Annotated in this window: 54 protein-coding genes and 4 tRNA genes; 27 read left to right on the top strand and 31 right to left on the bottom strand. The window is 56.3% G+C overall.

From position 1 onward, the window contains the following. The first annotated feature begins 62 nt into the window (after positions 1-62). Positions 63-818 carry an HTH-type transcriptional regulator UlaR gene (gene ulaR / locus LJA86_RS19985; RefSeq protein WP_045907973.1) on the top strand — a complete coding sequence of 252 codons (756 nt, stop codon included), beginning with the start codon at positions 63-65 and terminating at the stop codon, positions 816-818. On the opposite strand, the gene yjfP is transcribed toward ulaR, so the two are convergent. Continuing rightward, the gene (gene yjfP, locus LJA86_RS19980) at positions 815-1,537 is read right to left on the bottom strand and encodes an esterase (protein ID WP_229226627.1); all 723 of its coding nucleotides are present in this window, start codon (positions 1,535-1,537) and stop codon (positions 815-817) included. The two genes, ulaR and yjfP, sit on opposite strands and share 4 nt — an antisense overlap. A 137-nt stretch (positions 1,538-1,674) precedes the next feature. On the opposite strand from yjfP, the gene bsmA reads away from it, so the two are divergent. From bsmA to LJA86_RS19965, 3 genes are all read left to right on the top strand, one after another. Next, positions 1,675-2,004, top strand: coding sequence for a biofilm peroxide resistance protein BsmA (gene bsmA, locus LJA86_RS19975; RefSeq protein WP_072052249.1), 330 nt, complete (start codon positions 1,675-1,677; stop codon positions 2,002-2,004). A gap of 136 nt (positions 2,005-2,140) precedes the next feature. Further along, positions 2,141-2,428, top strand: coding sequence for a DUF1471 family protease activator YjfN (yjfN, locus tag LJA86_RS19970; protein WP_021240708.1), 288 nt, complete (start codon positions 2,141-2,143; stop codon positions 2,426-2,428). Positions 2,429-2,599: 171 nt separating this feature from the next. After that, positions 2,600-4,531 (top strand): methyl-accepting chemotaxis protein, encoded by a 1,932-nt coding sequence (locus tag LJA86_RS19965; protein ID WP_229226626.1) that lies wholly within the window; start codon positions 2,600-2,602, stop codon positions 4,529-4,531. Here LJA86_RS19965 and LJA86_RS19960 read toward each other — a convergent pair. Beyond that, on the bottom strand, positions 4,528-6,150 hold the full coding sequence (locus LJA86_RS19960) for an isovaleryl-CoA dehydrogenase (protein ID WP_229226625.1): 1,623 nt from the start codon (positions 6,148-6,150) through the stop codon (positions 4,528-4,530). The genes LJA86_RS19965 and LJA86_RS19960 overlap by 4 nt on opposite strands. Positions 6,151-6,343: 193 nt before the next feature. On the opposite strand from LJA86_RS19960, the gene LJA86_RS19955 reads away from it, so the two are divergent. Further along, positions 6,344-7,618, top strand: a complete 1,275-nt coding sequence (locus LJA86_RS19955; protein ID WP_196347140.1) for an MFS transporter — start codon at positions 6,344-6,346, stop codon at positions 7,616-7,618. 82 nt (positions 7,619-7,700) lie between these two features. Here LJA86_RS19955 and rlmB read toward each other — a convergent pair whose 3' ends face one another. From rlmB to nnr, 14 genes are all read right to left on the bottom strand, one after another. Then, entirely contained in the window at positions 7,701-8,432 is a 732-nt protein-coding gene (rlmB, locus tag LJA86_RS19950; RefSeq protein ID WP_048225287.1) for a 23S rRNA (guanosine(2251)-2'-O)-methyltransferase RlmB, read from the bottom strand. 66 nt (positions 8,433-8,498) lie between these two features. Then, complete coding sequence (gene rnr, locus LJA86_RS19945; RefSeq protein ID WP_069720061.1) at positions 8,499-10,940, bottom strand: ribonuclease R; 2,442 nt, start codon at positions 10,938-10,940, stop codon at positions 8,499-8,501. A 38-nt stretch (positions 10,941-10,978) separates the two neighbouring features. After that, positions 10,979-11,404: a nitric oxide-sensing transcriptional repressor NsrR gene (gene nsrR, locus LJA86_RS19940; RefSeq protein ID WP_010427492.1), complete on the bottom strand. Its 426-nt coding sequence runs from the start codon at positions 11,402-11,404 to the stop codon at positions 10,979-10,981. Between the two features lie 192 nt (positions 11,405-11,596). Continuing rightward, positions 11,597-12,895: an adenylosuccinate synthase gene (locus LJA86_RS19935; RefSeq protein ID WP_006178975.1), complete on the bottom strand. Its 1,299-nt coding sequence runs from the start codon at positions 12,893-12,895 to the stop codon at positions 11,597-11,599. A gap of 104 nt (positions 12,896-12,999) precedes the next feature. Continuing rightward, on the bottom strand, positions 13,000-13,197 hold the full coding sequence (locus tag LJA86_RS19930; protein WP_003855996.1) for a DUF2065 domain-containing protein: 198 nt from the start codon (positions 13,195-13,197) through the stop codon (positions 13,000-13,002). 71 nt (positions 13,198-13,268) lie between these two features. Continuing rightward, complete coding sequence (hflC, locus tag LJA86_RS19925; protein WP_008502916.1) at positions 13,269-14,273, bottom strand: protease modulator HflC; 1,005 nt, start codon at positions 14,271-14,273, stop codon at positions 13,269-13,271. A gap of 2 nt (positions 14,274-14,275) precedes the next feature. Then, positions 14,276-15,535, bottom strand: a complete 1,260-nt coding sequence (gene hflK, locus LJA86_RS19920) for an FtsH protease activity modulator HflK (protein WP_045907965.1) — start codon at positions 15,533-15,535, stop codon at positions 14,276-14,278. Positions 15,536-15,591: 56 nt separating this feature from the next. Further along, positions 15,592-16,872 carry a ribosome rescue GTPase HflX gene (hflX, locus tag LJA86_RS19915; protein ID WP_023310136.1) on the bottom strand — a complete coding sequence of 427 codons (1,281 nt, stop codon included), beginning with the start codon at positions 16,870-16,872 and terminating at the stop codon, positions 15,592-15,594. Between the two features lie 74 nt (positions 16,873-16,946). Next, entirely contained in the window at positions 16,947-17,258 is a 312-nt protein-coding gene (hfq, locus tag LJA86_RS19910; RefSeq protein ID WP_008502919.1) for an RNA chaperone Hfq, read from the bottom strand. Between the two features lie 85 nt (positions 17,259-17,343). Then, positions 17,344-18,294, bottom strand: a complete 951-nt coding sequence (gene miaA, locus LJA86_RS19905; protein WP_045907964.1) for a tRNA (adenosine(37)-N6)-dimethylallyltransferase MiaA — start codon at positions 18,292-18,294, stop codon at positions 17,344-17,346. Next, a complete protein-coding gene (gene mutL, locus LJA86_RS19900) occupies positions 18,287-20,131 on the bottom strand; it encodes a DNA mismatch repair endonuclease MutL (protein ID WP_229226624.1) in 1,845 nt (614 codons plus the stop codon). Before mutL ends, miaA begins: the two co-directional genes overlap by 8 nt. Before the next feature lie 9 nt (positions 20,132-20,140). Next, complete coding sequence (gene amiB / locus LJA86_RS19895; RefSeq protein WP_229226623.1) at positions 20,141-21,481, bottom strand: N-acetylmuramoyl-L-alanine amidase AmiB; 1,341 nt, start codon at positions 21,479-21,481, stop codon at positions 20,141-20,143. Between the two features lie 16 nt (positions 21,482-21,497). Then, entirely contained in the window at positions 21,498-21,959 is a 462-nt protein-coding gene (tsaE, locus tag LJA86_RS19890; protein ID WP_008502923.1) for a tRNA (adenosine(37)-N6)-threonylcarbamoyltransferase complex ATPase subunit type 1 TsaE, read from the bottom strand. After that, positions 21,952-23,475 (bottom strand): bifunctional ADP-dependent NAD(P)H-hydrate dehydratase/NAD(P)H-hydrate epimerase, encoded by a 1,524-nt coding sequence (nnr, locus tag LJA86_RS19885; protein ID WP_229226622.1) that lies wholly within the window; start codon positions 23,473-23,475, stop codon positions 21,952-21,954. Before nnr ends, tsaE begins: the two co-directional genes overlap by 8 nt. Between nnr and queG the strand changes: the two genes are divergently transcribed. After that, positions 23,474-24,613 carry a tRNA epoxyqueuosine(34) reductase QueG gene (gene queG, locus LJA86_RS19880; RefSeq protein WP_229226621.1) on the top strand — a complete coding sequence of 380 codons (1,140 nt, stop codon included), beginning with the start codon at positions 23,474-23,476 and terminating at the stop codon, positions 24,611-24,613. The two genes, nnr and queG, sit on opposite strands and share 2 nt — an antisense overlap. 270 nt (positions 24,614-24,883) lie before the next feature. On the opposite strand, the gene LJA86_RS19875 is transcribed toward queG, so the two are convergent. From LJA86_RS19875 to orn, 4 genes are all read right to left on the bottom strand, one after another. Then, positions 24,884-24,959, bottom strand: a tRNA-Gly gene (locus LJA86_RS19875). 36 nt (positions 24,960-24,995) lie between these two features. Then, positions 24,996-25,071 (bottom strand) — tRNA-Gly (locus LJA86_RS19870). A gap of 36 nt (positions 25,072-25,107) precedes the next feature. After that, positions 25,108-25,183 (bottom strand) — tRNA-Gly (locus LJA86_RS19865). Positions 25,184-25,379: 196 nt separating this feature from the next. Beyond that, positions 25,380-25,925: an oligoribonuclease gene (gene orn, locus LJA86_RS19860; RefSeq protein ID WP_045909541.1), complete on the bottom strand. Its 546-nt coding sequence runs from the start codon at positions 25,923-25,925 to the stop codon at positions 25,380-25,382. A gap of 107 nt (positions 25,926-26,032) precedes the next feature. On the opposite strand from orn, the gene rsgA reads away from it, so the two are divergent. From rsgA to mscM, 3 genes are all read left to right on the top strand, one after another. Further along, complete coding sequence (gene rsgA / locus LJA86_RS19855; RefSeq protein WP_008502927.1) at positions 26,033-27,085, top strand: small ribosomal subunit biogenesis GTPase RsgA; 1,053 nt, start codon at positions 26,033-26,035, stop codon at positions 27,083-27,085. Positions 27,086-27,182: 97 nt separating this feature from the next. Then, positions 27,183-28,151, top strand: a complete 969-nt coding sequence (gene asd / locus LJA86_RS19850; protein WP_023293460.1) for an archaetidylserine decarboxylase — start codon at positions 27,183-27,185, stop codon at positions 28,149-28,151. Positions 28,152-28,170: 19 nt separating this feature from the next. Then, entirely contained in the window at positions 28,171-31,494 is a 3,324-nt protein-coding gene (gene mscM, locus LJA86_RS19845; RefSeq protein WP_045909543.1) for a miniconductance mechanosensitive channel MscM, read from the top strand. Between the two features lie 37 nt (positions 31,495-31,531). Here mscM and yjeM read toward each other — a convergent pair whose 3' ends face one another. Beyond that, on the bottom strand, positions 31,532-33,031 hold the full coding sequence (gene yjeM / locus LJA86_RS19840) for a glutamate/gamma-aminobutyrate family transporter YjeM (protein ID WP_045909544.1): 1,500 nt from the start codon (positions 33,029-33,031) through the stop codon (positions 31,532-31,534). A 178-nt stretch (positions 33,032-33,209) separates the two neighbouring features. Further along, positions 33,210-34,187, bottom strand: a complete 978-nt coding sequence (gene epmA, locus LJA86_RS19835) for an elongation factor P--(R)-beta-lysine ligase (RefSeq protein ID WP_045909545.1) — start codon at positions 34,185-34,187, stop codon at positions 33,210-33,212. Between the two features lie 310 nt (positions 34,188-34,497). Here epmA and frdA point away from each other — a divergent pair, with 310 nt between their 5' ends. Genes frdA through frdD form a run of 4 tightly spaced genes read left to right on the top strand, consistent with a single transcriptional unit; the run spans position 34,498 to position 37,791 of the window. Further along, positions 34,498-36,288 carry a fumarate reductase (quinol) flavoprotein subunit gene (gene frdA, locus LJA86_RS19830; protein ID WP_045909546.1) on the top strand — a complete coding sequence of 597 codons (1,791 nt, stop codon included), beginning with the start codon at positions 34,498-34,500 and terminating at the stop codon, positions 36,286-36,288. Further along, positions 36,281-37,015, top strand: a complete 735-nt coding sequence (locus tag LJA86_RS19825) for a succinate dehydrogenase/fumarate reductase iron-sulfur subunit (protein ID WP_045909547.1) — start codon at positions 36,281-36,283, stop codon at positions 37,013-37,015. Before frdA ends, LJA86_RS19825 begins: the two co-directional genes overlap by 8 nt. Positions 37,016-37,025: 10 nt before the next feature. Continuing rightward, the gene (frdC, locus tag LJA86_RS19820) at positions 37,026-37,421 is read left to right on the top strand and encodes a fumarate reductase subunit FrdC (protein ID WP_008502933.1); all 396 of its coding nucleotides are present in this window, start codon (positions 37,026-37,028) and stop codon (positions 37,419-37,421) included. A 10-nt stretch (positions 37,422-37,431) separates the two neighbouring features. Beyond that, positions 37,432-37,791 (top strand): fumarate reductase subunit FrdD, encoded by a 360-nt coding sequence (gene frdD, locus LJA86_RS19815; RefSeq protein ID WP_032662398.1) that lies wholly within the window; start codon positions 37,432-37,434, stop codon positions 37,789-37,791. A gap of 29 nt (positions 37,792-37,820) precedes the next feature. Here frdD and ampR read toward each other — a convergent pair whose 3' ends face one another. Further along, entirely contained in the window at positions 37,821-38,696 is an 876-nt protein-coding gene (ampR, locus tag LJA86_RS19810) for a LysR family transcriptional regulator AmpR (protein ID WP_063622718.1), read from the bottom strand. A gap of 132 nt (positions 38,697-38,828) precedes the next feature. Here ampR and LJA86_RS19805 point away from each other — a divergent pair, with 132 nt between their 5' ends. Next, positions 38,829-39,974 carry a cephalosporin-hydrolyzing class C beta-lactamase ACT-111 gene (locus LJA86_RS19805; protein WP_069720053.1) on the top strand — a complete coding sequence of 382 codons (1,146 nt, stop codon included), beginning with the start codon at positions 38,829-38,831 and terminating at the stop codon, positions 39,972-39,974. 131 nt (positions 39,975-40,105) lie between these two features. Continuing rightward, on the top strand, positions 40,106-40,636 hold the full coding sequence (locus tag LJA86_RS19800) for a lipocalin family protein (protein ID WP_045909551.1): 531 nt from the start codon (positions 40,106-40,108) through the stop codon (positions 40,634-40,636). On the opposite strand, the gene sugE is transcribed toward LJA86_RS19800, so the two are convergent. Continuing rightward, positions 40,633-40,950: a quaternary ammonium compound efflux SMR transporter SugE gene (gene sugE / locus LJA86_RS19795; protein WP_008502938.1), complete on the bottom strand. Its 318-nt coding sequence runs from the start codon at positions 40,948-40,950 to the stop codon at positions 40,633-40,635. The two genes, LJA86_RS19800 and sugE, sit on opposite strands and share 4 nt — an antisense overlap. Before the next feature lie 261 nt (positions 40,951-41,211). On the opposite strand from sugE, the gene LJA86_RS19790 reads away from it, so the two are divergent. Further along, positions 41,212-41,811: a response regulator transcription factor gene (locus tag LJA86_RS19790; RefSeq protein ID WP_229226620.1), complete on the top strand. Its 600-nt coding sequence runs from the start codon at positions 41,212-41,214 to the stop codon at positions 41,809-41,811. A 37-nt stretch (positions 41,812-41,848) separates the two neighbouring features. Here LJA86_RS19790 and ecnB read toward each other — a convergent pair whose 3' ends face one another. The 3 genes from ecnB to efp form a co-directional block, all read right to left on the bottom strand. Continuing rightward, positions 41,849-41,995 carry a lipoprotein toxin entericidin B gene (gene ecnB / locus LJA86_RS19785; RefSeq protein WP_003025482.1) on the bottom strand — a complete coding sequence of 49 codons (147 nt, stop codon included), beginning with the start codon at positions 41,993-41,995 and terminating at the stop codon, positions 41,849-41,851. Positions 41,996-42,103: 108 nt separating this feature from the next. Next, positions 42,104-42,235 (bottom strand): entericidin A/B family lipoprotein, encoded by a 132-nt coding sequence (locus LJA86_RS19780; protein WP_024907352.1) that lies wholly within the window; start codon positions 42,233-42,235, stop codon positions 42,104-42,106. Positions 42,236-42,292: 57 nt separating this feature from the next. Then, positions 42,293-42,859: an elongation factor P gene (efp, locus tag LJA86_RS19775; RefSeq protein WP_008502940.1), complete on the bottom strand. Its 567-nt coding sequence runs from the start codon at positions 42,857-42,859 to the stop codon at positions 42,293-42,295. A gap of 40 nt (positions 42,860-42,899) precedes the next feature. On the opposite strand from efp, the gene epmB reads away from it, so the two are divergent. Beyond that, positions 42,900-43,928, top strand: a complete 1,029-nt coding sequence (epmB, locus tag LJA86_RS19770; protein WP_196347152.1) for an EF-P beta-lysylation protein EpmB — start codon at positions 42,900-42,902, stop codon at positions 43,926-43,928. 65 nt (positions 43,929-43,993) lie between these two features. On the opposite strand, the gene LJA86_RS19765 is transcribed toward epmB, so the two are convergent. Then, complete coding sequence (locus LJA86_RS19765) at positions 43,994-44,347, bottom strand: DUF4156 domain-containing protein (protein ID WP_045909554.1); 354 nt, start codon at positions 44,345-44,347, stop codon at positions 43,994-43,996. A 231-nt stretch (positions 44,348-44,578) separates the two neighbouring features. Here LJA86_RS19765 and LJA86_RS19760 point away from each other — a divergent pair, with 231 nt between their 5' ends. The 3 genes from LJA86_RS19760 to iadA are packed head-to-tail and all read left to right on the top strand — an operon-like array spanning position 44,579 to position 46,857. Continuing rightward, entirely contained in the window at positions 44,579-45,241 is a 663-nt protein-coding gene (locus tag LJA86_RS19760; protein ID WP_045909555.1) for a nucleoside recognition domain-containing protein, read from the top strand. Further along, complete coding sequence (locus LJA86_RS19755) at positions 45,222-45,683, top strand: YjiG family protein (RefSeq protein WP_023293466.1); 462 nt, start codon at positions 45,222-45,224, stop codon at positions 45,681-45,683. Before LJA86_RS19760 ends, LJA86_RS19755 begins: the two co-directional genes overlap by 20 nt. A gap of 10 nt (positions 45,684-45,693) precedes the next feature. After that, on the top strand, positions 45,694-46,857 hold the full coding sequence (gene iadA, locus LJA86_RS19750; RefSeq protein WP_229226619.1) for a beta-aspartyl-peptidase: 1,164 nt from the start codon (positions 45,694-45,696) through the stop codon (positions 46,855-46,857). 65 nt (positions 46,858-46,922) lie between these two features. On the opposite strand, the gene groL is transcribed toward iadA, so the two are convergent. Both groL and LJA86_RS19740 read right to left on the bottom strand, forming a co-directional pair. Beyond that, positions 46,923-48,566 (bottom strand): chaperonin GroEL, encoded by a 1,644-nt coding sequence (gene groL / locus LJA86_RS19745; protein WP_008502946.1) that lies wholly within the window; start codon positions 48,564-48,566, stop codon positions 46,923-46,925. A gap of 31 nt (positions 48,567-48,597) precedes the next feature. Beyond that, on the bottom strand, positions 48,598-48,891 hold the full coding sequence (locus LJA86_RS19740; protein WP_003855929.1) for a co-chaperone GroES: 294 nt from the start codon (positions 48,889-48,891) through the stop codon (positions 48,598-48,600). 179 nt (positions 48,892-49,070) lie between these two features. Here LJA86_RS19740 and yjeH point away from each other — a divergent pair, with 179 nt between their 5' ends. Next, positions 49,071-50,291 carry an L-methionine/branched-chain amino acid transporter gene (gene yjeH / locus LJA86_RS19735; protein WP_229226618.1) on the top strand — a complete coding sequence of 407 codons (1,221 nt, stop codon included), beginning with the start codon at positions 49,071-49,073 and terminating at the stop codon, positions 50,289-50,291. Between the two features lie 36 nt (positions 50,292-50,327). On the opposite strand, the gene LJA86_RS19730 is transcribed toward yjeH, so the two are convergent. Beyond that, positions 50,328-50,792 carry an FxsA family protein gene (locus tag LJA86_RS19730; RefSeq protein WP_023616652.1) on the bottom strand — a complete coding sequence of 155 codons (465 nt, stop codon included), beginning with the start codon at positions 50,790-50,792 and terminating at the stop codon, positions 50,328-50,330. A gap of 336 nt (positions 50,793-51,128) precedes the next feature. Between LJA86_RS19730 and aspA the strand changes: the two genes are divergently transcribed. The 6 genes from aspA (at position 51,129) to LJA86_RS19700 (ending at position 56,910) form a co-directional block, all read left to right on the top strand. Then, entirely contained in the window at positions 51,129-52,565 is a 1,437-nt protein-coding gene (gene aspA, locus LJA86_RS19725) for an aspartate ammonia-lyase (protein ID WP_003855923.1), read from the top strand. A 115-nt stretch (positions 52,566-52,680) separates the two neighbouring features. Further along, positions 52,681-53,982, top strand: coding sequence for an anaerobic C4-dicarboxylate transporter (locus LJA86_RS19720; RefSeq protein ID WP_229226617.1), 1,302 nt, complete (start codon positions 52,681-52,683; stop codon positions 53,980-53,982). Between the two features lie 113 nt (positions 53,983-54,095). Then, on the top strand, positions 54,096-54,419 hold the full coding sequence (cutA, locus tag LJA86_RS19715) for a divalent cation tolerance protein CutA (RefSeq protein WP_014168278.1): 324 nt from the start codon (positions 54,096-54,098) through the stop codon (positions 54,417-54,419). Further along, positions 54,395-56,086, top strand: a complete 1,692-nt coding sequence (locus LJA86_RS19710) for a protein-disulfide reductase DsbD (protein ID WP_229226616.1) — start codon at positions 54,395-54,397, stop codon at positions 56,084-56,086. Before cutA ends, LJA86_RS19710 begins: the two co-directional genes overlap by 25 nt. Before the next feature lie 49 nt (positions 56,087-56,135). Next, the gene (locus LJA86_RS19705) at positions 56,136-56,711 is read left to right on the top strand and encodes a transcriptional regulator (RefSeq protein WP_229226615.1); all 576 of its coding nucleotides are present in this window, start codon (positions 56,136-56,138) and stop codon (positions 56,709-56,711) included. A 127-nt stretch (positions 56,712-56,838) separates the two neighbouring features. Next, positions 56,839-56,910, top strand: a tRNA-Phe gene (locus tag LJA86_RS19700).

Genomic DNA, 56,910 nt, shown 5'->3' with positions numbered 1-56,910 from the left:
TTTAGTAATTTCACGCTATTTCAAATATCATCTTTTCAAATCAATTCTTATCGGAATAGCTCATGACGGAAGCGCAACGGCATCAAATTCTCCTGGAACTCCTGGCGCAAACCGGGTTTATCACCGTCGAGAAAGTGATCGAACGTTTAGGGATCTCCCCGGCAACGGCGCGGCGGGATATCAACAAGCTGGATGAAAGCGGCAAGCTGAAAAAGGTCCGCAACGGCGCGGAAGCGATCAGCCAGCAGCGCCCTCGCTGGACGCCAATGAATATTCATCAGGCGCAAAATCATGATGAAAAAGTGCGGATTGCCAGAGCCGCGTCGCAGCTGGTGAATCCTGGTGAGAGCGTCGTGATCAACTGCGGTTCCACGGCATTTCTGCTGGGCCGTGAAATGTGCGGCAAGCCGGTGCAAATCATCACCAACTACTTACCGCTCGCCAACTATCTGATCGACCAGGAGCATGAGAGCGTGGTGATCATGGGCGGGCAGTACAACAAAAGCCAGTCCATCACCCTTAGCCCTCAGGACAGCGAAAACAGTCTCTATGCCGGGCACTGGATGTTTACCAGCGGCAAAGGCCTGACGGCAGATGGCCTGTATAAAACCGATATGCTGACCGCGATGGCGGAACAAAACATGCTCAACGTTGTGGGCAAGCTCGTTGTGCTGGTCGACAGCAGCAAAGTGGGCGAGCGCGCTGGCATGCTGTTCAGCCGTGCTGAGCAGATCGACATGGTGATCACCGGCAAAGGCGCCAACCCTGAGATCCTCCAGAAGCTGGAAGATCAGGGCGTAAAAGTGCTGCGCGTTTAAAGGTGCTGGCGGAAAAACGCCACCGTAGCGTCCAGCGCCGTGGGCGTGATGCGGTGGCGGACGCCCGCTTCCCACAGACAGGTGAGATTACCGTCCATGCCTGCATTCATTAACGCCTGCTGTAGTCGAAAAGTTCCCTCAGGCGGGACCACATCATCCGCGTCGCCGTGCCACAGCAGCAGCGGGCGATCCGCCAGGCGCGGCAATGCCAGGGTCACGTCCCACTCATCGAGCGTCGCGGTGATTTCCGCTAAATCCTGAGGGGGAAAGAGCGTCTTCGCCAGCGACGTAAAATAGCCCGAGCCCATCAGGCAGGCGACCGATTTCACTTCCGGATGATGCGTCATAATCCCCAGCGCCGTCATACCTCCCATCGACGCTCCGGCCACGGCCAGACGATTCTCTGCCACCAGCCCTGCCTCATAAAGCGCATCGCGCAACCCGGCAAACTCGGTCAGGCTCCCGTGCAGAATGTGCCAGAACTGCCCAAGACGCGCCTGTTCGTTACCCATAAAGCGGGCGCCGTGGTCAGGCGCATCCGGCATCACCACGCGAAACCCCGCCTGCGCCAGCGCAACCGCAAAATAACTGTAAACCAGCTTCGATGAGGTAAACCCGTGATAAAAAACCACAACAGGCAGCGGTTTATCACGTTTACCCGCTGGCATAGCGTGTAAAATTTCATGGTCGCCGAGGTGGCGTATTTCAATTTCAATCATTGTCGACCCTGTACGAATGTATGATTCATAATGTTGAGAACTGGGTTACGCTTTCACATCATTTTCATTCGAAATATACGTCCCAGATAACACTTCGGGAACATTCCCCCAAAACTAAATTCACAGACAACTACACTATGGCTATCAGGAAACGAGATATGGTTATGCGCAGGTTTGCTGCTTTAGTGCTGGTGTTTCTGCTCAGTGGCTGTAGCGCGCTGCAGGGAACGCCGCAACCCGCTCCACCGGTCGCCGATCATCCACAGGAGATTCGTCGTAATCAGACGGAAGGATTACAACGAATGGGCACCGTCTCCGCGCTGGTTCGCGGCTCCCCGGATGACGCAGAAGCGGCAATCAAAGCACAAGCCGTCGCCGCCAAAGCAGATTATTACGTCATCATTATGATCGACGAAACCATCATAACGGGACAGTGGTATTCACAGGCCATTTTGTACCGTAAATAATGGTTTTCCTTTGAACGAGATTTACACTGCTTTGCGTCCATAGACATTTTCCTGTCCACAATAAACTCCATGCCCGCGTCAATGGAAGGGAGTTTATTCGCGAAGGATTGCCCGGCGGATACCGGAGATATGTGAAATGGAGCTGACGATGAAACGAACTCTTGCTTTGACCTCTCTGTTGCTCTCAGCCGGCCTGGTGAGCACCACTGCGCAGTCAGCAGAATTCGCCAGTGCTGACTGTGTAACTGGCCTGAATGAAATTGGCCAGATCTCCGTGAATAATATCTCGGGGAGCCCGCAAGACGTTGAACGCGTTGTGGCATTAAAGGCCGATGAGCAGGGTGCTTCATGGTATCGCATCATCCAGATGCAGGAAGATAACCATATCGACCACTGGCGGGTACAGGCCATTCTCTACGTGTAATATCCTCCTGATAAAAGCCACTTATTTTTAGTGGCTTTTCGCTTTTGCAAATTTTTTATCTAATCAAAAACCAATAAATAACAACAAAATAACATTTTGTTACATTAATTCAGTAAACGTAATCCCCGCTCTGCCGTTGAAGAACCATACCTTTTCAATGATGAGCAATTTATGATCAACGTTTTTCGCCGTGCAGGCCTGGGGGCGAAGCTGTCGCTGCTTACGGGCGTCAGTGTCGCCACGCTGTTTCTGCTTTTCACTTTTCTGCTCAGTCAAAAAGCCAGCCAGCAGCTTGAAGCCCTTGCGGTAGAAGACCTGCATAATCAGTCTACCGGCATGGTCGACATGGTGCAGATGTTTAACACCAGCCTGAGTGAAGAGGTGGAGAGTTATACCCGGCTGTTTACTACCTTTTTACCGCAGCCACTGAATAGTGATCCTTCCCAACCCCAGACGATCAACGGGCTCAGCGTCCCGCTTCTGAAAGGCGGCGACACCGGGCTACATGAAAATAACACCCTGTCGGACGACTTCCTGAACCGTACGGGAGCCATCTCGACGCTGTTTGTACGCAGCGGAAACGACTTTGTTCGCGTAGCGACTTCCCTGCGCAAAGAGAATGGCGAGCGGGCAATGGGCACCGTGCTGGATACTTCCAGTCCGGCCTTTGCCGCCGTCAACAAAGGTGAAGTCTACCGCGGCCTGGCGCTGCTGTTTGGCAAACGCTACATCACCCAGTATCAGCCCGTAAAAAACGCCGAAGGACAGGTCATTGCGATCGTCTTTGTTGGGGTGGACATCACTCACTCCTGGAACGTCATGCGCGAGAAAATTCTCAACCGCCGCCTGGGTAAGAGCGGTCACTTCTTCGTGCTGGATCGCAGCAACGGCAAAACGCGCGGGCAATACCTGTTCCATGCCGGTGAAGAGGGACAGCTGCCGAAGTGGGACGACGCGACGCAGCAGCAGCTTCTGGGTGACAAGCCCGGCACCCTGGAACGCGTAAGCGACGACGGCCGCACGCTTAAAATGGCGTATACCCCGCTGCCAGGCTGGAACTGGACTATTGTCGGCGAAGTGGATAAATCGGTGCTGCTCGCAAGCGTCAACGCCATGCGCGATCGCTTCCTGCTGGCCGGCGTGGTCTTATCTATCCTGTTTGCTGGTCTGTTCGTGATCCTCATTCGCCGCGTGCTGACCCGACCGCTGCGCAATGTGATCCATCTTGCCCGGCAATATGCCGCAGGGGATCTCCGTTCCAGCCTGCCCGTGACGCGCCATGACGAAGTCGGCCAGTTGATCGACGCCATCAACGGCATCGGCGGCGGCCTGCAAAAAATTGTCCTGCAGGTCCGCGGGGCCGCAGGCGAGATCCATTTGGGCACCAACGCGCTGGCCGCCGATACCGGCGAGATTTCAGAGCAGATCAACAAGCAGGCCAGCAGCGTGGAAGAGACCTCCGCCAGCATGGAGCAGTTGGCCGCCACCGTGCAGCAAAATGCCGCCAACATGGAGCAAACGCAGCAGTTGGTGGGTGAAACCTCGCTCGCGGTGCATCAGGGCGGTGAGACGGTCACCCACGCGGTGTCGACGATGGACGACATTCGCGAAGCGTCAAAACGCATCGAAGACATCACGCGCGTGATTGAGTCTATCGCTTTCCAGACCAATATCCTGGCGCTGAATGCGGCAGTGGAAGCGGCCCGCGCGGGCGAGCACGGAAAAGGGTTTGCGGTGGTCGCGCAGGAAGTTCGCGCCCTGGCAGGACGCAGCGCCAACGCGGTGAAGGAGATTGAACAGCTGATTGGCGATACGCTCAGGAAAGTGAGCGAGGGCCATGCGCTGTCTGAAAAGACGCGCCTGGCGATGGATGACATCATCATTCATATCGATAACATCAGCCAGCTGGTCACCGAGATTAACCATGCTTCACGCGAGCAGTCCGCCGGGATTGGCCAGGTGAATCTCGCCATGACCCACATTGGCGAAGCGTCGCATATTAATGCCGATCGTATCTCACGCAGCGAACAAACTGCTCAAACGCTGCGCGAGAAGGGATCACATCTGGCCCAGCTGGTAAGTCTGTTCCAGCTAAAAGACTAACCGACTCTGCCCGTCGCACGCAGCAGCAGGTCACTTTGCACCTGCTCGCTAATCAGCGTGCCGCCACGGGTATCCAGCATCATGCGGCACCACGCCTGCGCCACCGGGGGCGATGCGTGCCGCAGCATTTCGCTCCCGGCACCCAGCAGGAAAAGCTGCTGCGCAATTTCCCGCCCCTGCGCCTCCTGCGGTTTACGCAGTTTTTGCTGAAGCTGTCGCCAGCTGCGGTCGAAGTGTCTGTCCTGCCCTTTGACCTGTGCAAACTCATCGGCAAGCAGATCGTGAATACCCGGCTGCTTCGCCAGCACGCGCAGCACGTCCAGGCACATGATGTTGCCGGACCCTTCCCAGATGCTGTTCACCGGCATCTCGCGATACAGGCGGGGAAGTTCGCTCTCCTCGCAGTACCCGACTCCGCCCAGCACCTCCATCGCTTCAGCCACAAACGGGATGCCCGCTTTGCACACGCTAAATTTCGCGGCCGGGGTAAACAGCCGCGCCCATGCCGCCTCCTGCGGATCCGCGCGTTTATCCCACGCCCGCGCCAGGCGGAACAGCAGCGCCGTTTGCCCCTCCAGCACCAGCGCCATCCGGCTTAGCACTTCGCGCATGAGCGGCTGATCGATAAGATTTTTGCCGAAGGTCTGGCGCTGATGCGCATGGTACAGCGCCACGGACAGCGCCCGGCGCATCAGTCCGTGGCTGCCCAGCGCGCAGTCAAAGCGCGTCAGACCGCCCATTTTGAGGATCTGCCGTACCCCTTCGCCCTCTTCCCCCAGCAGCCAGCCGCAGGCATCAAGAAACTCCACCTCGCTGCTGGCGTTGGAGCGGTTCCCGAGCTTGTCCTTAAGGCGCTCCAGCCGGACGGCGTTGCGCTGTCCGTCAGGCAAAAAGCGCGGCACAAAAAAGCAGGACAACCCGCCCTTCGCCTGCGCCAGCACGAGATGCGCATCGCTTTGCGGGACGGAGAAAAACCATTTATGCCCCACCAACCGGTAGCTGCCGTCGCCGCATTTTTCCGCTTTGGTGGTGTTGCTCAGCACGTCCGAGCCGCCCTGCTTTTCCGTCATCCCCATACCGATCAGCAGGCCGCGCTTTTGCGCGCCAGGCGCCAGATGCGGATCGTAGCGATCGCTGAGTAACGGCGTTAGCCAGTCATGAAATATTTTGGGAAGCGCCTGCTGCAGAAGCGGCGTGGCGGCAAACGTCATGGTGACCGGGCAAAGCGTGCCCGCTTCCACCTGAGCATGAAGCACAAAGCGTGCGGCCCGCGCGACAAACGACCCTTTACGCGCCTCCTCTTCCCATGCCAGGTTATGTACCCGATTGGCACACAGCCCCTGCATCAGCAGGTGCCATGCCGGGTGAAAGCGGACGTCATCCAGTCGCTCTCCGGTGGCGTCATAGCGAAGCAACTCCGGCGGATTCACGTTCGCCAACCTGCCCAGCTCCAGCGACTCTGCGGTGCCTAACTGCTGCCCGATGCTGGCGAGCAGCTCGATATCCCACTCGGCCCCTTCACGCGCGACCGCATCGCGCAGCGCGCAGTCTGAGAGAAAAAGGTTGCTGTTAGAGAGTGGTGCGGGTTGATTGAAAACGGTATGGGTCTGCCAGTGCATACTGTCTCCCTCCTTCAGTGGCAATGACGATAAGTATGGACAGACCGCGCATACGCTGCATGGGAGGGGAGTCACACGTTCACGATCCCGCTGATATCATTCGTGAAATAGCTCACAGAACATAAGAATAAACTATTTCATGCCTTCGCTTTTGTTGAATAATTTATTCTTACCCTTTTCAGTGAGGATCGTTATGCAACCGGATGCGCACAAGCGAGCATTAATTGCCGGCTCCATTGGTAACTTTATCGAGTGGTATGAGTTTGCGGTCTACGGTTTTCTGGCGACCGTCATTGCGAAGAACTTCTTCCAGCTTGAAGGGGAAGCGGGGCTTACCAGCCTGATCCTCACCTACGCCTCATTCGCCATCGCCTTCTTCTTCCGTCCGCTGGGTGCGGTGGTGTTTGGACGCATCGGCGACCGAATTGGCCGTAAGCCGACGCTCATTATTGTGCTGGTGCTCATGACGCTCGCTACCGCCGCCATCGGCATTGTGCCGGTCTATGCCAGCATCGGGATTGCCGCACCGCTCATTATTACGCTGCTGCGCATCCTGCAGGGACTGTTCGCGGGCGGCGAGTATGGCGGTGCGGTCTCGCTGATGACGGAGTTTGCTCCGCGCGGCAAGCGTGGCCTGTACGGCGCGTGGCAGTCCTTTACTGTGGCGCTGGGGCTGTTAGCGGGTGCAGGCATCGTGGCGCTGCTCTCTGCCCTCCTCACGCCTGAGGCCCTGCACGATTGGGGCTGGCGCATTCCTTTCTTCCTGGCGCTGCCCATGGGCGTTGTTGCGCTGTGGCTTCGTGTCAGTATGGAAGAGACACCCAGCTTTGTGCAGCAGCAGGATAAACCGGCTGTCGCTCAGGCGGATATTGCCGCCACGCTCCGGGCCATCGTGATGGGGATTGGCCGCGTGATGGTCTGGTCTGCGGCGGGGTACACCTACCTGGTGATTATGCCGACCTATCTGCAGTCGGCGCTGCACACCGGGTTTAACCAGGCGCTGCTGATCGCGGTGATTTCGAACGTTGGGTTTGCGCTGACCATCATTCCATCGGGGATCCTGAGCGATAGGATCGGGCGTCGCACGGTGATGATTATCGCCACCGCGCTGCTGCTGATCCTCGCCCTGCCGCTGCTGAAACTTCTGCAGGCGGAGTCCAGCACGCTGGCGGTGAAAGCGATAGTGGTATTGATTGCGGGCGGTCTGGTGGGCATGCTGGCAGGGCCGGGCCCGGCGATGCTCTCTGAGATGTTCCCGACGCGCGTACGCTATACCGGGCTGGGGCTGGCCTACTCGTTATCGAACGCGATTTTCTCAGGCTGTGCGGGGTTAATCATTACCGGGCTGATTAAGCAGACGGGTAACCTGGATATTCCGGCGTACTACGTGATGGCAACGGCGGTGGTGAGTATTTTCGCACTGATGACGCTGAGGAAGGATGACCATCTGCGGTCGTTAGAGGAGTGAGGTTGTTTTGCCGGGTGGCGGCTTCGCCTGACCCGGCCTACAAAACCGTAGGCCCGGTAAGCGAAGCGCCACCGGGCGAAAATCAGCTGCGCTGACGCACCGCTTCAAACAGGCAGATGCCCGTCGCAACAGACACGTTCAGGGAGGACACGCTGCCTGCCATCGGGATGCTGATCAGCTCGTCGCAGTGCTCGCGGGTCAGACGACGCATGCCTTCACCTTCCGCCCCCATCACCAGCGCCAGACGGCCGGTCATTTTGCTCTGGTACAGAGTATGATCCGCTTCACCGGCAGTCCCGACGATCCAGATGTTCTCTTCCTGCAGCAGACGCATGGTGCGCGCCAGGTTAGTCACGCGGATCAGCGGAACGTTTTCCGCCGCGCCGCAGGCCACTTTCTTCGCCGTCGCGTTCAGTTGCGCGGAGCGATCTTTCGGCACGATCACCGCATGCACGCCCGCCGCATCAGCGCTGCGCAGACACGCGCCGAGGTTGTGCGGATCGGTAACGCCATCGAGGATCAGGAAGAATGGATTCTCCAGCCCAGCGATAAGATCCGGCAGATCGTTTTCCTGATACTGACGGCCCGGCTTCACGCGGGCAATAATGCCCTGGTGCACCGCCCCGTCACTTTTTTCATCCAGGAACTGGCGGTTCGCCAGCTGGATCACCACGCCCTGCGCTTCCAGGGCGTGGATCAGCGGCATCAGACGTTTGTCTTCACGCCCTTTCAGAATAAACACTTCCTGAAAACGCTCCGGTGCGCGCTCGAGAAGGGCCTGCACCGCGTGGATGCCGTAAATCATTTCACTCATTGATGGTTCTCGTAATAAGTATTTCCCCTCTCCCGGTTGGGGAGAGGGTCAGGGTGAGGGGAGAATTTACTCCGCCTGCTTTTTCTTAGCCGCGCGCTTCGCTTTGGTGGCGGCCGCTATTTTCTGTGTCTTCGCGGAAGGTTTCTTCGCGGAACGGGCTTCTTTCTTCGCCGCCTTCGGCTTCTGCTTCTTCTCGCCGCGGAAAGCGCTGTCCGGCTCGAAGTTCACCTTCTTACCGGCCTGACGGCGCTTGCCGCTCGTTTTGCCGTTTCCGCCTTTTTTCGCTCTTTCGCGCTCGGTTTTACCGACGTTACGCGGGGCGCGCTCGCTGGAGATCAGGCTGAAGTCGATTTTACGGTCGTCCATATTCACGGCCTCAACCTTCACTTCCACACGGTCGCCCAGGCGGTAGGTCTGGCCGCCAGATTCGCCGATCAGGCGCTGGCCGACCTGGTCGAAGCGGTAGTAGTCGTTATCCAGGCTGGAGACATGCACCAGACCGTCGATAAACAGCTCATCCAGACGAACGAAGAAGCCAAAGCCGGTCACGCTGGCAATCACACCTTTGAAGACGTTACCGACCTGGTCCAGCATAAAGTCACACTTCAGCCAGTCCGCCACGTCGCGGGTGGCCTCATCGGCACGGCGTTCGGTCATGGAGCAGTGCTGACCCAGCTGCAGCATCTCTTCCATCGAATAGTGGTAGCCACCGGTTTCGGTGGTGTTCCCTTTATGTCCCTGCTCCTGCGCCAGCAGATACTTGATCGCACGGTGCAAAGAGAGGTCAGGGTAACGACGGATCGGCGACGTAAAGTGGGCGTAAGACTGCAACGCCAGGCCGAAGTGACCGCGGTTTTCCGGATCGTAAATCGCCTGCTTCATTGAGCGCAGCAGCATCGTCTGCAGCATTTCTGCATCAGGACGATCGCTAATGGATTCCAGCAGCTCGGCGTAATCGCGCGGCTCTGGCTTGTTGCCGCCCGGCAGCTCCAGACCCAATTCGGCCAGCACGGAGCGGAACGCGGTGATGGCTTCCGTCGACGGTTTATCGTGAATACGGAACAGCGCCGGTTCTTTGGCTTTCTCAACGAAGCGTGCCGCCGAGATGTTCGCCAGAATCATACACTCTTCGATCAGCTTGTGCGCATCGTTACGCTGGGTCTGTTCGATACGCTCAATGCGGCGCTCGGCGTTGAAGATAAACTTCGCTTCTTCGCTCTCAAAGGAGATCCCGCCGCGCTCTTCGCGCGCCTGATCCAGCGTTTTGTAGAGGTTATGCAGCTCTTCGATGTGTTTGACCAGCGGCGCATACTGTTCGCGCAGATCCTGGTCGCCCTGCAGCATATGCCAGACCTTGGTATAGGTCAGACGCGCATGCGAACTCATCACCGCTTCGTAGAACTTGTAGCCGGTTAAGCGCCCTTTGTTGGAGATGGTCATCTCGCACACCATACAGAGGCGGTCAACCTGCGGGTTCAGGGAGCACAGACCGTTAGAGAGCACTTCCGGCAGCATCGGTACAACCTGCGACGGGAAGTAGACCGAGGTACCGCGGCTGCGCGCTTCGTTATCCAGCGGGGTGTGCGGACGAACATAGTAGCTTACGTCTGCAATCGCTACCCACAGACGCCAGCCGCCGCCGCGTTTTTTCTCGCAGTAGACGGCGTCATCAAAGTCACGGGCGTCTTCACCGTCGATCGTGACCAGCGGCAGGGAGCGGAGATCCACGCGGCCCGCTTTGGATTCTTCCGGCACTTCTTCACGCAGGCTTTCGATCTGCTCTTCAACCGCTTTCGGCCAGATGTACGGAATTTCGTGGGTGCGCAGCGCCATATCAACGGCCATGCCGGTGCCCATGTTATCGCCCAGCACTTCGACGATTTTACCTACCGCTTTGGTGCGACGGGTTGGGCGCTGGGTGAGTTCCACCACCACCACAAAGCCCATGCGGGCGCCCATCACCTCTTCAGGTGGGATCAGGATGTCGAAGCTCAGACGGCTGTCGTCCGGCACCACGAACCCCACGCCCGCGTCGGTAAAGTAGCGGCCGACAATCTGGCTGGTTTTTGGCACCAGCACGCGCACGACGCGCGCTTCGCGGCGACCTTTACGGTCGGCGCCCAGCGGCTGCGCCAGAATTTGGTCGCCGTGGATGCACATTTTCATCTGTTCAGATGAGAGATACAGATCGTCTTTACGGCCTTCCACGCGCAGGAAGCCGAAGCCATCGCGGTGACCAATAACGGTCCCTTTCAGCAGATCGAGGCGTTCTGGCAGCGCGTAGCACTGGCGGCGGGTAAAGACCAGTTGCCCGTCACGCTCCATCGCGCGCAGGCGGCGGCGAAGGGCTTCAATTTGCTCTTCACCTTCAATGTTTAATTCAACAGCAAGTTCTTCACGATTGGCGGGTTTTTCGCGTTTTGTTAAGTGTTCAATGATGAACTCGCGGCTGGGGATAGGATTCGCGTATTTTTCGGCTTCGCGTTCCTGGAAAGGATCGTGTGACATGTCGGTTCCTCCGTTGTCAGCTCCGGTGGAAATTTTCTTCATTCCACCAGCAATAATTTATAAAGCGGTTGATTCTCTTCAACCAAATCGGCCAGCGTGTAGTTATCCAGTTCCATGAGAAAACTTTGCACGGCCTTAGAAAGCGCCTGTTTCAGGCGGCAAGCGGGCGTGATGTGGCAGAACTCGCTGCTGCAGTTCACCAGAGAGAGCGGCTCCAGTTCACGTACCACATCGCCAACACGAATACTCTGTGCCGGTTTACCAAGACGGATCCCACCATTCTTCCCGCGGACGGCAGCAACGTATCCGGCACGACTAAGTTGATTGATTATTTTGACCATATGATTACGGGATACGCCGTAGACCTCTGTGACTTCAGAGATACTGGTCATTTTCCCATCGGGTAACGACGCCATGTAGATCAGCGCGCGTAAGCCGTAATCGGTGAAACTTGTTAACTGCACATCAACCTCAGGAAAAAGGGAAATCGCGGACAAACCGCAGAGATATTCATTAATGATGATAAACCAGCCAGATAGTTAGCGGCTAATTTATTTGACAGACGGGGCGAAAAAGCGGAGATCCAGGAGCGGTCGCCGGATGGCGCTACGCTTATCCGGCCTACGGGTCTCCCCGCAGGCCAGCAGTCACGAAGATTATGCGTCGAACGGGTCGCGCAGGATCATCGTTTCAGTACGATCCGGGCCGGTAGAAATAATATCGATCGGCACTTCGGTCAGTTCTTCAATACGCTTGATGTAATCCAGCGCCGCCTGCGGCAGGCCGCTACGCTCTTTCACACCGAAAGTGGTCTCAGACCAGCCCGGCATGGTTTCGTAGATTGGCTCAATGCCTTCCCAGTCGTCAGCAGCCAGCGGAGTGGTGGTCACTTCGCGGCCATCTGGCATACGGTAGCCTACGCAGATTTTCACTTCTTTCAGGCCGTCCAGTACGTCCAGCTTGGTCAGGCAGAAGCCAGACAGGGAGTTGATCTGCACTGCACGACGCACGGCGACCGCATCCAGCCAGCCGGTACGACGACGACGACCGGTGGTCGCGCCAAACTCGTTACCCTGCTTGCACAGGAACTCGCCGGTTTCATCAAACAGTTCGGTCGGGAATGGACCGGCACCCACGCGAGTGGAGTACGCTTTGATGATACCCAGAACGTAATCCACATAACGTGGACCCAGGCCAGAGCCGGTCGCCACGCCACCCGCGGTGGTGTTAGAGGAGGTTACGTACGGATAGGTACCGTGGTCGATGTCCAGCAGCGTACCCTGCGCACCTTCGAACATGACGAAATCGCCACGCTTGCGCGCCTGGTCCAGCAGATCGGATACATCAACAACCATACCGGTCAGAATGTCTGCAATCGCCATGACGTCATCCAGCACTTTCTGGTAGTCAACAGCGTCAGCTTTGTAGAAGTTCACCAGCTGGAAGTTGTGATATTCCATCACTTCTTTCAGCTTTTCAGCGAAGGTCGCTTTGTCGAAGAGATCGCCCACGCGCAGACCGCGACGTGCAACTTTATCTTCGTAAGCCGGGCCGATACCACGACCGGTGGTGCCGATCGCTTTCGCGCCACGCGCTTTTTCACGCGCAACGTCCAGCGCCACGTGATAATCCAGGATCAGCGGGCAGGCTTCGGAGAGCAGCAGACGCTCACGAACAGGGATACCACGGTCTTCCAGTCCTTTCATCTCTTTCATCAGCGCCGCTGGAGACAGCACAACGCCGTTACCGATGATGCTGGTGACGTTTTCGCGAAGAATGCCTGATGGAATAAGATGGAGGACGGTTTTTTCACCGTTGATTACGAGAGTATGGCCTGCGTTGTGACCGCCCTGGTAGCGCACAACATATTTAGCCCGTTCAGTCAGAAGATCAACAATCTTCCCTTTACCTTCGTCACCCCATTGGGTGCCCAGTACGACGACGTTGTTACCCATTTTTTTCAAAATCACCGTTTGCTTAAAAATGGATTCTACCATCGCTTTTTCAGATATACAGCACTTTTTGACCTCAAAATACGCCGATTGCGCCTACTTTTTGATCAGCCAATCGTTTTCCTCAACATGTAGTAGATCACGATGCCCGCAACCACAAGACCGCCGCCAAAACGACGTAAAATATTATCCGGCAGTTGGCTCATGGTGGCGATCATTCGACGCCAGGCGCGTGGATAGAGCATCGGTCCCAGACCTTCCAGCACCAGGACCAGGGCCAGCGCGAGCCAGATTGTTGAATTCATTTTTGTTCCTTATAAAAGAAAACCACCGCTCCGTGGGGAGCGGTGGTTTGAATACTCAAACGAGCCTGAGTTTATCGCGTTGCGTTAGTCGGCGTCTTCATATAACGGAAGAAATCGCTGTCCGGGCTGAGCACCATCACATCCTGGTTGCTCTGGAAGCTATTCTCGTAAGCACGCAGGCTACGGATAAAGGCATAGAAGTCAGGATCCTGGCTGAAGGCATCAGCAAACAGTTTCGCGGCTTCCGCATCACCTTCACCGCGCAGGATACGGCCCTGGCGCTCAGACTCCGCCAGCGTCTTGGCCACTTCGTAGTCCGCAGCAGCACGCAGCTTCTCCGCCTCTTCCTGGCCCTGTGAACGGTGACGACGGGCGACCGCTTCACGCTCGGCGCGCATACGGTTGTAAATCGCCTCGGACACTTCCACCGGCAGGTTGATCTGCTTGATACGCACGTCCACCACTTCGATACCCAGCGCAGCCATACTGTTCGGGTTGATCACCGGCACTTTACCGTTGGTTTCTGCCTGAACGCGTTCAGCCGCTTTGGCAATTGCATCGTCAGCTGCTGGCGTTGAAACTTCATCTTCCGTGCCCGCGGTGCCGGAGTTCAGCGCATCGCGAACTTCCAGGGTCAGACGCCCACGGGAATCGGTCACGATGTCTTTCACATCCAGACGACCAATCTCGGAACGCAGACGGTCAGAGAACTTACGTTTCAGCAGCACTTCCGCCTGAGAAACGTCACCGCCGCCCGTTGCCAGGAAGTAACGGCTGAAATCACTGATGCGCCATTTGATATAGGAATCAACGATCAGGTCTTTCTTCTCTTTGGTCACGAAACGGTCGGCCTGGTTATCCATGGTCTGGATACGCGCATCCAGCGTTTTCACAGACTGAATGAACGGCACCTTGAAGTGCAGGCCCGGTTCGTAAATGACCGGACGTTTGTCGCCATCACGCACGACGCTGCTGAACTGGAACTTGATCCCACGCTCGCCCTCTTTCACCACAAAGATCGAGGTATAAAGCACGACCAGTACGATGACGATGATCGCAATAACTGACTTACGCATCCTTATTCCCCCTGACGCTGGTAGTCGTTACGCTGCGCGTTAGCACGGCGTTGGTCCATAATGTCACCATCGTTCGAAGAAGGCGTTGTGTTCGTGCTGGCGCTGCCCGTTGAGGATGGCGGCAGACGCAGCAGGTTGTTCGCACCGCTGTTATCTTTTGCTGCCGGAGCAGAACCGCCTTTCAGCATCTGATCCAGCGGCAGCACCATCAGGTTTCCGCCTTTACTGTCGTTAACCAACACTTTGCGGGTGTGGCTCAGCACTTTTTCCATGGTCTCGATATAGAGACGCTCACGGGTAATTTCCGGCGCCGCTTTATATTCAGGCAGGATCTTCGCAAAGCGAGCCACTTCACCCTGTGCTTCCAGGATGGTCTGGGTCTTATACGCACGCGCTTCTTCCAGAATACGCTGCGCCTGACCGTTAGCACGCGGCTGAACTTCGTTGGTGTAAGCTTCTGCTTCACGGATGTACTGCTGTTCGTTTTCACGTGCAGCAATCGCATCGTCAAAGGCCGCTTTTACCTCTTCCGGCGGACGGGCAGCCTGGAAGTTGACGTCCAGCAGGGTAATACCCATGTTGTACGGACGAATGGTCTCTTCCAGCTCACGCTGGGTATCGCTACGAATAACGGTACGACCTTCGGTCAGAATGCGGTCCATGGTGTATTTACCGATCACACCACGCAGGGCGCTGTCGGTCGCCTGACGCAGGCTGTCATCGGCGCTGGTCACGCTAAACAGATAACGCTCAGGATCGGTTACGCGGTACTGCACGTTCATCTCAACGCGCACGACGTTTTCGTCAGAGGTCAGCATCACGCCAGAGGCGGCCAGTTCACGGACGGATTCCACGTTGACCGCAGTCACGTCGTCAATGAAGGTCGGTTTCCAGTTCAGGCCCGGCTCAACCAGATGGCTGAACTTACCGAAGCGGGTCACCACACCGCGTTCCGCTTCTTTAATGGTGTAGAACCCGGTAGCAGCCCAGATGATTACCACTGCAGCGGCAACGATACCCACTACGCGGCCACCCATTTGCGGGCGCGGCCCCTGGGTGGAATTTCCACCTGAGCCAGAACCTTTACCTCCGCCAAGACCACCAAGCTTTTTGCTCAGCTTGCGGAAGATATCATCCAGATCCGGCGGCCCCTGCTCGCGACCACCTTTGTTGCCATTTCCCCCAGAGTTGCCGCCTTGATTATTGCTGCTTCCCCACGGGTCGCGGTCCTGTCCGTTATTACCGGGCTGATTCCACGCCATGTATATGCTCCATATTTGTTATGCAAGGGCGAATTATTCAGGCATCCCCTTTCTGATCAGACGATATAGTCGACCAGCGCAGGTTCTTGTTTACAGAGGCGACGCCAGTCAACGATCGGCATACGCACCTGCATCCCCACGCTGCCGTCATCCTCCATCCACTCTTTTTCTATCGCCTGAAGCTGATAAAACCGGCTGCGCAGCCTGCCTTCCTGTGGCGGCAGTCGCAGCGTGTGCTGAGCTACCTCACCGGAAAGACGTTCTGTCAAAGCCTGGAAAAGCAGTGGCACACCAATACCGGTCTGGGCAGAAAGCCAGACCCGAATCGGTTTGTTCTCTTCATCTCTGTCGATACGCGGTTCGAAATCGTCCAGCATATCGATCTTGTTCATGACCAACAGCGTGGGAATTTCGTGGGCGTCGATCTCTTCGAGCACCACGTTCACCGCGTCGATGTTCTCCTGCACGCGCACATCTGCCGCATCAATCACGTGCAGCAGCAGCGTCGCCTGTCGCGTCTCCTGCAGGGTGGCCTTGAATGCCGCCACCAGGTCATGCGGCAGGTGACGGATAAACCCTACGGTATCCGCCAGCACCGTTTCACCGACGTCTGCGACGTCAATACGGCGCAGCGTAGGGTCCAGGGTCGCAAACAGCTGGTCTGCGGCATAAACCTGGGCCTCGGTTATCTGGTTAAACAGGGTGGATTTACCGGCGTTGGTATACCCCACCAGCGACACCGTTGGGATGTCGGCTTTGGTTCGTGCCCGACGCCCCTGCTCACGCTGTTTCTCAACCCTTTCCAGACGTGAGAGGATCTGGGTAATTCGGCCACGCAGCAAACGACGGTCGGTTTCGAGCTGGGTTTCACCCGGGCCGCGCAAACCAATCCCGCCTTTTTGTCTTTCAAGGTGGGTCCAGCCACGCACCAGACGCGTTGCCAGATGGCGCAGCTGCGCCAGCTCAACCTGCAGTTTCCCTTCGTGGGTACGTGCACGCTGAGCAAAAATGTCTAAAATCAATCCCGTGCGATCGATAACACGGCATTCGCAGAGAGCTTCCAGGTTGCGCTCCTGGGCTGGAGACAGCGCATGATCAAACAACACGACTGACGCGCCGGTTGCTTTTACGGCATCCGCAATTTCGACTGCTTTACCTTCACCAACAAAATACTTTGGGTGCGGCGCTTTACGGCTACCGGTAATCACCTGCATTGCTTCGACACCGGCGGAAGAGACCAGAGATTCAAACTCCTGGAGGTCTTCCATATCTTTGTCTTGCGAAAAATAGATGTGTACCAGCACCGCCTGCTCACCGGCATCATAACGGTCAAACAAGCGTAAACCTCTCTAAAAAGATCAGCGGGGAACGCAGGATCCCTGGCTCCCCGTGTGGATAACAGTGCGAAACCTTATTCGGTCTCGTCGCTGTCCTGCGCTGGCGTTGAAGAACCCTGCGCGTTGCTGCCATGATGGTAGTTACTACCTGTGCCGCCGCCAGCGTTATTGCTGTGATGAGATACCGGACGGGACGGAACAACAGTAGAAATAGCGTGCTTGTAGACCATCTGACTGACCGTGTTTTTCAACAGAATCACGAACTGATCGAAAGACTCAATCTGACCTTGCAGCTTAATACCATTCACCAAATAAATAGAAACTGGAACACGTTCCCGACGCAATGCGTTCAGGAACGGATCTTGTAAAGATTGCCCCTTAGCCATTCTATCTTTTCCTTATATGCTTGTTTTGTACTTAGAACCTTGCGATTCTGAAAAATTGCGCACGATACGTCTCAATTGTACACATTCAGTGAGCGATATCACCAACAACCTCAATCACGTCGTTTAACGCCTGTTGTGGTTTTTCACTGTCTAACCAGTGAACCCCTTCCCAACCGCGCAACCAGGTGATCTGGCGCTTCGCTAACTGTCTCGTGGCGCAAACACCTCGATAAACCATTTCATCGTATGAAATCTCACCTTCAAGATACGACCACATCTGGCGGTATCCCACACAACGAATGGAAGGCATGTCCGTATGCAAATCTCCACGGGCAAATAACGCCCGCACTTCTGCTTCAAAATCTGAAGCTAACATCTGATGAAAACGCTGCTCAATTCGCTGATGGAGCAGTTCACGGCTCGCCGGGGCGATGGCGAACTGATGCACCTGATACGGCAGAGCGTCTCCTGACGTTTGCGTCAGTTCCGTTAAAGTTTTACCCGAAATGAAAAAAACTTCCAGTGCCCGGGAAAGCCTTTGCGGATCATTTGGATGGATCCGTGCTGCGGCAACCGGATCAATCTCCGCCAGTTGCTGATGCAAAACGTCCCAACCCTGCTCTGCCGCCTGCTGCTCAATTTTCGCTCTTACTTCCGGGTCCGCGGATGGCAGAGGTGATAACCCCTCCAGCAGCGCCTTGAAGTAGAGCATGGTTCCGCCAACCAACAGCGGTATACGCCCCGCCGCCGTTATCTCGGCCATCTCGGCTAAGGCATCCCGGCGAAAATCCGCTGCGGAGTAAGCCTGAGCCGGGTCGAGTATATCCAGCAAACGGTGCGGTGCCGCACGCAGCTCTTCTGCGCCAGGCTTCGCCGTGCCGATGTCCATCCCCCGATAAATGAGGGCGGAGTCGACGCTAATCAACTCTACAGGCAAAACTTTACGCAACTCAATGGCGAGCGCCGTTTTGCCGGAGGCCGTTGGGCCCATTAAAAAAATTGCCTTAGGCAGGCTCGCCTTACTTACATCAATCATGTTTCAGGGCGTTCATCGCCGTTTGTAAATCAACAGGTTGTAATAATCCACCCGGCGGCGTTTTCACCAGATGCGGACAGAGGCGTTCCACCTCCGCCAGCACGCTAATGGCTTGTGCCATGCTCCACGGCGTGTGTTCGCTTGCCAGATGACGGGCGATCCACTGCGCGGTGTTAGCGGCATCAAACGCTGTTTGCTGCGCCAGGTAGCCTATCAGTTCAGGAATCAAGTTTTGTAAATTTTGTTGGCGTAAGGGTAAAGGCACTGCACGAATTGTCACATGTTGCGGTTCGAGCACAGTTTCAATCCCCATCTGCGCCAGCTGCGCCTCGGCGCGCTGCAATACCCTTGTTTCATCAGGGGATATTTTCAGGCGAACCGGAATTAACAGCGGCTGCGCACAGGCGGCATTTTCGCCCGGCGTGAGCTGCACCTGTTTGAGCCAGCGTTCGGCCACCGGCAGTGCCAGAAGCATCAATTTACCGTCACGCTCCAGCAGCGCCATATCCGGCGCGATGATCGTCAGCACACGACCAAAACTCTGGCTGTGGCCGTCCAGAGAAGGCTGAGGCGCCGGAATGGATGTTTTACGCTCCACGGCTGGCGTTTCCAGCAGTTTGCGGTACAACGCGCCCTGCTGCTTTTGATAGCCGGGCTGGACATTCGGGTAATTGGCACCCGTTGGACGCGGTGCGCCCCCGGCGGAGGAAAAGCGCGGCGCTTCCGGTTCACGCGCGACGGCGGGCTCCGCAAAATGGTTGCGGCCCGCCGCGACGCGGTTTTCCGGGATTGGGCGTGGCGCCGGTTCTGCGTGTTCCAGCGGCAACGACGTTTCAACCTGCTGCTGCAGCACGCTCAGCACGCCCTGATAGATAAAATCATGCACCAGTCGCGACTGGTGGAATCGCACTTCGTGCTTGGCAGGATGGACGTTCACATCCACCTGATGCGGGTCGATGTCCAGATAAAGCACGAAAGCAGGCTGCTGATCGGCCCCGAGCTTGTCTTCACAGGCCTGGCGAATGGCGTGATTGATGAGACGGTCGCGCATCATGCGGCCGTTGACGTAGCAATACTGGATCTCCGCAAACGCAGCGCTGCTCGCGTTCGGATCGGCTACCCAGCCGCGCAGCGCCAGATCGCCGTGCTGCCACTCAATGGCCAGCGCCTGTTCAAGAAACGGGGTCCCGCAAATGGCGCCCAGCCGTCGCTCTTTCTGTCCACCTTCCGCCACCGCGCGGTACTGGCGCATCACCTTGCCGTTGTGGCTGAGGTTGATGGTGACATCGAAACGCGCCAGCGCGATACGGCGGATGATCTCGTCGATGTGTCCGAATTCGGTCTTCTCGGTACGCATGAACTTGCGTCGGGCGGGGGTGTTGTAGAAGAGATCTAATACTTCAAGCGTCGTGCCGACAGGGTGCGCCGCGGGTTTGACCGTCACATCCATATCGCGCCCTTCGGCGTAAGCCTGCCAGGCTTCCTGCTGTTCGGCGGTACGGGAGGTCAGCGTTAAGCGCGAAACCGAGCTGATACTGGCCAGCGCTTCACCGCGAAAGCCGAGGCTAATAATCGCCTCCAGGTCATCCAGAGAAGCAATTTTACTGGTGGCGTGACGGGCCAGCGCCAGCGCCAGCTCCTCTTTTTTTATGCCACAGCCGTTATCACGAATGCGGATAAGCTTCGCGCCACCGCGCTCGATATCAATATCAATACGGGTCGCGCCCGCATCAAGGCTGTTTTCCACCAGCTCCTTCACGACCGACGCAGGGCGTTCCACCACCTCACCGGCGGCGATTTGGTTCGCAAGCTGCGGCGGCAGAACCTGAATCGGCATGAATTCTCCTTAGTTGGTCGCGGTCATCTCACCCGGCAGCGCTGCGCTGGCCGTCTGGCCTGCGCCACTCTGTGGCGCAGACTGCAGCGGATGGGCATCAAAGTATTTACGCAGACCGTTATAAATCGCTTCGGCAATTTGCTGCTGATAGCTGTCGCTTCCCAGCAGACGCTCTTCACCGTTGTTACTGATAAAGCCCGTCTCTACAAGGATGGACGGGATATCTGGCGAGCGCAGAACGCCGAGGCTGGCATGTTCAGGACGGCGCTTATGCAGCACGCCAATACTTTGCAGCTGGTTCAATACGTTAGTGGCGACATCATACCCGACGCGCTGAGAATGACCGAATTGTAAATCCAGCACCGCCTGGCTGAGATACGGATCTGACTGGCTGTTTGCCAGCACATCGCCCGCGCCGCCCAACAGTTCGGACTGCTTCTCATGCTCTTCCAGCCAGTTGGCCATTTCGCTGTTGGCGCGACGGTTCGAGAGTACCCATACCGAGGCGCCGGTCGCGTTACGGTTTGGCGCAGCATCCGCGTGGATGGAGACCAGGAAGTTCGCATTCTGCTTACGTGCAACGTCCGAACGCCCCATCACCGAAATGAAGTAATCCCCGTCGCGGGTCAACACGCCTTTGAACATAGGGTCGTCGTTGAGCAGCGCACGCAGCTTACGGGCAATGGCGATGGTGACATTTTTCTCTTGCGTTCCCCCCGGGCCAATCGCACCCGGGTCCTGTCCACCGTGACCCGCATCAATGGCGATAATCACTTTGTCACCGCTGGCCGCTGTACGGCGCGCACTCGCTGCCGGACGCGTTACCGTATTGCTGCTGGTTGCCGCAGTGATGCGATCGTTCTGCGATTTAAACGGATTACGCGCAGGTTCAGCAGGACGCGGCGTATACACCGGTTCTTCGACGCGTTTCGCAACGACCGGCGGCGGTGGAGGCGGTGGCGGGACATCGGCATTGATGGTAAAGACCACCGTATAGTTCGCCCCGTTTTGCTGCTTCACCGCCTTCGTTTTGCCCTTTTCGGTCAGATCGACCACCAGGCGTAACGACTGGCTATCCTGCGGCGTACCCGAACGGATACTTTTCACCAGGTTGTTGCCGCTGAACTGCAGCGGGAGTCCCTGGATCACGCCTGTCTGTTTGATATCCAGCGCCACGCTGTGGCTGTCTGGCTGTGAAAACGCATACTCAGGATCGCCCATAAAGCTGAACGTGATCCGGGCCTGGCTTTCGCCGTTCGAGACCTGAATATCTGAGAGGTTTGCCGCCCCGGCCTGCACGCACAGCAGCACGGTGGCAGCCAACAACCAACCTTTAACGCGATTTATCATCCCGTCATCCCTACGCTTAACCGGCCAGTCGCGCCAGTAAGGAACTGCCTGATGAGGAAACAGCACTGATGCGTGCCTCACGCCCTTGTGCCTGGTAATCTAAGTGAATTTCGACATCCGGGTCAGGCAGCACACCCGCACCTTGTTGCGGCCACTCCACCAGGCAGATGGCATCATTGGCAAAATAATCACGGATCCCCATAAATTCCAGCTCCTCAGGATCCGCAAGGCGGTATAAATCGAAGTGGTACACCATGAGATTTTCAAGGGTGTACGGTTCTACCAGCGTGTAGGTTGGGCTTTTCACATTCCCGTTATGCCCTAACGCCTGCAAAAAACCCCGGCTGAAGGTGGTTTTACCCGCACCTAAATCACCATACAGATAAATGACGGTTGCCCCCTGACAGGCCTGCGCCACGCGCTTGCCGAGATCTAAAGTGGCTTGTTCATCAGGTAAAGGAATCGCTCGATTAGTCATTTTCTACGTCAATCACATCCGGGTTAACAACACGCCGCAGCGTGCAAAAGAGATCGGTGGCCAGCATACCGCGTGTACCGTAACGCGCGGCCAGTTTATCTGCCGCAACGCCGTGGGCCACGCAGCCCGCACAGGCTGCATCATAAAGGGGAAGTTTCTGTCCAAGCAATGCGCCGATGATGCCGGAAAGCACATCGCCCATGCCGCCGCTCGCCATGCCCGCATTTCCGGCATCAATAATGCCCTGCGTCTCGTCACAGGCGACAACGGTTCCTGCCCCTTTTAAAACAGCAACACCTCCGTAACGTTTTACCAGACGCTGAGCAGAAAGTAAGCGATCGCTTTCAATTTCTGCCACGCTGCAGTTAAGCAGCCGCGCGGCTTCGCCGGGGTGTGGCGTCAGAATGCGATTGTGACGCTTATCCGGGTTTATTGCCAGAAGGTTAAGCGCGTCGGCATCCCAGAGCATCGGTTTACGAAAATTCTCGACCTTTTGCAGAGCCTGTTTACCCCACGCCTGCTGTCCAAGCCCGGGACCGATCACCACCACGTCCGCCCATTCCAGGCTTTCCTCCAGCGTCTGGAGCGTAAGCTCATGGACCATCAGCTCCGGTCGGGCGGTGATGATTGGCGCAATATTCTCAATGCGAGTGAGCACTCGCACTAATCCGGCACCGCTGCGCAAAGCCGCTTCACCGGTCATGCGAATCGCACCTGCCGTACCGTGGTCGCCGCCCACAATGACCAGCCTGCCGTGATCGCCCTTATGGGACGTCGGCCGGCGCGGCGGGAGCCATGCAGCAAGCTGCGATGCATCAAAACGCGCGATGCGCATGTCCTGCCCGGCGAGCCAGCTCTCCAGTCCCAGCGCACTGTGCTGCAGCACGCCGACGACATCCCGCGCTTTGCCGGTCAGTAACCCCGGCTTGAGGGCGATGAAGGTCACCGTATGTGCCGCCTGAATCACCGCCCCCGGCGTCGCGCCGGTTTGTGCCATCAGGCCAGAGGGAATATCCAGGGCGACTACCGGCGCGGAATGTCTGTTAGCGTGTTCAATAAGCGCGGCAACGTTTTCGCGCGGCGCGCTGCGCAGCCCGGTGCCCAGCAGCCCGTCAACAATCAGATCAACATCCTCTGGCCAGACGATATCAGGCGCATGAATCACACCGCCTGCGTTCAGCCATGCCTCCCGCGCCGCGCTGGCCTCTTCCGGCAGTGGTTTATCACTTTCGAGAGCCAGCAAGGTCACGCGGAGACCCGCAGCCACCGCGAGACGGGCAACGACGTAGCCATCACCGCCGTTGTTGCCGTGCCCGCACAGAATCAGCCAGTGAGCCGCCAGCGGGAAGGCGCTTTGGGCTACGTCAAACGCCGCCTCACCCGCGCGCAGCATCAGTTCATACAGGGTAATCCCGAGGCTGTCTGCGGCCTCTTTTTCGGCGCGCCGGAGGTCATCCGCATGCCAGATGGAATGTGGTATACTTGCGGGGTTTTTCTTCACCGTATGGTCCGTCATGTCACAGCCCCTCGATCTCAATGAATTAGCGCAAAAAATAAAACAGTGGGGTGCTGAACTTGGCTTCCAGAAGGTGGGCATTACCGATACCGACCTTTCCGCCAGCGAGCCGAAACTGCAGGCCTGGCTGGATAAACAATACCACGGCGAAATGGAGTGGATGGCGCGTCATGGCATGATGCGCGCCCGTCCACACGAGCTTTTGCCGGGCACATTACGCGTCATCAGCGTGCGCATGAATTATCTGCCCGCCAACGCGGCCTTTGCGCGCACGCTAAAAGACCCCTCGCTGGGTTACGTTAGCCGGTACGCCCTGGGACGTGATTACCATAAGCTTCTGCGTAACCGTTTAAAAAAACTCGGGGAAACTATTCAGCAGCACTGTGTTTCGCTGAATTTTAGACCCTTTGTCGATTCCGCGCCTATTCTTGAGCGTCCGATCGCCGAAAAAGCCGGGCTTGGCTGGACAGGTAAGCACTCACTTATCCTTAGCCGCGACGCCGGATCGTTCTTCTTCCTCGGTGAACTGCTGATCGATTTACCGCTGCCGGTAGACGGCCCGGTAGAGGAAGGCTGTGGCCGCTGCGTGGCCTGTATAACCATCTGCCCTACCGGCGCCATCGTTGAGCCCTACACCGTTGATGCGCGCCGCTGTATCTCCTACCTGACTATCGAACTGGAAGGAGCCATTCCAGAGGAATTCCGACCGCTTATCGGCAACCGCATCTACGGCTGCGATGATTGCCAGCTCATCTGCCCATGGAACCGCTATTCGCAGCTTACTGACGAAGAGGATTTCAGCCCGCGTAAGGCGCTCCATGCCCCGCCGCTCATTGAGCTGTTCGCCTGGTCCGAGGCCTGGTTCCTGAAAGTGACGGAGGGTTCGGCTATTCGCCGTATCGGCCATCTGCGCTGGCTGCGAAATGTCGCCGTCGCGCTGGGGAATGCCCCGTGGGATGAAGCCAATATTCGGGCGCTTGAAAGCCGTCGAGGTGAGCACCCACTTCTTGATGAACACATAGAATGGGCGATTGCGCAGCAGATAGAGAAGCGTAATGCCTGCGTGGTCGAGGTGCAGATACCGAAGAAACAGCGTCTGGTGAGGGTGATTGAGAAAGGGCTTCCGCGGGATGCCTGAACTATTCACAGCCTGTGAATAAAATTACAAACTCAAGCGCCATCTGGGCTGGAGATGAGGTCAAGTGATCTCAATAACATTTTGAAATCAAATTTTATACTTAAAATACAATGTGTTATGAAGATACTATTCACCCTGCTAAGTTTTAACCCTGTTTCGGTTAAGCGCAGTTTCTGTGGATAACTCTGTTCACAATAGTATTTCAGAGACAATAGAAAACGTCCCCAGCGACGCTTTTCGCTGTGGATATTTTAGAGATTAAGAAGAATTTGGAGCGGGAAACGAGACTCGAACTCGCGACCCCGACCTTGGCAAGGTCGTGCTCTACCAACTGAGCTATTCCCGCTTGGGTGGTCCGTGCTGTGGAAGCACTTTCAAATTTTGGAGCGGGAAACGAGACTCGAACTCGCGACCCCGACCTTGGCAAGGTCGTGCTCTACCAACTGAGCTATTCCCGCTTGGGCAGTCTGTGCTGTGAAAGCACTTTCAAATTTTGGAGCGGGAAACGAGACTCGAACTCGCGACCCCGACCTTGGCAAGGTCGTGCTCTACCAACTGAGCTATTCCCGCAAATCTGCACTGCTTTTGTTGCTGTCGTAACGTGTAATTCTCTGTCGTTACGGGAGGCGCATTATACGAGAAATCCTTTTAGCTGCAACCCCCCTTAAAGCGATTTTTTCGAAATTCAGTTCAAATGCTTATTTAATCGGCAAGCTGAACAATTTAACGACAAAAACCCGGCCACGCAAGGCGCCGGATCTCAAAATCACAGCTTAATAAAGTTTTCGCGGTAGTAGGAAAGCTCCGCCACGGACTCCCGGATATCGTCCATCGCCTGATGCGTCCCCTGCTTTTTAAAGCCGTCGAGGATTTCAGGCTTCCAGCGACGCGCCAGCTCTTTCAGCGTGCTGACATCCAGATAACGGTAGTGGAAGTAAGACTCCAGCTCCGGCATGTACTTAAACAGGAAACGACGATCCTGACCGATGCTATTCCCACAAATAGGCGATTTGCCCGCCGGAACCCACTTTTTCAGGAACTCAAGCGTCGCCAGCTCCGCCTCACGGTCACCCATGGTGCTCGCCTTCACGCGCTCCACCAGACCACTGCCGGTGTGGGTACGCACGTTCCACTCATCCATCAACGCCAGCTGGTCATCGGACTGATGCACCGCTATCGTTGGCCCTTCCGCCAGGATATTCAGGTTGGCGTCCGTCACCAGGGTTGCAATTTCAATGATGCGATCGCGCTCGGGATCCAGCCCGGTCATTTCGAGATCGATCCAAATCAGGTTGTTTTCATCCGCGCTCATGTTATTTTCCACCCTTCTCGCATAACCGGCAGTAGCAGGTTAACTAGTATTAATTAGAGTGTATCATAGAGGTTTTGCCCCCTACGGGCGACCAGGAGCCAGTGCGATTGAGTAAAAATAAACTCTCCAAAGGGCAGCAGCGCCGCGTGAATGCCAATCACCAGCGCCGTCTTAAAACCACTGCGGAGAAGGTCGATTACGACGACAACCTGTTTGGCGACCCAACGGAAGGCGTAGTCATCAGCCGTTTCGGTATGCACGCTGACGTGGAATCCGCCGATGGTGCGATTCACCGCTGCAACATCCGCCGGACCATTCGTTCTCTGGTGACCGGCGACCGCGTCGTCTGGCGGCCGGGTAAAGAGGCGGCGGAAGGCGTGACGGTAAAAGGTATCGTTGAAGCGGTCCATGAGCGCACATCCGTGTTAACCCGTCCCGATTTCTACGACGGGGTCAAACCGATTGCCGCCAACATTAACCAGATTGTTATCGTATCGGCGATTTTGCCCGAACTGTCGCTCAATATTATCGACCGATACCTCGTCGCCTGCGAAACGCTGCAGGTTGAGCCGATTATCGTGCTGAACAAAATCGATCTGCTGGACGACGACGGAATGGCCTTCGTCAATGAGCAGATGGATATCTATCGCAAGATTGGCTACCGCGTCCTGATGGTCTCCAGCTACACCAAAGATGGCCTGAAACCGCTGGAAGAGGCGCTTACCGATCGCATCAGCATCTTTGCGGGCCAGTCCGGCGTGGGCAAATCGAGCCTGCTGAACAACCTGCTTGGCCTCCAGCAAGAGATCCTCACCAACGATGTCTCTGATGTCTCGGGCCTGGGCCAGCACACCACCACCGCGTCACGCCTGTATCACTTCCCGCACGGGGGCGATGTCATCGACTCCCCGGGCGTGCGAGAGTTCGGTTTATGGCACCTGGAGCCGGAACAAATCTTTAACGGATTTGTCGAATTCCATGATTATTTAGGCGCTTGCAAGTACCGCGACTGTAAACACGATAACGACCCAGGCTGCGCTATCCGTGAAGCGGTTGAGAAAGGCGAAATTGCGGAGACCCGCTTCGAGAATTACCACCGTATTCTTGAGAGCATGGATCAGGTAAAAACGCGTAAAAACTTTTCTGATTCTGATAACTGACAACTAAGCTAAGCATCGCTAAAATCGTCCCCTTTTTTCAGGTTCCGGCGGCTTAACGCCGGATCAGGAACGACAAAACAATGGCCTGGAGGCTACCTTGTTAAACGCATTTAAACTTTCGCTTCAATACATTCTGCCAAAACTGTGGCTCACTCGCCTGGCGGGCTGGGGCGCGAGCAAACGCGCAGGCTGGCTGACCAAACTGGTCATCGACCTTTTCGTAAAATATTACAAGGTCGATATGAAAGAGGCGCAGAAGCCGGATACCGCCAGCTACCGCACCTTCAACGAATTCTTCGTGCGCCCGCTGCGTGACGACGTGCGCCCGGTGAACACCGACCCTAACGTCCTGGTGATGCCGGCAGACGGCGTGATCAGCCAGTTGGGTAACATCGAAGACGACAAAATTCTGCAGGCGAAGGGCCATAACTACAGCCTGGAAGCGCTGCTGGCGGGTAACTACCTGATGGCGGATCTGTTCCGCAACGGTACCTTTGCCACCACCTATCTGTCACCGCGCGACTACCACCGCGTGCACATGCCGTGTAACGGCATCCTGCGTGAAATGATTTACGTCCCGGGCGATCTGTTCTCCGTGAACCACCTCACCGCGCAGAACGTGCCAAACCTGTTTGCCCGTAACGAGCGCGTCATCTGCCTGTTTGATACTGAATTCGGCCCTATGGCACAGATTCTGGTCGGTGCGACCATCGTCGGCAGCATCGAAACCGTCTGGGCTGGCACCATTACCCCACCGCGCGAAGGCGTGATCAAACGCTGGACCTGGCCTGCCGGTGAAGCGGAAGGCTCTGTGGCCCTGCTGAAAGGCCAGGAGATGGGTCGCTTTAAGCTGGGCTCCACCGTGATCAACCTGTTTGCGCCGGGCAAAGTGAAGCTGGCTGAACAGCTTGAAAGCCTGTCGGTGACAAAGCTGGGCCAGCCGCTGGCGGTCTCTACTGAAACCTTCGTGACGCCAGAGGCAGAACCGGCTCCGCTGTCACAAGAAGAGATCCAGGCCGAGCACGACGCCAGCCCGCTGGTTGACGACAAAAAAGACGAAGGCTAACAACAGAAGGATCGCTGACGTGCGCCCGATTATCGTTCTACTGATGGCCTGGTGCCTCAGCATGGGGGCGTACGCAGCGACAGCCCCCGACGCCAAACAGATAACCCAGGAACTGGAGCAGGCAAAAGCGGCCAAACCCGCTCAGCCAGAGACCGTCGAGTCGCTCCAGTCCGCACTGAACGCGCTTGAGGAGCGGAAAGGCTCTCTTGAGCGCGCTCAGCAGTATCAGCAGGTTATCGACAACTTTCCCAAACTCTCGCAAACGCTGCGCGCGCAGCTCAATAATTTGCGTGACGAACCGCGCGATGTGCCCGCAGGGATGACCTCCGACGCACTGAACCAGGAGATCCTGCAGGTCAGCAGCCAGCTTCTGGAAAAGAGCCGCCTTGCTCAGCAGGAGCAGGAGCGAGCGCGCGAAATTGCCGACTCTCTCAGCCAGCTTCCGCAGCAGCAAACCGACGCCCGTCGCCAGCTTAATGAAGTTGAGCGCCGCGTGGGTACGCAAAACGGCAACACGCCCCAGGCACAGGCCCAAAATCTGGGCCTGCAGGCAGAATCGGCTCGCCTGAAGGCCCTTGTCGACGAGCTTGAGCTGGCGCAGCTTTCCGCCAATAACCGCCAGGAGCTGTCGCGGATGCGCTCAGAACTCGCTCAGAAGCAGAGCGAGCAGCTGGACGCGTATCTTCAGGCCCTGCGCAACCAGCTCAACAGCCAGCGCCAGCGTGAAGCGGAGCGCGCGCTGGAAAGTACCGAGCTGCTGGCAGAAAACAGCGATAACCTGCCTGCCGGCATCGTCCAGCAGTTTAAGGTCAACCGTGAGCTTTCGGCTGCGCTGAACCAACAGGCGCAGCGTATGGATCTGGTGGCCTCGCAGCAGCGTCAGGCCACCAATCAAACCCTTCAGGTTCGCCAGGCGCTTAACACCCTGCGCGAGCAGTCCCAGTGGCTCGGATCGTCAAACCTGCTGGGCGAAGCGCTGCGCGCCCAGGTCGCGCGGCTGCCGGAAATGCCCAAGCCGCAGCAGCTGGATACCGAAATGGCCCAGCTGCGCGTTCAGCGGCTGCATTTTGAAGATCTTCTCAACAAACAGCCGCAAATCCGCCAGATCCGTCAGGCTGACGGACAGCCTCTGACCAGCGAGCAAAACCGTATTCTTGAAGCCCAGATGCGTACCCAGCGTGAACTGCTGAACTCTCTGCTCCAGGGCGGGGATACGCTGATTCTGGAGCTGACCAAGCTAAAAGTGTCCAACAGCCAGCTGGAAGATGCGCTGAAAGAGGTGAACGAGGCGACGCACCGTTATCTCTTCTGGACGTCAGACGTGCGTCCAATGACCTTCTCGTGGCCAATTGAGATTGTTCAGGATCTGCGCCGTCTGATTTCGCTGGATACCTTCAGCCAGCTGGGACAGGCCAGCGTGATGATGCTCACCAGCAAAGAGACCATTTTCCCGCTGCTGGGGGCGTTGATTCTGGTGGGCTTCAGCATTTACTCGCGCAGACATTTCACCCGCTTCCTCGAGCGTTCCAGCTCCCGGGTGGGGAAGGTTACCCAGGATCACTTCTGGTTGACGTTGCGCACCGTATTCTGGTCGATTCTTGTCGCCTCCCCGCTGCCGGTGCTGTGGATGACGCTGGGCTATGGCCTGCGGGAAGCCTGGCCCTATCCGCTCGCGGTAGCGATTGGCGATGGCGTCACCGCCACGGTACCGCTGCTGTGGGTGGTGATGATTTGCGCCACCTTTGCGCGACCCAATGGCCTGTTTATCGCCCACTTTGGCTGGCCGCGTAATCGCGTGGCGCGCGCCATGCGTTACTATCTGATGAGCATCGGGCTGATTGTGCCGCTGATTATGGCGCTGATCATGTTCGATAATCTCAACGACCGCGAATTCTCAGGCTCGCTGGGCCGCCTCTGCTTTATGCTGATATGTGGCGCGCTGGCCATCGTCACGCTCAGCCTGAAACGCGCGGGTATTCCGCTCTATCTGGATAAAACCGGCAGCGGCGACAATATGTTCAACCGGCTGCTCTGGAACCTGCTGCTCAGCGCACCGTTGATTGCGATGCTGGCAGCCGCGGTGGGTTACCTGGCGACGTCGCAGGCGCTGTTGGCACGTCTGGAAACCTCGGTGGCCATCTGGTTCCTGCTGCTGGTGGTGTATCACGTGATCCGCCGCTGGATGCTGATTCAGCGCCGCCGTCTGGCGTTTGATCGTGCCAAGCATCGCCGGGCGGAGATCCTCGCCCAACGCGCGCGGGGTGAGGAAGAGCCAAACCACGTCAACAGTACGGAAGGCACGACGGAGGCGGATGAGGTCGAGCTGGATCTGGATGCCATCAGTACCCAGTCCCTGCGTCTGGTTCGCTCTATCCTGATGCTGATTGCCCTCCTGTCGGTCATCTTCCTGTGGTCGGAGATCCACTCCGCATTTGGCTTCCTGGAGAACATCTCGCTGTGGGATGTGACCTCCACGGTGCAAGGCGTAGAAAGCCTGGAGCCGATCACTCTAGGGGCAGTGCTGATTGCCATTCTGGTGCTGATCATCACCACCCAGCTGGTGCGCAACTTCCCGGCGCTGCTGGAGCTGGCGCTGCTGCAGCATCTGGATTTAACGCCGGGTACGGGCTATGCGATCACGACCATTACCAAGTATCTGATCATGCTGTTTGGTGGACTGGTTGGCTTCTCGATGATCGGCATTGAGTGGTCGAAGCTCCAGTGGCTCGTCGCAGCGCTCGGCGTCGGGTTAGGTTTTGGTTTACAGGAGATCTTCGCCAACTTCATCTCTGGTCTGATCATTCTGTTCGAAAAACCGATCCGTATTGGCGATACCGTCACGATCCGCGATCTGACCGGCAGCATCACGAAGATCAACACCCGTGCGACGACGATCAGCGACTGGGATCGGAAAGAGATCATCGTGCCAAACAAGGCGTTTATTACCGAGCAGTTCATCAACTGGTCGCTGTCAGACTCCGTTACCCGTGTGGTGCTGACGGTACCGGCCCCGTCGGACGCTAACAGCGAAGAGGTCACCCAGATCCTCTACACCGCCGCGGAGCGCTGCTCGCTGGTCATCGACAATCCGGCGCCGGAAGTTTTCCTTGTGGATTTACAGCAGGGGATTCAGATTTTCGAGCTGCGTATCTACGCCGCCGAAATGGGGCACCGTATGCCGCTGCGCCATGAGATCCACCAGCTGATTCTGGCGGGCTTCCGCGAGCACGGTATTGATATGCCGTTCCCACCGTTCCAGATGCGTCTGGAAAGCCTGGACGGGCGTAAAACGGGAAGAACGCTGACGTCAGCGGCGCGTACGCGCCCGGCGGGCAGTCTGTAACGCGTCTCCCCTCCCTTTCGGGAGGGGAATATTCCCGCTACGCCACTTCTGCGATGTACGCCGTCGCGCGTCGACGGTAATTCTCATAAATCCCCATCGCTAACAGCGAGAAGAAGATTGGGCCGCCCACCATCCACAGCGCGCTGTTCCAGTCGTTCGCCTCAATCACCGGCTGAATAATGGTGAAGATGTTGGCAAACGCCACCACCAGCAGCACCACCGTGGTGGCCAGCAGCGTTGCCGCGCGGGTTTTGAAGATCACAAACGGACGTTCAAGGTCCTGCTTCGCCTTAAAGAACGGGAACGCCAGGGTCAGGAACAGGTACGGCAGGGTCATCGACACGTTCGCCATCAGGGTCAGCTTGTTGTAAAACGCAGACGCCGTATCGCCGCCAAATGACACCAGCAGAATGAACGCACATACCAGCAGGCACTGCATCCACATCGCGTTAGCAGGCATCCCCGTCGTGTTGAGCTGGGTCATGCGCGCAGGCCACAGCGCCTTCGGCGTACCCTGAATAATCGCTTTCAGTGGCGAATAGATCAGCGTGAAGAATGCGCCGGTATAGGCGAGGAACATCGACAGACCGGTAATACGCGCAAACCAAATGCCCAGCGTTGCCGCCGCATCCGGCGTCAGGTTCATCGCCTGCCCCAGCGTCATCCCCAGACTTTTCATCAGCACATAGGTGATGTTCCCGAGGTTGGTGGTGCTGTTGCTCAATACCTGTTGCCAGTTGGTGCTGACCCCCCAGAGGAAAATCGCCAGCGAATAGCCGATGGAAATCACGATGGCGGCAAAAATAATGCCTTTGGCAAAGTTTTTCTCCGGGTTCTCGGTCTTGTCGACCAGACCGCCAACGGCTTCAATGCCGCCGTAAGCGAAGATGGCAAACACCACGAAGGAGAGCATAGCCAGCCCGGACTGGTAACCTGGATTAGGCGATGAAACGAAGTTCACTTCCTGCGCAAAATGACCACCGTTCAGGCACAGGATAGCGATACTCACCAGCAGCAGCACCAGGTTCAGGCACATCACGGAAATCCCGCCCACGGCGGTAATCCGGGCAATTTTATTGATACCTTTAGACGCCACCAGCGTCACGACAACCATCCAGCATACCGCCAGAATCCCGACGACCTGCGTGGAGCTCAGCCCGGCTAACGACCAGACCTGGGTTTTATCGGCGCCGAAAACAAACGTCGAGAACGGCACCCAGACTTTAGCGGCCGTACTGACCATCCAGACGACGTAGGATGAAAACCACATAAACGTACCGATAAAGGCATAACGCGGGCCGACGCTGTTGTTCATCCATGAGTAAATCCCGCCCTCTTCTTTCCGGTAAGCCGAGCCCATCTCCGCCATCATCAGCGCAAACGGGATAAAGAAGAACAGAGCAGAAACGATATAAAACGGCGTCGCGCTATAGCCCATCAGATAGAACGCGGAGGGGCTGTTGGCAAAGCCAAACACTGAGGTAAATATCATCAGGATGAGCCCGGTGAGGGTCATCTTTTTGAGTGAGTGGGACATAGAACCATCCAAAGAGGAATTAAACTGCGCGGATGGTAGCAGAAGACCAGACTAATATTGTGGCTATAAAGGCCAAATTAAGAAAAAGACCCGTATATTGATAATATGGCAGTTTTTAATGTGGCAGGGCCAAATGACCGAGTAGGCCGGGTAAGCGACAGCGCCACCCGGCAATTCTTTAAGCGCGATCGACCGTAAAGGCAATCACATCGCCCAGTTGCTCGGCGCCCAGCGCCAGCATCACCAGACGGTCTACGCCCAGCGCCACGCCGGAGCAATCCGGCAGGCCCGCTTTTAACGCTTCCAGCAGGTTGGTATCGATCGGCTGCTGTGGCAGGCCGCGCGCGGCGCGCTTGCGGTTATCCTGCTCGAAACGCTGCGCCTGCTCGCGGGCGTCGGTCAGTTCGTGGAAGCCGTTCGCCAGCTCAATACCTTTGTAATAGACCTCAAAACGCTCTGCGACACGATGGTCTTCGGTACTGATCTGCGCCAGTGACGCCTGGCTTGCCGGGAAGTGATAGACAAACGTCGGACGGTCTTTGCCAATCTGCGGTTCCACGCCGAAGGTGAACAGCAGCTGCAGCAGCGTGTCGCGATCCTCTTCGGTATCCGCCACGTTGCTCAAATCCAGTTTTGCCGCCACTTCGCGCAGCTGGGTTTTGTCCGCCGACAGCGGATCGATTTCCAGATAGCGCTGGAAGGCCTGCTGATAAGAGAGCGTTTCAGCTTCAGAGCAGTCCAGGACCTGCTGCAGCAGATCGTCCACCTCATTCATCAGGCGGTACATATCATAATGCGGGCGGTACCACTCCAGCATGGTGAATTCCGGGTTGTGGTGACGCCCCATCTCTTCATTACGGAAACTGCGGCACAGCTGATAGACCGGACCACACCCCGCCGCCAGCAGGCGTTTCATGTGGTATTCCGGGCTGGTCATCAGATACAAATTCATGCCCTGAGAGTGGCCGGGGCCAACAAAACGGGTTTCAAACGGGACCAGATGAATATCCGTTACCGTTGCCTGACTCATGCACGGGGTTTCCACCTCCAGGACGCCGCGGTCGGCAAAGAAACGGCGGATCTCCGTCATAATTGCAGCGCGTTTTAACAGATTAGGGATGGATGCGCTCGGCTCCCAGGTGGCCGTTTCGCTCATGAGTTGTTCTCCGATTTCAGACAAGGGCACGAAGTCTACTCGTTAGCTGGGACAGAGACAAATTTTGCGCAGTAAAAAAGCGCATTTCATTTAGGTGAACAATTGCGTGATGCAATTCATCAATCTCAATGATAAATCGCCGGACAGAACAGCAAAAAAATCGAACACGTCAAATTTCCCTGACATCTACACGGTTATACTGTTTTACCCATAAAGGAGCAGTGGAAACGCTTTCGCAATCGTCCTTTTGGACGGGTGAACTACCTTTAGTTTGTCGCGTTGCGAAATAACAAAAATCTGGAGGAATGTCGTGCAAACTTTTCAGGCCGATCTTGCCGTAATAGGCGCTGGCGGGGCTGGATTACGTGCTGCGATTGCTGCAGCGCAAGCTAATCCCAACGCTAAAATCGCATTGATTTCAAAAGTCTATCCAATGCGCAGCCACACGGTGGCCGCAGAAGGAGGGTCCGCCGCCGTTGCGCAGGATCATGACAGCTTTGAATACCATTTCCACGACACGGTTGCAGGGGGCGACTGGCTTTGTGAACAGGATGTCGTTGACTACTTTGTGCACCATTGTCCAACGGAGATGACCCAGCTTGAACAGTGGGGATGTCCGTGGAGCCGCCGTCCGGACGGCAGCGTCAACGTTCGCCGCTTCGGCGGCATGAAGATCGAACGCACCTGGTTCGCTGCCGATAAGACCGGCTTCCACATGCTGCACACCCTGTTCCAGACCTCCCTTCAGTTCCCACAAATTCAGCGCTTCGATGAGCATTTCGTCCTCGACATTCTGGTGGATGATGGACACGCGCGCGGCCTGGTGGCGATGAATATGATGGAAGGCACGCTCGTCCAGATCCGCGCCAATGCGGTGGTGATGGCGACGGGCGGTGCGGGCCGCGTTTATCGTTATAACACCAACGGCGGCATCGTTACCGGCGACGGTATGGGTATGGCGCTCAGCCACGGCGTGCCGCTGCGCGATATGGAATTCGTGCAGTATCACCCAACCGGTCTGCCAGGCTCCGGCATTCTGATGACGGAAGGCTGCCGCGGTGAAGGCGGTATTCTGGTCAACAAAAACGGCTACCGCTACCTGCAGGATTACGGCATGGGTCCGGAAACCCCGCTCGGCGAGCCGAAGAACAAGTACATGGAGCTCGGCCCGCGTGACAAAGTCTCTCAGGCTTTCTGGCACGAGTGGCGCAAAGGCAACACCATCTCCACGCCGCGCGGCGATGTGGTCTATCTCGACCTGCGTCATCTGGGCGAGAAAAAACTGCTGGAACGTCTGCCGTTCATCTGCGAGCTGGCGAAAGCCTACGTCGGCGTCGATCCGGTGAAAGAGCCGATTCCGGTACGCCCAACGGCGCACTACACCATGGGCGGGATCGAAACCGATCAGCAGTGTGAAACCCGTATTAAGGGTCTGTTCGCCGTCGGTGAATGTTCCTCCGTGGGCCTGCACGGCGCCAACCGTCTCGGCTCAAACTCGCTGGCCGAGCTGGTGGTCTTTGGCCGCATGGCGGGCGAGCGCGCGATGGAGCGGGCGGCAACCGCAGGCGAAGCCAACGGTGCCGCGCTGGATGCGCAGGTCGCCGACGTTGAAAAACGCCTGAAAGATCTGGTGAACCAGGAAGGTAACGAGAACTGGTCTAAGATCCGCGACGAGATGGGCCTGTCGATGGAAGAAGGCTGCGGTATCTACCGTACCCCTGAGCTGATGCAAAAAACCGTCGACAAGCTGGCGGAACTGCAGGAGCGCTTCAAGCGCGTGCGCATCACCGATACCTCCAGCGTTTTCAACACCGACCTGCTCTATACCATCGAACTGGGCCACGGCCTGAACGTGGCGGAATGTATGGCGCACTCTGCGCTGGCGCGTAAAGAGTCGCGTGGGGCGCATCAGCGTCTTGATGAAGGCTGTACCGAGCGTGACGACGTCAACTTCCTGAAACACACGCTCGCCTGGCGCGATGCGGATGGCACCACACGTCTGGACTACAGCGACGTGAAAATCACCACGCTGCCACCGGCTAAACGCGTGTACGGTGCAGAAGCAGAAGCCGCCGAGAAGAAGGAGAAGGCGAATGGCTGAGATGCAAACACTCAAAGTTGAAGTGGTGCGCTACAACCCGGAAGTGGATGCCGCACCGCACAGTGCTTTCTATGAAGTCCCTTACGACGAGCAAACCTCCCTGCTGGACGCGCTCGGCTATATCAAAGACAACCTGGCGCCAGACCTGAGCTACCGCTGGTCCTGCCGTATGGCGATCTGCGGCTCCTGCGGCATGATGGTCAACAAGGTGCCGAAGCTGGCCTGTAAGACCTTCCTGCGTGACTATACCAAAGGCATCAAGGTCGAAGCCCTGGGCAACTTCCCGATTGAACGCGATCTGGTGGTCGATATGACCCACTTTATCGAAAGCCTGGAAGCCATTAAGCCCTACATCATCGGCAACCCGCGCACGCCGGATCAGGGGCCAAACACCCAGACCCCGGCTCAGATGGCGAAATACCATCAGTTCTCCGGCTGCATCAACTGCGGTCTTTGCTACGCTGCCTGTCCACAGTTTGGCCTGAACCCCGAGTTCATCGGCCCGGCCGCCATTACCCTGGCGCACCGCTATAACGAAGACAGCCGCGACCACGGTAAAAAAGAACGTATGGCGCAGCTTAACAGCCAGAACGGCGTCTGGACCTGTACCTTTGTGGGTTATTGCTCCGAAGTCTGTCCGAAGCACGTCGACCCGGCCGCCGCTATTCAGCAGGGTAAAGTGGAAAGTTCGAAAGACTTTCTTATCGCTACCCTGAAACCACGCTAAGGAGTGCATGATGACGACTAAACGCAAAGCCTATGTGCGGCCTGTGCCGTCCACCTGGTGGAAAAACCTGCCGTTTTATCGCTTCTACATGCTGCGTGAAGGCACGGCGGTACCGGCGGTCTGGTTCAGCCTTGAGCTGATGTACGGCGTTTTTGCCCTCAAGCATGGCCCGGAAACCTGGGCCAGCTTCGTCGGTTTCCTGCAAAACCCGATCATAGTCATTCTGAACCTGATCGTGCTCGCGGCCGCGCTGCTGCATACCAAAACCTGGTTTGAACTGGCGCCAAAAGCGGCGAACATCATTGTAAAAGGCGAGAAAATGGGGCCAGAGCCGGTGATTAAGGGGCTCTGGGCGGTGACGATTCTGGTCACCGTGGTCATTCTGTTTGTCGCACTGTTCTGGTAAGGAGACTATTGTGATCAATCCAAATCCAAAACGTTCTGACGAGCCGGTCTTCTGGGGCCTCTTTGGCGCAGGCGGCATGTGGAGTGCCATCATTGCCCCCGTCATCATTCTGCTGGTCGGCATTATGCTGCCGCTGGGGCTGTTCCCGGGCGATGCGCTGAGCTACGAGCGCGTACTGGCGTTCGCGAGCAGCTTTATCGGCCGCGTGTTCATCTTCCTGATGATCGTCCTGCCGCTATGGTGTGGCCTGCACCGTATTCACCATGCGATGCATGACCTGAAAATCCATGTACCGAGCGGGAAATGGGTATTCTACGGTCTGGCGACCATCCTGACCGTGGTGACGCTGATTGCGGTGGTCACCCTCTGACGCCTCTGGCCCGCCATCCGGCGGGCCTTTTATTTCTGCATCTTCCCCACCAGCCACTGCGCAAACTCACTCATTGCGGGCGTTTCTGCGCGTGACTGTAGCCTCGTGAGCCAGTAGCTGCCAAGGTCAATCTGCGTCGCAAAGGGTTGCACAATGCGCTCACTGTTCAGCAGGTGGGTAAACATATCGACAGGGGCAATCGCTATGCCCGCACCTGCCTGCGCAGCTTCCAGCATGGTCACGGACGAATCAAACACCATCACCCGGTGCGTCGGTGAAGGCGGATGTTCTCCCGCGGCCTGCATCCAGGCGGTCCACTCGTCGCGCCGGTAAGAACGCAGCAGGGTAAACTTCAGGATATCGGCAGGAGTATGCAACGCGGCAGCGATATCAGGGGTGCAAAGCGGTGCCAGCGGCGCAGAACAGAGAAATGTCGCTTCCGTGCCGTGCCACGCCCCTCCGCCATAGCGAATGGCGTAATCAAGCCCCTCGGCTGCCGGATCGACGCGATTGTTGTGCGTCGACAGCTGAAGATCGATATGCGGATAGCAGCGACGAAAGTCAGCGAGCTGCGAGAATAACATCCCCGTAGCAAAGGTACCCACCACGCCAATTTTCAGCTTCTCCTGAGCGCGCTGGCTGGCAAAGCGATCCAGCATTCCGGCAATTCGGTCGAACGAGTCATTCAGTACCGGCAGCAAATTCTCGCCTTCCGTGGTCAACATCAGCCCACGGGAAACGCGGACGAACAGCTGGCAATTAAGGTGCTGCTCCAGCGCCTTTACGTGCTGGCTAATCGCGGAATGGGTAACATTCAGCTCGATAGCAGCATGCGTAAAACTGAGGTGCCTGGCGGCGGCTTCAAACGCCCGCAGGGAATTAAGAGGAAGATAGCTGCGCGTCATGGTCTCGTCCGTTAGAAAAATTAACAGCTAATGCTAAATTTAACCGTTTGTCAGCCACAGTCAAATCTCACAGACTACAGCGGTCTGACGGGCCCGGACACTCCCTTGAACTGCTATTACGGAAGATAACTAATGATGAAAAAAACCCTAAGCTGTGCCCTGCTGCTCAGCGTTGCCAGCGCTGCATTCGCCGCACCGATGTCCGAAAAACAGCTGGCTGAGGTGGTGGAACGCACCGTTACGCCGCTGATGAACGCGCAGGCCATTCCGGGTATGGCGGTGGCGGTGATTTATCAGGGTCAGCCGCACTACTTTACCTTCGGTAAAGCTGATGTTGCAGCGAACAAACCCGTCACCCCGCAAACCTTGTTCGAGCTGGGTTCGATAAGTAAAACCTTCACCGGCGTATTGGGTGGTGACGCGATTGCGCGCGGTGAAATAACGCTGGGCGATCCGGTGACCAAATACTGGCCTGAGCTCACGGGCAAGCAGTGGCAGGGCATTCGCATGCTGGATCTGGCAACCTACACCGCAGGCGGTCTGCCGTTGCAGGTGCCGGATGAGGTCACGGATACCGCCTCCCTGCTGCGCTTTTATCAAAACTGGCAGCCAAAGTGGAAGCCGGGCACCACGCGTCTTTACGCTAACACCAGCATCGGTCTTTTTGGCGCGCTGGCGGTCAAACCCTCCGGCATGAGCTATGAGCAGGCCATGACGACGCGGGTCTTTAAGCCGCTCAAGCTGGACCATACCTGGATTAACGTCCCGAAAGCGGAAGAGGCGCATTACGCCTGGGGATACCGTGACGGTAAAGCGGTCCACGTTTCGCCAGGGATGCTAGACGCGGAAGCCTATGGCGTAAAAACCAACGTGCAGGATATGGCAAGCTGGGTGATGGTCAACATGATGCCGGACTCCCTTCAGGATTCCCCACTTAAGCACGGTATTGCCCTGGCACAGTCTCGCTACTGGCGCGTGGGAGCCATGTATCAAGGATTGGGCTGGGAAATGCTGAACTGGCCGGTCGACGCCCAAACGGTGGTCGGGGGCAGCGACAATAAGGTGGCGCTGGCGCCGTTGCCTGCAAGAGAAGTGAATCCACCGGCACCACCGGTTAAGGCCTCCTGGGTCCATAAAACGGGCTCTACCGGCGGATTTGGCAGCTACGTGGCATTTATTCCTGAAAAGCAGCTCGGCATTGTGATGCTGGCGAATAAAAGCTATCCGAACCCGGCACGCGTTGAGGCGGCATACCGTATCCTCGACGCGCTGCAGTAAAACATTGCCGGGTGGCAGCTTCGCCTTACCCGGCCTATAAAATCCACGGTGTGCGGCGAAATACCCCGCACACTCTTCCGCATTTTTCCTGCTGTCATCTACACTTAACAAAAAACAGTAAGGAAACTCCTATGCGCATTCTGCCTGTTATCGCCGCGGTGACAGCCGCGTTTTTAGTGGTTGCCTGCAGTTCTCCTACCCCACCGCCTGGCGTTACCGTCGTCACGCCTTTTGATGCACAACGCTTCCTTGGAACATGGTATGAAATCGCGCGCCTCGACCATCGGTTTGAGCAGGGCTTAGAGAAGGTCACTGCGAATTACAGTCCGATGGATGATGGCGGTATTCAGGTGATCAACCGGGGCTATAATCCCGATCGTGAGATGTGGCAGCAGTCGGTTGGGAAAGCGTACTTCACTGGTGACCCGCGGCGAGCCGCGCTCAAAGTCTCTTTCTTTGGCCCGTTTTATGGCGGCTATAACGTGATCGCGCTCGACAGAGAGTACCGTCACGCGCTGGTCTGCGGGCCGGATCGCGACTACCTGTGGATACTCTCCCGCACGCCAACTCTTTCACCCGAAATGAAGCAGCAGATGCTGGACGTCGCGACCCGGCAAGGGTTTGATGTGTCAAAACTTATCTGGGTAAAACAGCCCCATTAGTGGGTGCTGAGCTTAAGCCCAACGATTCCGGCCACAATCAACGCGAGGCTGGCGATACGCGCCAGACTCGCTGACTCGCCCAGCAGCAGAATGCCGGTGATGGCAGCCCCCACCGCGCCAATACCCGTCCAGACGGCATAAGCCGTTCCCACAGGCAGAGAGCGCATCGCCCAGGATAACAGAACGATACTGACGATCATGGCGGTAACGGTAATGACGCTGGGCGTCAGGCGGGTAAACCCGTGGGTGTACTTGAGACCAATCGCCCATACCACTTCGAGCAGGCCAGCAATAAAAAGAATGATCCAGGACATGTCAGGCTCCTTAACTTAATGCAAGTTGGGGCCGTCCCCGGTGAAAGAAACGCTTACGGGTCGTCCCGTAAGGCAGAGATTACGCCCCCTATTGTGGTTAGCGTGCTATTTTTTTTCAATCATTTTTTGCTGAACACGTTAAGGCAAGAAATAGCCGCAGTATGGCGCGGAGTTCCGGCTTTTAGCACTCATCCGACTTCTCTATGATGATGTGCTTTCTGATGGCAGGAAGCCAAACCACTAGCCGACTGCGAATAAAATATGTTCAAAATTCTTTTGATTGACCGTTGTCACTTCACCCGCGCGGGGTTTGAAGCATGGCTCAATCATTCCGGTTTGTTCCCGGGACACTACGTTGTGACCGGGCTGAATAATCTGTTTCTTGCCAGAGAACACATTCTGCAATGGAAACCTGCGCTGGTCATCGCTGACCTGTACGGCTTCAGGCAGGATATTCACCATTTTCAGCAGCTCTCTTCTCTGCTTAACGCCAGTGAACGATTACCGTTTATTTTACTGCAGTCGGGAGAGGACAGCGGCATGACCGAATGGCTTGGGAAGTTCCCGGTGTGGTCGTCACTGTTGAAAAACGCCAGTCTCAAAGAAGTGGCGACGGTTATCAACGACGCATTACGCTCGCGCGCAGGCGCTGACAGACCAACGGCGGCGGCCCCCTTGCTGACCCGCCAGGAAGAGAAGGTGCTGACATTGTGGATGGACGGCGCGAGCAATCAAAAAATTGCCGCTCACCTGAGTATCAATGGAAAAACGGTTTATACCTATAAACGCAATATCCGCATGAAATTACATATGGATACGCGTTTTTCTCCGTTCTTATCCCTGCAGGAATCAGAAAGCTGACGGTACGAAACCCGACTGGTCCCGTACCGTTTATTCGTTACTGCTGAGCTTTTGTTGCCGCACCAGAGATTGCGCTACCACCTTCAGAAATATCCTGACCGACGCCACGCGTGGTATTACAGGCCGTTAACACTGAAGAAAGTACCAGGACTGAAAAGATCGCTGCAATTGTCTTCTTAACCATAATATCTTCCTTTTATAGCCAAAGTTGTTTTGTGTATAGCAACTTAAGGATAGACAAAATCCCGCCGGTTGACGGAAAAGGACACATTTTTAGGAAAATTAGACGAACTTAGCTGGCGGCGTGAGAAATGATATGACCCAGATCCTGGATATCTTGTCCCATTCCACGCGTGGTGTTACAGCCGGAAAGTAATGCACTGGAGAGCGCTAACAGAAGCAGAATTTTAACGGTACGTTTCATCATCCCTGCCTGCAAAAATCAGGCGCAGCGGGCGCTGCGCCTTCAGTCATACGTAAATTACTTCACGCGGGACACGTATTCGCCGGAGCGAGTATCCACTTTGATCACTTCGCCAGTCTGTACGAACAGTGGCACTTTCACCACTGCGCCGGTAGACAGTTTGGCTGGCTTACCGCCGGTACCTGCGGTATCACCCTTCAGACCTGGATCGGTTTCAACGATTTCCAGTTCTACGAAGTTTGGTGGGGTCACCGCGATAGGCTGGCCGTTCCACAGGGTCACGATGCACTCAGCCTGATCCAGCAGCCATTTAGCGCTGTCACCTACCGCTTTCTCATCAGCAGAGAGCTGTTCGAAAGTGGAGTTGTTCATGAAATGCCAGAACTCGCCATCGTTGTACAGATAGGTCAGGTTCATATCAACAACATCAGCGCCTTCAGCAGAGTCAGTAGACTTGAAGGTTTTCTCAACACGGGTACCGGTCAGCAGACGGCGCAGCTTAACGCGTGCGAATGCCTGGCCTTTACCTGGTTTAACGAATTCGCTGGCTTCAACCGCGTACGGTTCGCCGTCCATCATGATTTTAAGACCAGCACGAAAATCGTTGCTATAGTACGTTGCCATAAGGCCCTCTAAATTTGTTAACTGGTAGCTAAGCCACAAAATGGCGCATATTGTAACCCTAAACACCCCGTCCAGAGAAGATTGGTTATCGCAACTTGCCGATGTAATCACCAGTCCTGATGAATTGCTGCGTCTTTTAGACCTCGATCAGCACCCAGAGTTGCTTGCAGGCCGCGAGGCAAAGCGCCTTTTCGCCCTGCGCGTACCCCGTGCGTTTGTGGCACGGATGGAGAAAGGCAACCCCGACGATCCGCTATTAAAACAAACGCTTACTTCGCAGGATGAATTCATTACTGCGCCGGGATACAGCACCGATCCGCTGGAAGAGCAGAACAGCGTGGTGCCGGGTTTACTGCATAAGTATCTCAACCGCGCCCTGCTGCTGGTCAAAGGCGGATGTGCGGTAAATTGTCGTTATTGCTTCCGCCGGCATTTCCCGTACGCCGAAAATCAGGGCAATAAACGCAACTGGCAGGTCGCGCTGGACTATATTGCCGCCCATCCGGAGCTGGATGAGATTATTTTTTCCGGCGGCGATCCGCTGATGGCGAAAGATCATGAGCTGGACTGGCTGCTGACTCAGCTTGAAGCCATCCCGCACATTAAGCGCCTGCGCATTCACAGCCGCTTACCGATTGTCATTCCGGCACGGATCACCGACGGCCTGGTGTTACGACTGGAGCAGTCCCGCCTGCAGGTGCTGCTGGTGAATCATATTAACCACGCGAACGAAATTGACGATGCGTTTTGCGCGGCGATGGCGCGACTGCGTAAAGCGGGCGTGACGCTGCTGAATCAGAGCGTGCTGCTGCGCGGCGTGAATGACAGCGCCCGCGTGCTGGCCGATCTGAGCAATGCCCTGTTTGATGCGGGCGTGATGCCGTATTACCTGCACGTGCTGGATCGCGTACAGGGCGCGGCGCATTTCATGGTGACGGATGAAGAAGCACGGCAGATCATGCGCGAACTGTTAACGCTGGTTTCAGGCTATATGGTGCCGAAGCTGGCACGTGAGATTGGCGGAGAGCCGAGCAAGACGCCGCTGGATTTGCAGTTGCGGCAGCACTAAAAAGGCAGGTGGCGCTACGCTTACCTGCCCTACAGGGCCGGGCGCAGCGCCATCAGCACATTACATCAGTTCGGGCACTTATAGACCTGGCCCGTCATCTGGCTGGCGGTCGGCACGAAGCTGGACAGCATACTCTGCGTTGGGCTGCTTACGCCGTAAATCACGTTGCCACCCATTGCCGCAGCCTGATTGCGCAGGGCATTCGCCGCACCGCGCATTGAGCCACCTTCTTCGCCATGCTGCCCTGACATCCAGTTACTTTGCTCACCGGTTGCCGTGCCTAACAGCTGGCATTCAGTGCCAGGCTTATCTTCCACAAAGCGAACGCCCTGGCCCGCTGCCGACAGCTCATTGCTGGAGCTACACCCCGCCAGCAGCAGTGCTGCCCCTACAATCCCTGCACAGACTTTTACGCGCATGTTATTCCTCGTTTTCAATAAGCTGGACAGTAGTTGTCCGTGTGTAAATCTTATACCTAAAAGATGACCAAAAGAAAAACGTTGAGCAATTCTGCGGGCCTGATTCCAGTCATCCCGTCCCTGATATCCTAAATGAATTCTGATATTGGCCTTTGGGATATCGTGTTTTCTTCTCCGATCGTTTTTAGTGATGCGACGTACAACTTTTGTACGCAACGAAAAGGAGGTTACATGAGTGCATCATCCTCAGGAGAGGAAAGAGTGACGTGGGTGGGCTATCTGGCGTTTGTGCTGACCATCGTTTTTTTCTCCGGTTTTTTCGCAAAAAGCACCGACTGGTGGCGCGTGCTGGACTTTACCGTCTTAAACGGCAGCTTTGGCCCGGTTAACGGCGCCCTGACGTTTCGCGGAACGGGCGGAACGGGGGCGAAAGACGGTTTCCTGTTTGCCCTTGAGCTGGCTCCCTCGGTCATCTTATCGCTCGGTATTATTGCCGTCACCGAAGGTCTGGGCGGGCTGCGTGCCGCGCAGCAGCTTATGACGCCTGTTTTACGTCCGCTGCTTGGTGTGCCAGGCGTTTGCTCCCTGGCGCTGATTGCCAACCTGCAAAACACCGATGCGGCGGCAGGGATGACCAAAGAGTTAACCGATGAAGGCGCGATTACGGACCAGGAGCGCGCTATTTTCGCCACCTTCCAGACCAGCGGTAGCGCCATCATTACCAACTATTTTTCTTCCGGTGCCGCGCTCTTCACCTTCATTACCGTCCCGGTGATTACGCCGCTGGCCGTCATTCTGGTGTTTAAGTTTGTTGGCGCGAACGTCCTGCGCCTGTGGATCGCCCACATGGAAAATCGTCTTCAGGAGGAAGAACATGATCGCCCAGCCGCGTAAAAATATCATGGATATGTTTATTGATGGCGCCCGTCGCGGCTTTACCATCGCCACCACCAGCCTGTTGCCGAACGTCGTCATGGCGTTTGTCATCATTCAGGCGCTCAAGGTCACCGGCCTGCTGGATATTGTCGGTAAAATATGTGAGCCGATTATGGCGCTGTGGGGCCTTCCGGGCGCGGCGGCAACGGTTCTTCTGGCCTCGGTGATGAGTATGGGGGGCGGCGTGGGCGTCTGCGCCAGCCTGGTCGCCGCCGGCACGCTCAACGGCCACGATGCTACCATCCTGCTACCCGCCATCTATCTGATGGGCAATCCGGTGCAAAACACCGGTCGCTGCCTGGGGACCGCCGGGGTGAACCCAAAATATTATCCGCATATTATTACTCTTTGCGTCATTAATGCCCTGCTCTCAATGTGGGTGATGCAGCTACTCTTCTGAGGAGATAAAAATGGATTTTTCAGTGCTGACCCCCCACCTTTTCCGCAACGCGCATCTCTTCGCTCCGGAGGATAAAGGACGTTGCGATCTGTTGATCGCTGCGGGGAAAATCGTGGCGATCGAAAAAGCGAGCCAGGGAACAACGAGGCCAGACTGCCCGGAAACCGATCTCGCCGGGGCGGTGGTTTGCCCGGGGTTTATCGACCAACATGTGCATTTGATCGGGGGCGGTGGTGAGGCAGGCCCTCACACCCGTACGCCAGAGGTTCGCCTGTCTGCACTCGTGGCCGCAGGCATCACCTCCGTTGTGGGCCTGCTCGGCACCGACGGCGTAACCCGCCATCCTGAATCGCTGCTGGCAAAAACGCGGGCGCTCGAACATGAAGGGATCAGCGCATGGATGCTGACGGGCGCGTACGGGCTGCCTTCACCGACAATCACCGGCAGTGTCGAAAAAGACGTGGCGCTGATAGACAAAATTATCGGCGTGAAATGCGCAATCTCTGACCACCGTTCTTCCGCGCCAGCAGACCACCAGCTCGCCAGTATGGCTGCCCAGTCTCGCGTAGGTGGGCTGTTGGGTGCCAAAGCGGGCATATCCGTGTTTCACCTCGGCAACAGCCCAAAGCTGCTGGAGCCGCTATTAAGCATCCTGCATAACGCCGACGTTCCCCGCGTAAAACTGCTGCCAACCCACGTTAACCGCGCCCGGGCGCTGTTCCATGCCGCGCTGAACTATGCCCGCGAAGGCGGCTTTATCGACATCACGACCAGCATCAGCGAACCGATTGACGCCGCCAGCGCCATCGTGATGGCCCGCGAGGCTCAGGTGCCGTTTAACCGGCTTACGCTCAGTTCTGACGGTAACGGCAGCCAGCCGAAATTTGATGAGAGCGGCAATCTGGTGGGTATAGGCGTAGCGGGGTTCGAATCCCTGCTCGAAACCCTGCAACAGCTGGTCAACCGACATCAGTTGCCGCTGGAAGAGGCGCTTCTTCCGTTTACGCAAAACGTGGCGGCGTTTCTCGGTCTGGAACATAAGGGCAGGATCGCGCCCGGATGCGATGCCGATTTCCTGGTGCTGACGGATGACCTGCAGATCCGCGACGTCTGGGCCAAAGGCCGCCAGATGGTGCGTGAAGGTGCCGTGTGCGTCAAAGGGACTTTCGAATAGCACGCAATAAAAAACCCCGGGCATTTCTGCCCGGGGTTCGTTCTGAGAGGTTCAGAACAACATGATTACATCATGCCGCCCATTCCGCCCATGCCACCCATACCAGCAGCACCTAAGTCAGGCGCATCGCCTTTTGGCAGGTCGGTCACCATGCACTCGGTGGTGATCATCAGACCAGCAACAGAGGCCGCGTACTGCAGAGCAGAACGGGTCACTTTAGTTGGGTCCAGGATACCGAAGTCGATCATGTTGCCGTATTCTTCGGTTGCAGCGTTGTAACCGTAGTTACCTTCGCCCGCTTTAACCTTGTTCGCCACCACAGATGGCTCTTCACCGGCGTTAGACACGATCTGACGCAGAGGGGCTTCCATTGCGCGCAGCGCAACTTTGATACCCACGTTCTGGTCTTCGTTCTGAGCAGTCAGGCCAGCCAGTTTAGCGGCAACGCGCACCAGCGCAACGCCACCACCCGCAACCACGCCTTCTTCTACCGCAGCACGGGTCGCGTGCAGGGCATCGTCAACGCGAGCTTTTTTCTCTTTCATTTCAACTTCGGTCGCAGCACCGACTTTGATTACCGCAACGCCGCCTGCCAGTTTCGCTACGCGCTCCTGCAGTTTTTCACGGTCGTAATCGGAAGTCGCTTCTTCGATCTGCTTACGGATCTGACCTACGCGGCCCTGAATAGCGGCTTCTTCACCCACGCCATCGATGATGGTGGTGGTGTCTTTGTTGATCACAACGCGTTTTGCCTGACCCAGGTCTTCCAGGGTCGCTTTTTCCAGCTCCATACCGATCTCTTCGGAGATGACGGTACCGCCGGTCAGGGTAGCGATATCCTGCAGCATCGCTTTACGACGATCGCCGAATCCAGGTGCTTTAACCGCAGCCACTTTCACAATGCCGCGCATGGTGTTAACCACCAGGGTCGCCAGCGCTTCGCCTTCAACGTCTTCAGCAATGATAACCAGCGGTTTGCCTGCTTTCGCAACGGCTTCCAGCACTGGCAGCATTTCGCGGATGTTGGAGATTTTCTTGTCAGCCAGCAGGATGAACGGGCTTTCCAGCTCAACAGCGCCAGTCTCTGGCTTGTTGATGAAGTATGGGGACAGGTAACCGCGGTCGAACTGCATACCTTCAACCACGTCCAGTTCGTCTTCCAGACCGGTACCGTCTTCAACGGTGATCACGCCTTCTTTACCGACTTTATCCATCGCTTCCGCGATCAGTTTACCCACGGTTTCGTCGGAGTTAGCGGAGATAGTACCTACCTGAGCAATGGCTTTAGAGTCAGAGCACGGTACGGACAGCGCTTTCAGTTCTTCAACAGCGGAAGCGACAGCTTTGTCGATACCACGTTTCAGATCCATTGGGTTCATGCCCGCCGCAACGGCTTTCAGACCTTCGGTGATGATCGCCTGCGCCAGAACGGTCGCGGTGGTGGTACCGTCGCCTGCAGCGTCGTTCGCTTTAGAGGCAACTTCTTTCACCATCTGCGCGCCCATGTTTTCGAACTTGTCTTCCAGCTCGATTTCACGTGCTACAGAAACACCATCTTTGGTGATGGTTGGCGCGCCGAAGGATTTATCCAGCACTACGTTACGGCCTTTCGGGCCCAGGGTCACTTTAACTGCATCTGCCAGTACGTTTACGCCGCGGAGCATTTTTACACGAGCGTCGTTACCGAATTTTACGTCTTTAGCTGCCATGTTCTTATTTCCTCAAATTCTCGTGCGTAAATTACGCTTCAACAATTGCCAGAATGTCGCTCTCGGACATGATCAACACTTCTTCATTGTCGATCTTCTCGGATTTCACGCCGTAGCCATCGTTGAAAATTACGATGTCACCAACTTTAACGTCCAGCGGCTGCACAGTTCCGTTTTCCAGGATGCGGCCCTTACCGACAGCGATGATTTCGCCACGCGTTGATTTGGCTGCTGCAGAACCGGTCAGAACGATGCCGCCAGCAGACTTGGTTTCAACTTCTTTACGTTTGACGATCACACGATCATGTAACGGACGAATACTCATTGATAGCTCTCCTTTGAGAAAGTCATTATCAGTTATGGATGACGCCGGCCCGCATGCGGTTTTCCGACTAGTGCCCTGAGAGATGGGGATAGCTTTTTACCCCTTCAAGGGGGAGTTGAAAAAAAAATTTGCGAAAGTGTTACCATCGCCTCTCTTTTGGTATTGGCAGGGCGATGTCAATGAGTGGACTCAAGCAGGAGTTGGGGCTGGCGCAGGGCGTTGGCCTGCTCTCAACCTCCTTGTTAGGTACGGGCGTGTTTGCCGTACCCGCACTGGCGGCGCTGGTGGCAGGAAATAACAGCCTGTGGGCGTGGCCGGTGTTGATTGTACTGGTTTTCCCGATAGCCATTGTGTTTGCCATCCTGGGGCGGCATTTCCCCAGCGCGGGCGGCGTGGCGCACTTTGTCGGCCTGGCCTTTGGCGCACGGCTGGAGCGAGTGACCGGCTGGCTGTTTCTCTCCGTCATTCCGGTTGGCCTCCCGGCGGCGCTGCATATTGCGACAGGTTTTGGGCAGGCGCTGTTTGGCTGGCATCACGAGCAGCTGTTGCTGGCCGAGCTGGGGACGCTGGCTATCGTCTGGTGGGTGGGCTCACGCGGCGCCAGCTCCAGCGCCAACCTGCAGACGCTGGTTGCAGTGCTGATTGTCGCGCTTGTGGCCGCTATCTGGTGGGCGGGCGATATCACCGTAAAGGAAATTCCCTTCCCGGCGGTAACAGATATCGACCACGTGCAGCTTTTTGCCGCGCTCTCCGTCATGTTCTGGTGTTTTGTCGGTCTGGAAGCCTTTGCCCATCTGGCGTCGGAATTTAAGCAGCCTGAACGTGATTTCCCCCGCGCGCTGATGATCGGCCTGCTGCTGGCGGGTACGGTCTACTGGGCGTGTACCGTGCTGGTGTTGCACTTCCACGCGTTCGGCGCGGATCTCGCCGCCGCGGCATCGCTGCCGGGTATCGTGGTTGAACTGTTTGGTGTGAAAGCGCTGTGGATTGCCTGCGTCATAGGCTATCTGGCCTGTTTTGCCAGCCTCAACATTTATATCCAGAGCTTTGCCCGTCTGGTGTGGTCGCAGGCGCTGGATAAACCTGATAACCGCCTCGCGCGCCTGTCTAAACGCCAGCTGCCGCTGAATGCTCTGAATGCTGTACTGTGCTGCTGCGTGCTGAGTACGCTGTGTATTTACGCCCTGAAGATCAATCTGGATACGCTGCTCGTCTACGCCAACGGCATTTTTATTATGATCTACCTGCTGTGTATGCTGGCGGGCTGCCGTTTGCTGAAAGGCCGTTATAAAGCACTGGCGGTTGTTGGGGGGCTGCTGTGCCTGCTGCTGCTGGCGATGGTGGGATGGAAGAGCGTGTATGCCATCGTCATGCTGGCGGTGTTGTGGCTGGCGCTTTAGTAGGCCCGGTAAGCGAAGCGCCACCGGGCAACAAAATCACCGATCGTCTTTGTGGTCCAGACGGTCGTGCTGTTCATCCTTACGCTGATATTCCCCTTCAAACGTGTCGCCTGGCCCGGTGCTGAACCCACCGCCGGGCATACGGCTAAAGCGCAGATGCGGCAGCAGCTTCATGGTCAGGTGCTTTTGCACCGGCGGCAGAAGCAGCAGAAGACCGAGGAAGTCGGTGAAGAACCCTGGCAGAATCAGCAGCAGCCCCGCAATAATCAACGACACGCTTTTGATCATCTCTTCCGCCGGGCTTTCGCCTGCGGCCATCTTCTGCTGCATTATCAGGAAATTTTTGAAACCCTGATTACGCACCAGCGACATACCGATGACGGAGGTGAAAATCACCAGAATCAATGTCAGCAGGACGCCCAGCACATGGGCAACCTGGATGAAAATGGAAATCTCAATGTAAACATAGAGAAAGAAAGCAATAAACGGTATCCAGCGCACTGGCATCTCCTGTGTGGCAGAGGCCATCGGGGCCCCTGTCTGAATGTGTTCGCGACGCGCGTTTGTATGAGATGGTGACGGTTAGCGAAAATTCAATCAGTTTGCACGGATATTTTTTTTGGAAATATTAAAGCGGTGACCCATTTCACAGATTAATAATTATCATGGAATCGGCTCGATAATAAGTGATCCAGCTTACGGCAATTCGCTATCATCAGCATATGATCTCGAGCATCTGGCTGATTGAGGGAATAATCGTCGGCCAGAAAATATTCAAAACCACATAAATACTGTGTGTTTAGTACAATCCATCGGCAGCTTGAAAAGAAGGTTCACATGTTAAACAACATTCGTATCGAAGAAGACTTGTTGGGTACCAGGGAAGTTCCAGCGGATGCCTACTACGGTGTCCACACTCTGAGAGCGATTGAAAACTTCTACATCAGCAACAGCAAAATCAGTGACATCCCTGAGTTTGTTCGTGGCATGGTGATGGTGAAGAAAGCCGCAGCCCTGGCCAACAAAGAGCTGCAAACCATTCCTAAAAGCGCGGCAAATGCGATTATCGCGGCCTGCGATGAAGTGCTGAACAACGGCAAATGCATGGATCAGTTCCCGGTTGACGTCTATCAGGGCGGCGCGGGCACCTCCGTCAACATGAATACCAACGAAGTACTGGCAAACATTGGCCTGGAGCTGATGGGTCACCAGAAAGGTGAATACCAGTACCTGAACCCGAACGACCACGTCAACAAATGCCAGTCCACCAACGACGCCTACCCAACCGGCTTCCGTATTGCGGTGTATGCCTCCGTGGTGAAACTGGTGGATGCGATCAACCAGCTGGGCGATGGCTTCCAGCGTAAAGCGGTTGAGTTCCAGGACATTCTGAAAATGGGTCGTACCCAGCTGCAGGATGCGGTGCCGATGACCCTCGGTCAGGAATTCCACGCGTTTAACGTACTGCTGAACGAAGAGACCAAAAACCTGCTGCGTACCTCCGAGCTGCTGCTGGAAGTGAACCTGGGCGCCACCGCTATCGGTACGCGTCTGAACACCCCGGATGGCTATCAGCAACTGGCGGTACAGAAGCTGGCTGAAGTGTCCAACCTGCCGGTTGTGCCTGCAGAAGACCTGATTGAAGCGACCTCCGACTGCGGCGCCTACGTCATGGTACACAGCGCGCTGAAACGTCTGGCGGTGAAACTGTCCAAAATCTGTAATGACCTGCGCCTGCTCTCTTCCGGTCCGCGCGCTGGCCTGAATGAAATCAACCTGCCAGAACTGCAGGCGGGTTCATCCATCATGCCGGCCAAAGTGAACCCGGTCGTGCCAGAAGTAGTGAATCAGGTTTGCTTTAAAGTCATCGGTAACGATACGACCGTAACCATGGCCTCTGAAGCGGGTCAGCTGCAGCTGAACGTGATGGAGCCGGTAATTGGCCAGGCGATGTTTGAATCTATCCACATTCTGACCAATGCCTGCTACAACCTGCTGGAAAAATGCATTAACGGCATCACGGCGAATAAAGAAGTCTGTGAAGGTTATGTCTATAACTCCATCGGGATCGTCACCTACCTCAACCCGTTCATCGGCCACCACAACGGCGACATCGTCGGTAAGATTTGTGCCGAAACCGGTAAGAGCGTGCGTGAAGTAGTGCTGGAGCGCGGGCTGTTGACCGAAGCCGAGCTGGACGATATCTTCTCGGCCCAAAACCTGATGCACCCGGCATATAAAGCGAAACGATATACCGATGAAAGCGAACAGTAACCGTTCAGGCTAGGCTTCTTAAGGCACGTCACTTGTGACGTGCCTTTTTTCTTTTTAGGCGTTACCAAAATACAACAATTCAATATCAACTTGTTAATAAGCAAGGCAGGTCCTTATGTTTGGAGCAGAACTCGTCATCGTCTTGTTGGCGATTTATTTGGGAGCACGACTCGGGGGTATCGGCATCGGTTTTGCCGGCGGTCTTGGAGTGCTCGTTCTTACCCTTATCTTTCAGATTAAACCCGGCGCTATCCCGTTCGATGTTATCGAAATCATCATGGCTGTTATTGCCGCTATTGCCGCCATGCAGGTGGCAGGCGGTATGGACTACCTGGTAAGCCTGGCGGAGCGCATGCTACGCCGCCACCCTAAATACATTACCTTCCTTGCTCCGCTGGTGACCTGGTTTATGACCATTCTCGCCGGTACTGGCCACACCGCTTTCTCCACGTTACCGGTGATTACCGAAGTGGCGAAAGAACAGGGTATCCGTCCGTCGCGTCCGCTCTCTATTGCCGTCGTCGCGTCCCAGATCGCCATTACCGCCTCGCCGATTTCCGCGGCGGTGGTCTTCTTCGCCGGTATCCTGGAGCCGATGGGCGTGAGCTACCTGACGCTGCTGGCGATCTGTATCCCGGTGACGCTGATTGCGGTGATGATTACCGCTGTGCTGTGCAACTTCCTCGGCGCTGAACTGAAAGACGATCCGGTTTATCAGGAGCGTCTGGCAAAAGGTGAAGTGAGCCTGCGCGGCAGCCAGGTCTTCGAACTGAAGCCACATGCGAAACGCTCCGTGCTGCTGTTCCTGATTGGTATCGTCGCCGTCATGTTCTATGCGACCGCCATCAGCGATACCGTGGGCCTGATCCAGAACCTGGTCCTGCCGCGTAACGAAGCGATTGTGGTGTTCATGCTGACCATCGCAACGCTGATTAGCATCACCTGTAAAATTGATACCAGCGAAGTGCTGAACGCCAGCACTTTCAAATCCGGTATGAGCGCCTGCGTGTGCGTGCTGGGCGTGGCGTGGCTCGGTGATACCTTCGTGAAAGCGCACATTAGCGACATTCAGACCGTAGCAGGCGACCTGCTGCATAACTACCCATGGCTGCTGGCGGTCGTGCTGTTCTTTGCGGCTACCCTGCTTTACTCTCAGGCAGCGACCACCAAAGCGCTGATGCCTGCGGCTCTGATGCTGGGCGTCACCCCGTTAACCGCTATCGCCTCGTTTGCTGCTGTTTCTGCCCTGTTCGTGCTGCCTACCTACCCAACCTTGCTGGCGGCCGTTGAGATGGACGACACCGGCTCAACCCGTATTGGTAAGTATGTGTTTAACCATGCGTTCCTGATCCCGGGCGTGGTCGCCATTTCACTCTGCGTGATCCTCGGCTTTATCATCGGTGGCGTGGTGCTGTAAACCGTTCCCGGTTGTAAAAATAGTTAAAATCGGGCCGCTCTGCGGCCCGTTTCATTAATGACCAACCGCCTTGCGTGATATAGTGAAACCTTTCGTGATGAGGAGGTCGACTTGTGAACACGCCTGATGCCGTTGTCGTACTGTGTACCGCCCCTGATGAAGCCTCTGCCCAGGATCTCGCCGCCAAAGTGCTGGCCGAAAAACTGGCAGCCTGCGTCACGCTCCTCCCCGGCGCGACCTCTCTTTACTACTGGGAAGGTAAGCTGGAGCAAGAGTACGAAGTCCAGATGTTGCTCAAAACCAATCTGGCGAATCAGCAGGCACTCCTGGACTGCCTCAAATCTCATCATCCTTACCAAACCCCGGAGCTGCTGGTCCTGCCAGTGGTTCATGGCGATAACGACTATCTCTCATGGCTCAACGCTTCCTTACGCTGATCCTGCTGCTGTGCAGCACATCAGTATTTGCCGGGTTGTTTGACGCGCCCGGCCGTTCGAACTTCATTCCTGCCGATCGGGCGTTTGTTTTCGATTTTCAGCAAAACCAGCATGACCTTACGCTTAACTGGCAGGTGAAAGAGGGCTATTACCTCTATCGCAAGCAGGTCAGCATTACGCCTGCTCAGGCCAGCGTGGGCGCTTTACAGATGCCCTCTGGCGAGTGGCATGAAGATGAGTTTTACGGCAAAAGCGAAATCTATCGCCAGCACCTGAGCGTGCCTGTTACGGTGAATCAGGCGGATAAAGGTGCGACCCTGACGGTGACCTATCAGGGGTGCGCGGATGCCGGATTCTGCTATCCGCCTGAAACAAAGGTGGTTCCGCTTAGTGAGGTGAAAGCCTCTGCCACGGTTCCCCCTCTTCCTTCGGGCGAGAAGCGTGAAGCTCCCGCTGACCTTCCGTTCTCCGCGCTGTGGGCCTTGCTGATCGGTATCGGCATTGCCTTTACGCCGTGCGTGCTGCCGATGTATCCACTCATCTCTGGGATTGTGCTGGGCGGCAAACAGCGCCTTTCCACCGCCCGCGCGCTGCTGCTGGCCTTTATTTACGTGCAGGGTATGGCGCTGACCTACACGGCACTCGGCCTTGTGGTCGCCGCTGCCGGGTTGCAGTTCCAGGCCGCACTTCAGCACCCTTATGTGCTGATTGGCCTGTCGGCGATATTTATCCTGCTGGCACTGTCGATGTTTGGCCTGTTCACGCTGCAGTTACCGTCAGCTCTGCAAACCCGCTTAACGCTGATGAGTAATCGCCAGCAGGGTGGTTCGGCAGGCGGCGTGTTTATGATGGGGGCCATCGCCGGACTGATTTGCTCCCCTTGCACCACCGCACCGCTGAGCGCCATCCTGCTCTATATTGCCCAGAGCGGCAATCTGTGGCTTGGCGGCGGTACGCTGTACCTTTACGCGCTGGGCATGGGCCTGCCGCTGATTCTGGTTACGGTTTTCGGCAATCGACTTCTGCCGAAGAGCGGCCCGTGGATGGAGACGGTGAAAACCGCGTTTGGTTTTGTGATTCTGGCGCTGCCGGTGTTCCTGCTGGAACGCATTACGGGTGACGTATGGGGCTCTCGCCTGTGGGCGATGCTCGGTGTAGCGTTCTTCTCCTGGGCGTTTATCGTCAGTCTGGGGGCGAAAAAAGCGTGGATGCGCCTGGTGCAAATCCTCCTGCTCGCCGCCGCGCTGGTGAGCGTGCGTCCTCTTCAGGACTGGGCGTTCGGCTCGCCGGTCGGCCAGACGCAGGCGCATCTGAACTTCATCCAGATTAAGAACGTTGATGAGCTCAACAGCGCGCTCGCACAGGCAAAAGGCAAGCCGGTGATGCTCGATCTCTATGCCGACTGGTGCGTCGCCTGCAAAGAGTTTGAAAAATACACCTTTAGCGATCCTCAGGTACAAAACGCCCTGAAAGAGACTGTTCTTCTCCAGGCGAACGTAACCGCCAATAATGCGCAGGATAAGGCTCTGCTGAAGCAGCTTAGCGTGCTCGGGCTGCCAACCATCCTGTTCTTCAATCAACAGGGGCAGGAGCAGCCAGAACAGCGTGTAACCGGCTTTATGGATGCCGCGGCATTCAGCGCGCATTTGCGCAATCGCCAACCGTAAACAACACTGTAAACGTAACACACCGTTGGGAATAGCGGAGGAGACAACCGTGCAACGCGAAGACGTACTGGGACAAGCCCTGCAATTACTTGAGATTTATGGGATCGCCAGCACCACGCTTGAGATGGTAGCCGACCGTATCGATTACCCCCTGGATGATCTTAAGCGCTTCTGGCCGGATAAAGAGGCGCTCGTTTATGATGCTCTACGCTATCTCAGCCAGCAGGTTGATATCTGGCGCAGGCAGCTGATGCTGAATGAAGAGCTGACTGCGGAACAAAAGCTGCTGGCGCGCTATACCGCCCTGACGGAATGTGTCAGCAACAACCGCTATCCGGGCTGCCTGTTTATTGCGGCCTGTACGTTCTATCCCGATCCCGACCATCCTGTCCACCAGTTGGCGGATCTGCAAAAACGGGCAGCGCATGATTTCACTCACGATCTGCTGACCCGTCTTGAAGTGGATGACCCGGCAATGGTGGCGAAACAGATGGAGCTGGTGCTGGAGGGCTGCCTGAGCCGCATGCTGGTGAACCGTAGCCAGGCCGACGTGGATACGGCGCACCGACTGGCGGAAGATATTCTGCGCTTTGCTCAGTGCCGTATGGGTGGGGCATTGACGTAAGCGAGCCTGTTAAATTTGCCCTATTCGACGCGTAAACCATCAGATTGCCGCAAAGTTAAGCAATTGAACAGCTTTTCCCGAAATAATGTTGACGATAAGGCGCGATTGCGGTTTAATGCGCTCCGTTGCCCGGATAGCTCAGTCGGTAGAGCAGGGGATTGAAAATCCCCGTGTCCTTGGTTCGATTCCGAGTCCGGGC

Source organism: Enterobacter sp. TCD1-1 (genome assembly GCF_020567405.1).
In the GTDB taxonomy this organism is placed as follows: domain Bacteria; phylum Pseudomonadota; class Gammaproteobacteria; order Enterobacterales; family Enterobacteriaceae; genus Enterobacter; species Enterobacter quasiroggenkampii.
The sequence above is the reverse complement of the archived record's forward strand: the minus strand, read 5'-3'. Positions and strand labels throughout refer to the sequence as shown.

What these genes read in the sequence shown, in the direction of transcription:
- ulaR (WP_045907973.1), top strand. Translation starts at nt 63, where the DNA reads ATGACGGAAGCGCAACGGCATCAAATTCTCCTGGAACTCCTGGCGCAA.
- yjfP (WP_229226627.1), bottom strand. Translation starts at nt 1,537, where the DNA reads ATGATTGAAATTGAAATACGCCACCTCGGCGACCATGAAATTTTACAC.
- bsmA (WP_072052249.1), top strand. Translation starts at nt 1,675, where the DNA reads ATGGCTATCAGGAAACGAGATATGGTTATGCGCAGGTTTGCTGCTTTA.
- yjfN (WP_021240708.1), top strand. Translation starts at nt 2,141, where the DNA reads ATGGAGCTGACGATGAAACGAACTCTTGCTTTGACCTCTCTGTTGCTC.
- LJA86_RS19965 (WP_229226626.1), top strand. Translation starts at nt 2,600, where the DNA reads ATGATCAACGTTTTTCGCCGTGCAGGCCTGGGGGCGAAGCTGTCGCTG.
- LJA86_RS19960 (WP_229226625.1), bottom strand. Translation starts at nt 6,150, where the DNA reads ATGCACTGGCAGACCCATACCGTTTTCAATCAACCCGCACCACTCTCT.
- LJA86_RS19955 (WP_196347140.1), top strand. Translation starts at nt 6,344, where the DNA reads ATGCAACCGGATGCGCACAAGCGAGCATTAATTGCCGGCTCCATTGGT.
- rlmB (WP_048225287.1), bottom strand. Translation starts at nt 8,432, where the DNA reads ATGAGTGAAATGATTTACGGCATCCACGCGGTGCAGGCCCTTCTCGAG.
- rnr (WP_069720061.1), bottom strand. Translation starts at nt 10,940, where the DNA reads ATGTCACACGATCCTTTCCAGGAACGCGAAGCCGAAAAATACGCGAAT.
- LJA86_RS19935 (WP_006178975.1), bottom strand. Translation starts at nt 12,895, where the DNA reads ATGGGTAACAACGTCGTCGTACTGGGCACCCAATGGGGTGACGAAGGT.
- LJA86_RS19930 (WP_003855996.1), bottom strand. Translation starts at nt 13,197, where the DNA reads ATGAATTCAACAATCTGGCTCGCGCTGGCCCTGGTCCTGGTGCTGGAA.
- hflC (WP_008502916.1), bottom strand. Translation starts at nt 14,273, where the DNA reads ATGCGTAAGTCAGTTATTGCGATCATCGTCATCGTACTGGTCGTGCTT.
- hflK (WP_045907965.1), bottom strand. Translation starts at nt 15,535, where the DNA reads ATGGCGTGGAATCAGCCCGGTAATAACGGACAGGACCGCGACCCGTGG.
- hfq (WP_008502919.1), bottom strand. Translation starts at nt 17,258, where the DNA reads ATGGCTAAGGGGCAATCTTTACAAGATCCGTTCCTGAACGCATTGCGT.
- miaA (WP_045907964.1), bottom strand. Translation starts at nt 18,294, where the DNA reads ATGATTGATGTAAGTAAGGCGAGCCTGCCTAAGGCAATTTTTTTAATG.
- mutL (WP_229226624.1), bottom strand. Translation starts at nt 20,131, where the DNA reads ATGCCGATTCAGGTTCTGCCGCCGCAGCTTGCGAACCAAATCGCCGCC.
- amiB (WP_229226623.1), bottom strand. Translation starts at nt 21,481, where the DNA reads ATGATAAATCGCGTTAAAGGTTGGTTGTTGGCTGCCACCGTGCTGCTG.
- tsaE (WP_008502923.1), bottom strand. Translation starts at nt 21,959, where the DNA reads ATGACTAATCGAGCGATTCCTTTACCTGATGAACAAGCCACTTTAGAT.
- queG (WP_229226621.1), top strand. Translation starts at nt 23,474, where the DNA reads ATGTCACAGCCCCTCGATCTCAATGAATTAGCGCAAAAAATAAAACAG.
- nnr (WP_229226622.1), bottom strand. Translation starts at nt 23,475, where the DNA reads ATGACGGACCATACGGTGAAGAAAAACCCCGCAAGTATACCACATTCC.
- orn (WP_045909541.1), bottom strand. Translation starts at nt 25,925, where the DNA reads ATGAGCGCGGATGAAAACAACCTGATTTGGATCGATCTCGAAATGACC.
- yjeM (WP_045909544.1), bottom strand. Translation starts at nt 33,031, where the DNA reads ATGTCCCACTCACTCAAAAAGATGACCCTCACCGGGCTCATCCTGATG.
- epmA (WP_045909545.1), bottom strand. Translation starts at nt 34,187, where the DNA reads ATGAGCGAAACGGCCACCTGGGAGCCGAGCGCATCCATCCCTAATCTG.
- LJA86_RS19825 (WP_045909547.1), top strand. Translation starts at nt 36,281, where the DNA reads ATGGCTGAGATGCAAACACTCAAAGTTGAAGTGGTGCGCTACAACCCG.
- frdC (WP_008502933.1), top strand. Translation starts at nt 37,026, where the DNA reads ATGACGACTAAACGCAAAGCCTATGTGCGGCCTGTGCCGTCCACCTGG.
- ampR (WP_063622718.1), bottom strand. Translation starts at nt 38,696, where the DNA reads ATGACGCGCAGCTATCTTCCTCTTAATTCCCTGCGGGCGTTTGAAGCC.
- LJA86_RS19805 (WP_069720053.1), top strand. Translation starts at nt 38,829, where the DNA reads ATGATGAAAAAAACCCTAAGCTGTGCCCTGCTGCTCAGCGTTGCCAGC.
- LJA86_RS19800 (WP_045909551.1), top strand. Translation starts at nt 40,106, where the DNA reads ATGCGCATTCTGCCTGTTATCGCCGCGGTGACAGCCGCGTTTTTAGTG.
- sugE (WP_008502938.1), bottom strand. Translation starts at nt 40,950, where the DNA reads ATGTCCTGGATCATTCTTTTTATTGCTGGCCTGCTCGAAGTGGTATGG.
- LJA86_RS19790 (WP_229226620.1), top strand. Translation starts at nt 41,212, where the DNA reads ATGTTCAAAATTCTTTTGATTGACCGTTGTCACTTCACCCGCGCGGGG.
- ecnB (WP_003025482.1), bottom strand. Translation starts at nt 41,995, where the DNA reads ATGGTTAAGAAGACAATTGCAGCGATCTTTTCAGTCCTGGTACTTTCT.
- LJA86_RS19780 (WP_024907352.1), bottom strand. Translation starts at nt 42,235, where the DNA reads ATGAAACGTACCGTTAAAATTCTGCTTCTGTTAGCGCTCTCCAGTGCA.
- efp (WP_008502940.1), bottom strand. Translation starts at nt 42,859, where the DNA reads ATGGCAACGTACTATAGCAACGATTTTCGTGCTGGTCTTAAAATCATG.
- epmB (WP_196347152.1), top strand. Translation starts at nt 42,900, where the DNA reads ATGGCGCATATTGTAACCCTAAACACCCCGTCCAGAGAAGATTGGTTA.
- LJA86_RS19765 (WP_045909554.1), bottom strand. Translation starts at nt 44,347, where the DNA reads ATGCGCGTAAAAGTCTGTGCAGGGATTGTAGGGGCAGCACTGCTGCTG.
- LJA86_RS19760 (WP_045909555.1), top strand. Translation starts at nt 44,579, where the DNA reads ATGAGTGCATCATCCTCAGGAGAGGAAAGAGTGACGTGGGTGGGCTAT.
- LJA86_RS19755 (WP_023293466.1), top strand. Translation starts at nt 45,222, where the DNA reads ATGATCGCCCAGCCGCGTAAAAATATCATGGATATGTTTATTGATGGC.
- iadA (WP_229226619.1), top strand. Translation starts at nt 45,694, where the DNA reads ATGGATTTTTCAGTGCTGACCCCCCACCTTTTCCGCAACGCGCATCTC.
- groL (WP_008502946.1), bottom strand. Translation starts at nt 48,566, where the DNA reads ATGGCAGCTAAAGACGTAAAATTCGGTAACGACGCTCGTGTAAAAATG.
- LJA86_RS19740 (WP_003855929.1), bottom strand. Translation starts at nt 48,891, where the DNA reads ATGAGTATTCGTCCGTTACATGATCGTGTGATCGTCAAACGTAAAGAA.
- yjeH (WP_229226618.1), top strand. Translation starts at nt 49,071, where the DNA reads ATGAGTGGACTCAAGCAGGAGTTGGGGCTGGCGCAGGGCGTTGGCCTG.
- aspA (WP_003855923.1), top strand. Translation starts at nt 51,129, where the DNA reads ATGTTAAACAACATTCGTATCGAAGAAGACTTGTTGGGTACCAGGGAA.
- LJA86_RS19720 (WP_229226617.1), top strand. Translation starts at nt 52,681, where the DNA reads ATGTTTGGAGCAGAACTCGTCATCGTCTTGTTGGCGATTTATTTGGGA.
- LJA86_RS19710 (WP_229226616.1), top strand. Translation starts at nt 54,395, where the DNA reads ATGGCTCAACGCTTCCTTACGCTGATCCTGCTGCTGTGCAGCACATCA.